This window comes from Vibrio sp. 1159 (assembly GCF_033340395.1).
GTDB lineage: Bacteria > Pseudomonadota > Gammaproteobacteria > Enterobacterales > Vibrionaceae > Vibrio > Vibrio alginolyticus.
The window spans coordinates 1-57,671 of record NZ_JAWOWL010000017.1 but is presented as its reverse complement, the minus strand read 5'-3'; the positions used below and the strand labels follow the sequence as shown (position 1 = coordinate 57,671).

Sequence of the window (57,671 nt, the reverse complement as noted above, 5' to 3'; positions counted from 1 at the left end):
AAATGCTGCGCCGTGCACCATAGCAATGGTTGGTTTGCTAAAGGTATCCAGTTTATGCAGGAGCATCGCCAATTGCTGTGCGTCTTGCAGGTTTTCACTCTCGGTTTTGGTGGCCATTGACTGCATCCAGCCAAGGTCTGCACCCGCAGAAAAGTGTTTCCCTTGTGCCGTTAATACTAACGCGCGTAGAGAGTCGTCTCGCTCAAGTTGTTCCAAGGTTTCGATAAGTGAAGCAATTAATTCATCATTAAACGCGTTGTGTTTTTCTGGTCGATTCAGGCTCAACCAGGCAACGCCATTGCTGTCTTTTTCAAGCAGTAGTCCGGTCATGTGACTTCCTTTGTCTGACATTTCAGTCTGTATTTCAATGCTCGCTAACCATTACTTGTTAAACATCGGTATTCGCGAGGAGTTAAGGTTTGCCTTGCATCCGACTACATACGGAAGATGCCAAATTTACTGTCTGGTATGGGCGCATTAAGCGCAGCAGACAGAGCAATGCCGACAACATCACGGGTTTTCGCAGGGTCAATAATGCCGTCGTCCCACAGGCGTGCACTGGCGTAGTATGCATGGCTTTGAGTCTGATATTGCTCCGCAATTGGACGTTTGAACGCTTCTTCTTCCTCTACGCTCCAGCTTTCACCTTTGCGAGTTTTGATATCGCGGGTCACTTGCGCCATCACGCCAGCCGCTTGCTCTCCACCCATGACGGAGATGCGCGCGTTTGGCCACATCCACATCATGGTTGGATCATAAGCGCGGCCACACATGCCGTAGTTCCCTGCGCCATACGATCCACCAATAACCACGGTAAACTTCGGCACGTCTGCACACGCAACAGCAGTTACCATTTTCGCACCATGTTTGGCGATGCCTTCGGCTTCGTACTTCTGACCGACCATAAAGCCCGTGATGTTCTGCAAGAAGAGCAGAGGAATTTTGCGTTGTGCGCACAGCTCAATAAAATGCGCGCCTTTTTGTGCTGATTCCGAAAATAGAATGCCGTTGTTAGCGACAATGCCAATCGGCATACCGTGAATATGGGCAAAGCCACAGACCAAGGTTTCGCCGAACAAGGCTTTAAATTCATCGAACTGGGAATCATCAACAATTCGGGCAATGACCTCTTTAACATCAAACGGCTTTTTGAGATCGGTTCCGACGATGCCGTACAGCTCTTGGGCAGGAAAACGCGGCTCCAGTGGCGTTTTTTGCTTGAGTTGGACGGGTTTCAAGTGGTTAATTTGAGAAACGGCTTGTCTTGCCAACTCTAACGCGTGGTGATCACTTTCTGCGTAATAGTCCGCCACACCAGAGGTGCGACAATGAACGTCTGCGCCACCAAGATCTTCCGCGCTGACTTCTTCACCTGTCGCTGCTTTTACAAGAGGTGGACCTGCCAAGAAAATCGTGCCTTGTTCTTTGACTATGATGGAAACATCACACATCGCAGGAACATAAGCGCCGCCAGCGGTACATAGCCCCATGACCACAGCGATTTGCGGGATACCCTTGGCTGACATTCGGGCTTGGTTATAGAAAATACGACCGAAGTGGTCTTTGTCTGGGAAGACCTCATCTTGGCGGGGTAGGTTAGCGCCGCCAGAATCGACTAAGTAAACACACGGCAGTTGGCATTTTTCTGCAATTTCTTGTGCTCTTAAGTGCTTTTTCACGGTGAGTGGGTAGTAACTGCCGCCTTTTACCGTCACGTCGTTCGCGACGATCATGCACTCAGTGCCGTCAATTACACCCACACCGGCAACCACTCCAGCACATGGAACGTAATCTGGATACACATCCCAACCCGCGAACTGGCCAATTTCTAAGAAGGATGAACCGGGATCGAGGAGGGCAAGAATGCGCTCACGTACCGGAAGTTTGCCTTTCTTCTGCTGATGCTCACGTGCTTTCTCGCCGCCACCATCTTCGATTTGCGCAGTCACGGTATAGAGTTGATCCACGAGCGACGCCATAGAGCGGTAGTTTTCCTGATACTGCTCTGAATGGGTATTAATATTGGTCGTCAAACAAGCCATAAATAGCCGATCTCCATTCGGTAGACGGGTGACACCACCCGCCTTTATCTATGTTGAATAAGATTTAGGTTGAATAAGGAATTTATTTAGATTCAGAACGCATAGGTATGTTGATTAGGCGCTTTCGTTAAACAATTCGCGACCAATAAGCATGCGGCGAATTTCTGAAGTGCCCGCACCGATTTCATACAGCTTGGCATCTCGCAACAAACGGCCCGTATCAAACTCGTTGATGTAGCCGTTACCGCCAAGTAGTTGAATCGCATCCAGTGCCATCTTGGTTGCCAGCTCTGCGCTGTAGAGGATCGCGCCAGCAGAATCTTTACGTGTGGTTTCACCGCGATCACAAGCGGCAGCGACGGCGTAAACATACGCTTTAGCGGCATTCATTTGTGTGTACATATCGGCGATTTTTGCTTGAACTAGCTGGAATTCACCGATGGATTTACCGAACTGTTTACGGTCGTGAATGTAAGGCACAACGATATTCATACACGCCTGCATGATGCCAAGTGGGCCGCCTGCAAGCACCACACGTTCGTAGTCGAGGCCGCTCATCAATACTTTCACGCCTTGGTTTTCTTCGCCGAGAATATTCTCCGCAGGGACTTCGCAGTTTTGGAAGACCAGCTCACACGTATTCGAGCCGCGCATGCCCAACTTGTCGAGTTTTTGTGCTTGAGTAAATCCAGGGAATCCGCGTTCCACAATAAACGCCGTGATGCCTTTGGAGTGCTGGCTTGGGTCTGTTTTTGCGTAGACAACATAGGTGTGTGCATCAGGGCCGTTGGTGATCCACATTTTGTTGCCATTTAATAGGAAAATATCGCCTTTACGTTCGGCTTTAAGCTGCATAGAGACCACATCAGAGCCGGCGCCGGGTTCACTCATAGCAAGGGCGCCGATATGTTCACCGGAGATGAGCTTAGGTAGGTATTTCTCTTTTTGCGCTTGTGTACCGTTACGGTGGATTTGGTTGACGCAAAGGTTGGAGTGAGCGCCGTAACTTAACGCAACCGAAGCGGATGCTCGGCTGATTTCTTCCATAGCGATAACGTGGGCGAGATAGCCCATGCCTGCACCACCAAACTCTTCGCTGGTGGTCACACCTAAAAGACCCATGTCACCTAATTTGGACCAAAGATGGTTTGGAAAGTCGTTAGTTTGGTCGATAGATTGCGCTAGCGGCGCAATTTCTCTTGCAGCAAAACTATTGATTTGCTCGCGAAGCAAATCGGTATTTTCGTCATAAACAAAGTTCAGGGAAGAGTAGGTAGATTTCATTGCGTGTCCTTGCCTTTACGTCACCTACATCCCAGAGTTGAGGTGTTAGGTGACTTTTTCGCCTTTCATGGATCTCAGTGTGTTTTGGCATCGCAACTGCGCAGCATTTAACTCCATCATTACCGCTTGAATGTCGTTTGCTTGCTGTTGCAATGCTGCCTTCTTCTCTTCGATCAACCGAATCATATAGTTCAACTGCTCAGTACTTTGATCGGTATCGTAGAGTTCAAATAACTCTTTGATATCTGCAAGAGAAAAGCCCAATCGCTTACCTCGCAAAATCAGTTTTAGTCGAATTCGATCACGACCATTGTAGATTCGAGTGTTGCCTTTACGTTCTGGAGTTAGGAGACCTAAATCTTCGTAGAAGCGAATGCTTCGAGTAGTAATGTCGAACTCTTTCGCGAGCTCGCTGATCTTAAATGTGTTCATTCCTTAACCTTACGACTTTCGTATAACATTTACATGAATATACAATTCGTTAACGTTAAAGTAAACAAACAACATCCACTCTTGAGCCTTGATATCACTCGCATTTACTCGAAATCAAAGAATCACTCGAACAAACAATAACCTCAAACTTGACGTTAACGTAAATGTTAGTATAGTTATGACGTAAACGTCAACAAAAGGTTAATGGAATGAAAAATGAAACATGGATTGTTGCCGCTAAGCGAACGCCTATCGGCTCTTTTCAAGGTGCATTAGCTTCAACAGATGTCACGGAACTCGGTGCGAAAGCCATTCAAGGGGCGCTAGCCGAAAGCCAACTCGATGTGCACAAAATAGACGAAGTGTTGATGGGGTGCGTTTTACCCGCTGGTGTGGGGCAAGCGCCTGCAAGACAAGCAAGCCTTAAAGCTGAAATGCCACAATCGATTGGTTGTACGACACTGAACAAAGTTTGTGGATCGGGTATGAAAACCGTGATGCTGGCATATGACCTTATTCAATCTGGTAATGCGCATGCTGTCATCGCTGGTGGCATGGAAAACATGTCGTCTTCTCCTTATCTATTAAAGAAAGCGCGTGATGGTTTCCGTTTAGGTCACGAGCAAGTGCTTGATCACATGTTTTATGACGGTTTGCAGGATGCCTACCAAGGCGAGCTGATGGGTGTCTTTGCAGAACAGACGGCGCAAAAGTATCAGTTCAGCCGTGAAAGTATGGATGCCTGGGCGCAGCAGTCGGTGACTCGTGCGCAGCAAGCAATCGAACAAGGTTTGTTCAAAGAAGAGATCGTGCCCGTTAACGTAAAAAGTCGACGCGGCGAAACCTTGGTTGTAGATGATGAGCAACCGAGCAAACTCGACGTCACTAAAATTCCTACCTTACGCCCTGCGTTTGCCAAAGATGGCGGGGTAACCGCAGCAAACTCTAGTTCCATTTCGGATGGTGCGTCGGCAATGATCTTAGTCGATAGTGAGTTTGGTCGTCAGGAAAACCTTCAGCCTCTAGCCAAAATTGTCGCGTACAGCACGCATGCAAGACAGCCTGATGAGTTCACCATCGCACCAGTCTTCGCGATTGAATCGCTGCTGGAAAAAACGGGCTGGGACAAATCAGACGTGGACCTTTGGGAAATCAATGAAGCTTTTGCTGTCGTGACTCAATACGCGGTGAAAGCTCTCGAACTGGACGAGAGCAAAGTGAACCCTCGCGGAGGGGCTTGTGCGCTGGGGCATCCAATAGGCGCAAGTGGCAATCGAATCCTTGTCACTTTGATTCATGCGCTAAAACAAACTGGTGGTAAGCGTGGCGTTGCATCGCTTTGTATTGGCGGCGGCGAAGCTACCGCTATCGCGATTGAAATCTGCTAAATCACTCTCAACAAAGTTTCACTTACATAACAGTAGTCAGTAACAAGCTGAAAAATACAAGGGTGTCATCATGACAGAACAAGTAAAGCAGTATATCGGTGGTGAATTTGCCATCTCCGATTCAAAACAATGGCTAGATGTAACCAACCCGGCAACCAACGAAGTGATTGCACAAGTACCTTGTGCCACGGAATCGGAAATGAATGCGGCGATTGCCAGCGCAACAGAAACGTTCAAACGCTGGAAAGAAGTTGCAGCGCCGGAGCGTGCTAGATTGATGTTGCGCTACCAACATCTGTTAAAAGAGCAACACGATGAGTTGGCGATACTGCTTTCAAGTGAGACAGGCAAAACCCTCGCGGATGCAAAGGGTGACATTTGGCGCGGAATTGAAGTGGTAGAGCAAGCTGCAAACATTTGTAGCTCAATGATGGGCGAAACGGTTGAGAACGTCGCGACCAATATTGATGGTTACTCTTACATTCAACCGCTCGGCGTTTGTGCTGGCATTACACCGTTTAACTTCCCTGCGATGATCCCATTGTGGATGTTCCCGATGGCGATCGCTTGTGGCAACACCTTTGTTTTGAAGCCGTCAGAGCAAGTGCCACTAACGGCAATGAAACTGGCGGAGCTGTTTGAACAAGCTGGCGCACCAAAAGGCGTATTGCAAGTTGTTCACGGGACCAAAGAGCAAGTCGACCGCATTCTGACTGATCCAGTTGTTCGTGCGATCTCTTTTGTTGGCTCTGTGCCCGTTGGTGAGTACATCTACAAAACAGGTACAGACAACCTGAAACGCGTGCAGTCATTTGCAGGTGCTAAGAACCACATGGTCATCATGCCGGATGCAAACAAACAGCAAGTCATCAATAACCTAGTTGGCGCGTCAGTTGGTGCTGCAGGCCAACGCTGTATGGCTATTTCGGTTGCCGTATTTGTCGGCGAAACCAAAGAATGGATTCCAGAGCTTAAAGAGGCGTTAGCTCAGGTTCAGCCTGGCGCGTGGGATGATGAAACCGCTGGTTATGGTCCGCTGATTAGCCCTCAAGCGAAGCAGCGAGTGGTGAATCTGATTAATGAAGGCAAAGCGTCAGGCGCGAATTGTGTTCTGGACGGGACAGACTGCCAAGTGCCTGGCTTTCCGAACGGTAACTGGGTGGGGCCAACACTGTTTACCAACGTGACCACAGACATGTCGATTTATCAGGAAGAAATTTTCGGGCCTGTGCTGTTAACTATGGAAGTGGATGACCTAGATGAAGCGATTGAACTGATCAATGCAAACCGCTTTGGTAATGGTACGTCTATTTTTACGGCGAACGGCGCTGCCGCGAGAAAGTATCAACACAATATCGAAGTAGGTAACGTAGGCATCAACGTGCCGATTCCGGTGCCATTGCCATTTTTCTCATTTACTGGGTGGAAAGGCAGCTTCTACGGCGACCTGCATGCTTACGGTAAACAAGCGGTTCGCTTCTACACCGAGACGAAAACTGTCACCGCGCGTTGGTTTGAAGATGACATTCCAAGCGGTCCAAACATGACTATTCAACTTAGCTAATTACTGGATTAGCGACACCTCTAGCCAAGCCCTTCATCCTTTTAGAGGGCTTGGCTCGGATACAAATGCAACGAATTAGACCTTAGGACTTCAAGATGGATTTTGAATTAAACGAAGATCAACTCGCGTTTGCCGAAGTAGCAAAGCAGTTTGCAGACCAAATGTTAGCGCCGCACGCGGCCGAGTGGGATGAAAACCATCACTTCCCTAAAGATGTACTGCGTCAGGCGGGTGAGCTGGGCTTTTTGAGTATCTACACGCCACCAGAGCACGGTGGCTTGGGGTTATCTCGTTTGGATGCGGCGATCATTTTCGAGCAGTTGGCTATGGGTTGTACCGCGACTACTGCGTTTATGACCATTCACAACATGGCGACGTGGATGATCACCAGCTTTGCCAAAGCCGAAGTGGCGCAGCAATTTAGCGCGGATCTAATTTCGGGTGAAAAGCTCGCTTCCTACTGTTTAACCGAACCTAATGCCGGCTCTGACGCCGCTTCTCTAACGACTAGCGCAGTGCGTGATGGCGATGAGTTTGTTCTCAATGGCGCAAAAGTGTTTATCTCGGGTGCCGGTGATACAGATGTATTAGTCGTGATGGCGCGTTCCTGTGGTGAAGGAGCGAGTGGCGTTTCTGCATTCGTTGTTCCTGCTGATTGCGAAGGCATTAGCTACGGTAAAAAAGAAGCCAAAATGGGTTGGAACTGCCAGCCAACTCGCATGATTACCTTCGAAAATGTCCGCATTCCGGCTGACTATCTGTTGGGTGAAGAGGGAGAAGGCTTTAAGTTCGCCATGCTTGGTCTGGATGGCGGTCGAATCAATATCGCCACGTGTTCCGTCGGTACTGCGCAACAAGCACTGAACGAAGCCAAGCAATACATGAACGAACGCAAACAGTTCGGCCGTTCACTGGCGCAATTTCAAGCGTTGCAGTTCAAGCTTGCTGATATGGCGACTGAGCTGGTCGCTGCGCGTCAAATGGTGCGACTCGCTGCCGCTAAACTCGATGCCCAGCACGCAGAAAAAAGTGCGTACTGTGCCATGGCAAAACGCTTTGCTACTGATGTGGGCTTTAAAGTCTGCGATCAGGCGCTGCAAATTCACGGTGGTTATGGCTACATCAAAGAATATCCAGTCGAGCGCTATTTCCGAGACGTTCGTGTTCACCAAATTCTTGAAGGTACCAACGAAATCATGCGTCTGATCGTCGCAAGACGATTACTAACGGAAGGCGTTGAGCTGCTTTAGTCAGCGAGACACAGCCTTACCTAAAGAAATTAAAAAGGACTGAAAGATTATGACGGCACAAATGAAATTAGAGCGCGAAGCGCATATTGCCAAGCTCACGATTAGTAATCCGCCAGCGAACACTTGGACGCTTGAGTCTTTGAATCAGCTAAAAGAGTTGGCGATTGAACTTAGCAATGATCGCTCTATTTATGCGTTGGTTTTAACAGGCGAAGGCGAGAAGTTCTTTTCTGCTGGAGCAGATCTTAATAACTTTGCATCGGGTGATAAATCACAAGCAGCAGACATGGCGTTCGCATTTGGTGAAGCGTTTGAAGCGCTGTCTGCATTCGATGGGGTTTCTATCGCAGCGATTAATGGCTATGCGATGGGCGGCGGTCTGGAAGTGGCGATGGCGTGTGACATTCGTATCGCAGAAGAACAAGTACAAATGGCACTTCCTGAAGCATCGGTAGGTTTGTTGCCGTGTGCGGGTGGGACGCAAAACCTGACCGCGTTGGTAGGTGAAGGTTGGGCGAAGCGTATGATCCTGTGTGGCGAGCGTGTGACGGCCGAGCGAGCGGAAAAAATTGGGTTAGTCGAAGAGGTGGTGGCGAAAGGTCAAGCACTCGAAGCGGCTATGGAGCTAGCACAGCGTGTTGCAGGTCAATCACCGAAATCTGTGTCTGCGTGCAAAACGCTCATTCAAGGTCGACGCAGCCAAACTCATGCAGCTGGATTGGTTTTGGAGCGTGAACTGTTTTTACAGCTGTTCAATACACAAGATCAGACTGAGGGTGTGAATGCGTTTTTGCAAAAGCGCAAGCCACAATGGACAAACAGCTAGCGGAGGCCAAATGACAGGTACAGTAAATGTTTCAAAGCTTAAGTGCGCTGATGGCTCTGTTATTGGTGTGCTAGAGCTTGATAACCCAGCAGCTCTCAACGCGTTGAGTTACGTGATGATTGAGAAGTTGTACAAACAGCTTAATGAATGGCAAACGGACGACAGCGTCATCGCGGTATTCTTGCATGCTCAAGGTGAAAAAGCGTTTTGTGCTGGTGGTGATATTCAAGCGATCTACCGTGCACTTGAAAACAAAGAGCAAGACTTTGATTCTGCGTTTTCAGCGATGGAAACCTTCTTTGACCTCGAATATCGCTGTGACCATCTTATTCATACTTATCCAAAACCGATCATCGCGTGGGGACATGGTTATTTGATGGGCGGGGGAGTTGGCCTGTTTATGGGTGCCAGCCATCGCGTAGCAGAAACCACCACACGCTTTGCAATGCCAGAGATTAAAATTGGCCTTTACCCAGATGTAGGCGCGACGTACTTCCTGAACCAGTTGCCAAAACATTTGGCACTGTTCTTAAGTTTGACGGCTTGTCAAATTAACGCAACAGATATGAAAGCGTTGGGGTTAAGCCAATGGATTGCACAGCCAGAAAACAAGCAAGTGCTGCTGGATCTGCTTGCATCGGTAAGTTGGAAAGGTGAAGCGAGCATCAACGAAAAAATCGCCACTACGCTGCGTTCGGTACACGTGGACGAGCCAACCGAAGGGATGTTGATGCCCTATGCGGAATTGATTGAGCAGTTATGTTCGGGTGACTTAGCGTCAATTGTTGATGCAATCAGCCGTGCTAACGTTGATAACAAGTGGTTCGTCAATGCGCAGAAGTCACTGAACTATGGCAGTCCGTTGTCGCTCAGTATCACTTATCAGCAGTTAACGCAGTATCAAAACCTCTCTTTGAAAGCGTGTTTTGATATGGAATTTAACCTAACACTACGTTGTGGCTTAGAAGGTGATTTTAGAGAAGGGGTTCGTGCGCTGATTATTGATAAAACCAATCAACCGACTTGGCAACATCGCACGGTTTCTGACGTAACGCCACAAGTTTTGGAGCGCTTCTTCTCGCCAATTGACTCAGCAGAATACCCACTGACCGCATCGTCGGTAGCTATAGCGGCACTTTAGTACAAGGAAGAAATACGATATGGACAAAATTGCATTTATTGGCCTTGGTAACATGGGTGCGCCTATGGCTAAGAATCTACTTAAAGCGGGCTTGAACGTCGAAGTATTTGATTTGAACCCAAACGCAGTTGAGGAGTTGACCGCATTGGGCGCTTCAAGTGCCGATTCCGTTCAGCAGGCAGTACAAGGTGTTGATGTGGTTGTCACTATGCTGCCAGCGAGCCAACACGTTCAAAGCGTTTATCTTGGTCAAGATGGCATATTAGATAGCGTCGAATCAGGCACCTTGCTGATTGATTCATCCACCATCGATCCTGCGACTGCTCGTTTGGTTGGCGAAAAAGCATCGCAACTTGGTATAAGTTTTGTTGATGCACCAGTATCTGGTGGCGTTGCGGGCGCAGCAGCAGGTACGTTAACTTTCATTGTTGGCGGCTCGCAAGAGAACTTTGTTCAAGCCAAAGCGGTGCTTAGCCACATGGGTAAAAACATCTTCCATGCGGGCGATGTTGGAGCTGGTCAGGTCGCGAAGATCTGCAATAACATGATGTTGGGCATTTTGATGAGCGGCACCTGTGAAGCACTAAATTTAGGGATGGAAAACGGACTCGATCCCAAAGTGCTTTCCGACATCATGTTGCAAAGTTCAGGGCGTAACTGGGCGCTAGAGCTTTATAACCCTTGTCCAGGTGTGATGGAAAATACGCCTGCAAGCAATGGTTATCAAGGCGGCTTTATGAGCCAGTTAATGGCTAAAGATCTGGGTCTTGCGATGGAAGCGGCGGTTGCCAGTCAAACATCAACGCCAATGGGCAGCTTGGCTCGTAATCTGTTTAATTTTCACAACGGTCAGGGCAACGGGCAAAAAGATTTTTCAAGCTTGTTTGAGTTCTACCAAAAGCAAAATCAGGCCTAAGGAGCGCTTATGGAGTTAGCAAATAAGGTCATTGCGATCACGGGGGCAGGGCAGGGGCTGGGTAAACAAATGGCACTGTCACTGGCGGAAAATGGCGTTCATCTTGCGCTTATCGACCTCAATTCAGAGCAACTGGCTGAAACGAAAGCGGAATGTGAATCTCTCGGCGTTACCGCTCGTTTTTATGTGACAAACGTGACTGACGAACAGCAGGTGTGCACTGCTTTTGAGCAAATTGAGGCAGATTTCAAGCAGCTCAATGGCGTTATCAATAACGCAGGTATTATGCGTGATGGTATGTTCATTAAAGTCAAAGATGGTCAGGTTAACACGATGTCGCTGGAACAATTTCAGTCTGTTCTAGATGTGAATGTAACAGGCACTTTCCTGTGTGGCCGTGAAGCGAGCAAGGTAATGCTGAACACCGATAGCAAAGGGGTTCTGATCAACATATCCAGCGTTGCGCGTGCCGGGAATATTGGTCAAACCAACTATTCAGCATCTAAAGCGGCGGTAGCCACCATGGCAACGGTGTGGGCGAAAGAGTTAGGGCGTTTCGGAATTCGCTCAGTGGCGATTGCTCCGGGTGTCATCAAAACTGCCATGACAGACCAAATAAAACCTGAAGCGATGGAACGTTTAATCGGAATGATTCCGGTTGGACGTTTAGGTTTGGCGGATGAAATTTCATCGACCATAAAATACGTGTTAACCAACGAATTCGTGACCGGACGAGTGTTTGAAGTCGATGGCGGAATGCGAATGTAACCCCCTCTGCAACATAAAAAAAGGGGAGCGAGTTTGATTGTCCGCTTCCTTCCACTTTCTTCTTTCTTTTATTGCTTCTATCTGAAAAATGTATTGGATGCATGGTCGACTGCTATCTCATCGAACGGTATAAAAATTGATTCTATTTCTTATGTGAATGGTTAGTTCTATATTGCTTGTCATGTAAATGTATCAACTCACAACTAAGACGATCTTTTGTCTCACTAACGAGATCGTTATTCTTGGTGTGTAAAAAACACTCTCATTGGTTGTATTGTGACCGAAAACTATTTCGGCATCTAAAGATGGTGATTTATTATTCAGCGCAAAATACATGGGAATATGAGGCTGACTGAATAACCTTCAGTTGTCTTAATAATAAATAATCAGAATTCTCAATTACACTGAAGTAACTACCCATTAGGGAAGAGCAATAATGTCACTATTTCATTCGCTTAGGACGATGCCGCTATTATTGGGGTGTCTGTGTTTTTCTGTTCAGGCCTCCACAGAAAAGGTGGAACAGGAAGGTAAGTTTTTACAGTCGTTAGAAGGCATCGAAAATCAAATTTACGCATTACCTCAGAGTTCTTTAGCTTTGATTGAAGCGTTAGAAGAAGAGTCTTTACTACAAAACCAACCAACAGCGCTGTTGGTGCGTTACTGGCTTGCCAAGGCCACGGTTTTAGAGCTGCTAGGGCGCGTAGAAGAGAGTCAGAGTGTCGTTCAAAAAGGATTGGAGCTTGTGCGTCCACAGAGCCATGAGTATCTCCTGTTTAAGTTGATTCAGATGCGAACTATGGTTGGAAAGAGCGATATCGATACCGCGCTTTCTGCGTTGGATAGCTTGTTGGAAACATCGCGTGAGAATGGTGATAAGCAACTTGAATCAGAAATCCTGTTGCTAAAAGGACGCTATTACGATGAGCAAGGTGAGTTTAAAAAATCCTATGCTGCACTTATGTCGTCCATGGATGCGGCTGAATCTTCAGGTGTTCACGGGCTGGTCGAACGTGCAGCACTAGAGCTAGGTGACGTACTTGTCAAAATTCAGGGTTACGACCGATCTGAGGCGCTTTTGGAACAAGCATATCGCTATTTTAGGGATAGGCGTATGTCGTTCAATGAGTTGTTGAGCGTTTTGACGATAGCGAAACTTCATAAAGCACAGTTCCAATACGAAGAGGCGATAGCGTCATATCAGCGAGCGTTAAAGCTGGCTCAAATTATCGGTGATGGACGCTTTAGATTTCGAGTTAACCTTGAACTTGCAGCTTTATATCGCGAGACGAAACAAGAAAAGAAGATGGTTAACCACTTGAAGCTGGCGGAGAATTTACAGTACAGAGAAACGTCTAGCGCGTATTTGGCAACATTTAAGTTGTTACAAGCCGAATATATGTTAGAGCAGCAGCAATTTGAAATACTTTTAGCGATGATCGCGCCAATGCTGCCGGAGATTATAGAGAGTCGATACGTCAAGCAACAGCAAATGGAGCTACTAAAAGTCGCCGCTATGGCCTATGCGGGAAGCAATGACTTTAAACTAGCATTCGAAACTTACGGTAACTATCACGATAAATTTATCCAATTTAGCAATCAAAGAGAAGTTGAAAATCTTGAGCGCCAGCAGACGTTATTTGAGTTGGAACGACTTGAATATGAGAACGAAGATCTCAACTGGAACAATGTTTTGCAGCGTATGGAGCTAGAAAATAACCGTCGTACTTTTTACTTATTGGGTGAAGCGCTACTTGCGCTCATCGGTGTTCTATTTTTGATGGCGGTAGTATTTCTCGTCGTCAATCGCTCGCGTTTGAGAATGCGTCGCCTCGCAAAGACAGACACATTGACAGGGTTGTTCAATCGCCGTTTTTTAGAGGACTGGTTCACTAAGCCAGTAGAAGTGAGGCGTGAGCGAAAAGAGAAACCGGTACCTCAATCTAAGCAAGAAAAGATACAACACTTTGTTTTTGAGCAAGTCGAGCAAGTTAAGTACGGTTATCTAGCTTTAAATAAATGGGTAGATAGCAAACTCGATAAACAGAAAATGGTGCCAAATAAACCACAATCGGGGCCAGTAACTTTAGCGTTAATCGATGTGGATTATTTCAAGCAGGTAAATGATACCTATGGGCATGTGTTTGGAGATACCGTACTAACGGGCGTTGCCAAAGTGTTGGAGGAAACTGTACGTGAAAACGACATTGTTGCTCGCTTTGGTGGTGAAGAGTTTGTTGTTGTTATGCCCAATACAGACCATAAAAACGCCCTTATTACTGCAGAACGTTTACGTAGCGCTTTATCCCTACATGGCTTTGTTACGGAACAGAAAGAAGAAGTGAGAGTGACCTGTAGTTTTGGAGTCGTTACCACTGAAGATAATGAGATGAGTTTTAAATCACTTTGCGATCAGGCCGATAAATTGCTTTATCAAGCGAAAGCGAACGGACGCAACTGCGTGAAAGGTCGCTCGCTAGCGTAACAGAAATCAAAAGTTCAGGCTCATCGCACGATGAATCTGAACTTATCCCTCCCATTTACTTTGATAGCCAAGTGACTTTGAGATCCTTGCTTCGAATATAAAACGCTGAATCTAACATCTTAAAGTCACTTGGCGATATTACTTAAAAATGGCTTAAGGATATCGAATCGCATATTCATGGCGTTCAATATAACCTCTCTTTTTGCCTCCTTCACCTTCAAAGTGCGAATGCCACTTGTGTCTACAAAACTATAACAAACTAGTGTGTCTATTCTTTGTACAAACAAACCATGTACAGGTGAAATGATTAGTGGTCGATATAAATTTTTTGTGGCACAGATTTTTGTTGTTCAAAAATCAACTCGTTCATCATCGTTTTAAAAATGGATCTACATTTAAGTGTTTGATTTTACTTGCTTTATTTGTTTGTTCTTAAACTTAAATCTAGTTATCCCGACAAGTTCTTACCGAGCAATTTTTCGTACACCCTCAACTTTTCATCCTTTTTTACTAACATTTTTCTTTAAAAATAATTTGAGTTCGAATTAATTTTCAGGCATTTTATATTTAACTAACCGTTCAATTAAAAATAACAGGGACGCAAAATGCCAAAGGTGGGGATGCCTGAAATCAGAAAACCGCAGCTTGTGAAAGCGACAATGTCAGTGATTGATAGAGTCGGTTTACACGCGGCGAGTATTTCGTTAATCAGCAAAGAAGCCGGTGTATCAACGGGGATTATCAACCACTATTTCGGTGGTAAGCACGGATTGCTGGAGGAAACGATGCGCGAAATCTTGCGTCAGCTTTCGTCCACTATCACACAGAAGTTACGTGAGCTGCCAAGTGATGCTCATCACCAAAGAATTAACGCCATCATTGATGGTAATTTTGTCGGCTATCAGGCAGAAAACCAAGTTGCCAAGACTTGGCTGGCGTTTTGGTCGTACTCAATGCATGACGAGCAGCTCAAGCGTTTGCAGCGTGTCAACGAACGACGTCTATTGTCCCACCTGAGAAAAGAACTCAAAGCATTATTAAATGCAGAGCAGGCTGAATTGGTTGCTCATGGTATTGCATCACTTATTGATGGAATTTGGCTGCGCGGAACGCTCAACCCGCAAGGCATTGATGCAGAAAGAGCGAGAATCATCATCAACGATTATCTCGAAAAACAACTTACGTTTTATTCTGAAAAAATCTAAAAGTTACAGGTCTTCAAAATGGAAATGAAAGCACACTATATCAATGGTGCGATGTACGACGGGTGTTCAGATGAACACTTCACCACTTACAATCCGGCGAATGGTGAGCCATTGGCCAACATTAAACAAGCGAACCAAGACGATCTTCAAGCAGCGATTGAATCGGCAAAGAAAGGTTTTGCTGCATGGTCGGCGATGACTGCGATTGAGCGCAGCCGTATTTTACACAAAGCCGTTGCCATTTTACGTGAGCGTAATGACGAGCTGGCTGCATTGGAAGTGGCAGATACTGGTAAGCCCATTCAAGAAGCTATCGCGGTTGATGTCACAACAGGTGCCGATGTTCTTGAGTACTACGCTGGCCTTGCTCCAAGTCTACAAGGTGAACAGCAGCCACTCAGCGACGATCAGTTTTTCTATACACGTCGTGAGCCATTGGGCATTTGCGCGGGTATTGGCGCTTGGAATTATCCAATTCAAATTGCGATGTGGAAATCGGCGCCAGCACTGGCTGCGGGCAACGCAATGATCTTCAAGCCATCAGAAGAAACACCATTAACGGCGCTTAAGCTCGCCGAAATTTATTCAGAAGCGGGCATGCCAGATGGCGTATTTAATGTCGTGCAAGGGGATTACCGAGTAGGACAGATGCTAACGGCGCATCCTGATATCGCAAAAGTGTCATTCACGGGTGAGTCAGGCACCGGTAAAGTCGTCATGAGTGACAGCGCTAAGACACTAAAACAAGTAACGATGGAGCTTGGTGGTAAGTCTCCACTGATTATTTTTGATGATGCGAAGTTAAACGATGCCGTTTCTGCGGCCATGGTGGCGAACTTCTACACCCAAGGTGAGGTTTGTACGCACGGTACACGTGTATTTGTCCATGAAGGTATTTATGACGACTTTATCGCACAGCTTAAAGCCCGAACCGAGCTGTTAGTCGTCGGCGATCCGCTTGATGAGAACACGCAAATTGGCGCGCTAATCTCTAAAGATCATGAATCGAAAGTTCTAGGAGCGATTGAAGCCGCGAAAGCGAGTGGCGCGACGTTACTGACTGGCGGCTACAAAGTAACAGACAATGGCCTAGCCAATGGTAACTTTGTTGCTCCAACCGTATTTGTCGATTGCGATGATGACATGAGCCACGTTCAACAAGAAATCTTTGGCCCGGTAATGTCAGTTCTGAAATTCCGCGATGAGTCGGAAGTGATTGCGCGTGCAAATGGCACCGATTATGGCTTAGCGGCAGGTGTATTTACTCAAAACCTATCTCGTGCGCACCGTGTGATCCATCAAATTCAAGCGGGTATTTGTTGGGTGAACACATGGGGTGACTCACCTGCGGAAATGCCAGTTGGCGGCTACAAGCAATCAGGTGTTGGCCGTGAAAACGGAGTCGAAACCCTTAAACATTACACACAAACGAAGAGTGTTCTGGTTCAGCTAAGCGACTTCGAAAGCCCTTACAAATGATACTACTCATAGTAGATAACTGACCACTTTAGCTTGTTAAAATGCTCGATAACTACGTTGTCAATTTTGATTGTAGGTTAACTACTTATCAAAATTTCCGCCTTGTTCTCAAGCATTTTTCCTACGCTAATTTCGTTCACTTATCTACGGTGATTCGTATTAACTCCTAGGAGAATAAAAATGCAACAACACTACGATTACATCATCGTCGGTGCGGGTTCGGCCGGCTGTGTGTTAGCGGATCGCTTAAGTGAAAGTGGTCAAAATTCGGTCCTATTACTCGAAGCGGGTGGGTCGGATAAAAGTATTTTTATCCAAATGCCAACAGCGCTTTCTTACCCGATGAACACTGAAAAATACGCGTGGCAGTTTGAGACGGTTGAAGAGCAAGGGTTGGATGGTCGCCAACTTCATTGTCCTCGCGGAAAAGTTCTGGGCGGTAGCTCATCTATCAACGGCATGGTTTACGTTCGCGGACACGCTTGTGACTTTGACCAGTGGGAAGAGGAAGGCGCGAAAGGCTGGAATTATCAGTCGTGTTTGCCTTATTTCCGTAAAGCAGAGTCTTGGATTGGTGGTGCTGATGAATATCGGGGCGATCACGGTCCAGTCGGCACATGTAACGGCAACGATATGAAGCTCAATCCACTGTACCAAGCTTTTATTGATGCAGGCAAAGAAGCGGGCTACCCAGAAACAAAAGATTACAACGGTTATCAGCAAGAGGGCTTTGGCCCAATGCATATGACCGTCGACAAAGGCGTACGCGCTTCGACCTCTAATGCATACTTAAGCCGCGCTAAAAAACGCAAAAACTTCACCCTAATGAAGAGGGTGACGGTTCATCGAGTTTTATTAGAAGAAACTGGTGCAGAAGGCAAGAAAGCGGTAGGCGTTGAGTTTGAAAAGTCAGGTTCAATTCAGCAATGTTTTGCGAATAATGAAGTGATTTCGAGTGCGGGTTCGGTTGGCTCCGTTCAGCTGTTGCAGCTTTCAGGCATTGGCCCTAAGGCAGTATTAGAAAAAGCGGGCATTGAGGTGAAACACTCGTTGGAGGGAGTAGGTAAAAACCTGCAAGATCACTTAGAAGTGTACTTCCAATATCACTGTAAACAACCTATCACGCTCAACAGCAAATTAGGTTTGGTGAGCAAGGGCTTGATTGGCACTGAGTGGATATTAACTCGCAAAGGCCTTGGTGCTACTAACCACTTTGAATCGTGTGCGTTTATCCGCTCTCGTGAAGGACTAAAGTGGCCAAATATTCAGTATCACTTCTTGCCAGCGGCAATGCGCTATGACGGGCAAGCTGCTTTTGATGGTCATGGTTTCCAAGTGCACGTTGGACCTAACAAGCCAGAAAGTCGCGGGTCGGTCGAGGTTGTCTCTGCGAATCCGAATGATAAGCCGAAGATTGAGTTTAACTACATTTCCACTGAACAAGATAAGCAGGATTGGCGTGATTGTATTCGCCTTACTCGCGAGATCCTCAATCAGCCAGCCATGGATGAGTTTCGTGGGGACGAGATCCAACCCGGTCTGAGCATCACGACGGATGAACAGATTGATGAATGGGTGAAGCAAAACGTCGAGAGTGCTTACCATCCATCTTGTACCTGCAAAATGGGCGCAGATAATGACCCATTAGCCGTCTTAAATGAGCGATGCCAAGTACGCGGTATTCAAGGCTTGCGTGTGGTGGACTCTTCTATTTTCCCAACCATTCCGAACGGTAATTTAAATGCGCCAACGATTATGGTGGCAGAACGCGCCGCGGATATGATTTTGGATAACGCCCTAGAAACGTCGAACAACGTACCAGTTTGGATTGCACCGGACTGGCAAGAGATGCAACGAATGCATCCGCCAAAAAGAGATCTCGATTCGATCTCATAAAATGAAAAAGTCAGTAATCATTACAAGGAATTCAACATGTCTAAGATGACAAAAATCTTCTCAACAATTGCACTAAGTACTTTAGCAACAGGCGCTTACGCCAACCAATGTGAAACGGTTCGTTTCGCAGATGTAGGTTGGACTGACATCACAGCGACCACTGCCGTTACATCAGAGTTACTTAAAGGGTTGGGGTACAAAACGAAGACCGATCTTCTGTCTGTGCCTGTAACTTACTCCTCTATGGCTAATGGCGATATCGACATTTTCCTAGGTAACTGGATGCCAACGATGGAAGGTGATATCGCGAAATACCGTGATGCAGGTACTGTTGAAACCGTACGCGCGAACCTCGTTGGCGCAAAGTACACGCTAGCGGTTCCAAAATACGTTTATGACGCTGGCGTAACCAACTTCGCTGACCTAGTAAAACATGCCGACAAATTTAAAGACCGCATTTACGGCATTGAACCAGGAAACGATGGCAACCGCTTAATTCAGTCAATGATTGATAGTAACGCATTCGGCCTAAAAGATTTCAGCCTAGTTGAGTCCAGTGAAGCTGGCATGGTGTCTCAAGTATCACGTGCCGCACGCCGCAATCAATGGATTGTGTACCTAGGTTGGGCGCCGCACCCAATGAATAGTAACGTTGAAATGGAATATCTAGCGGGTGGCGATGACTTCTTCGGTCCTAACTACGGCGGCGCGAACGTCTACACAAACGTACGTAAAAATTACCTCGCTGAGTGTCCAAATGTAGGTCAGCTAGTGAAAAATCTAGAGTTTAACCTAGAAATGGAAAATGAACTGATGGAAGCGATTCTTAACCAGAAACAGAAGCCATCAAAAGCAGCGCAAGCATGGTTGAATGCAAACCAAGAGCAAATTGAAGCGTGGCTAGAGGGCGTGAAAACGGTAGATGGCCAAGATGCGCTAACAGCTATTACAAACTACTTAAAAACAAACGCTTAATAAGCAGTATTTGAGCTCGTTTTTTTAAAAGAAAGTGGGCAGAGTTTTGCCCGCTTCATTAACACAAAGGTTTTATTTTGAATTTTATTACGGACAACAAACTACCGTTGGGCCAATGGATGGAAACTGGCGTCGATTGGTTAACCATCAATGCATCGGGTTTTTTCGATGCAATCTCTATTACACTTGAAACGATCATTCTTTTCGTGGTGGACATTTTTAAATGGATGCCACCTGCAGCGCCAATCATTATGACGGCGGCAATTGCTTGGTTCTTACATCGCAGCATTCCTCTTGTCGTATTTATCGTGTTGGCCTTACTCGCAATTCTCAACCTTGGTTACTGGCAAGAAATGCTGGAAACCTTTGTCCTTGTGTTTGCAGCGACAACGATTTCCGTATTAATTGGCGTGCCGTTGGGCATTATGGCGGCGCACCGTCCTTGGTTATACACCTTGTTGCGGCCAATACTCGATTTGATGCAGACCGTACCGACATTCGTTTACCTAATTCCAACCTTGGTTCTGTTTGGCTTAGGTATTGTCCCTGGTCTAATCTCGACCATCATTTTCGCTATCGCTGCGCCAATTCGATTGACGTACCTCGGCATTATTAAAGTGCCGGAGGAGCTACTTGAAGCGGGTAAAGCATTTGGTGCCAGCCGAATGAAGCTACTGTTTAAGGTGGAGTTACCTGCGGCATTGCCAAGTATTATGGCTGGCGTTACGCAATGTATTATGTTGTCTTTGTCTATGGTTGTCATTGCGGCGCTTGTTGGTGCTGATGGGCTTGGTAAGCCAGTCGTACGTGCACTGAATACGGTAAACATTTCACAAGGTTTTGAAGCGGGTTTAGCGATTGTACTCGTTGCCATCATTCTTGATCGCTTGTGTAAAGCACCAAACCAGAAGGAGGCATAATCATGGACGCTATTACTATTAAAAATCTTGATGTCGTTTTTGGTCAGCAACAAGCACAGGCGCTAGCACTACTAGATCAAGGGAAGTCTCGACAAGAAATCATTGATGAAACTGGCCAAGTGGTTGGGGTTGATAATGTTTCGCTGAACGTGAAACAGGGTGAGATCTGTGTCTTGATGGGGCTTTCGGGCTCGGGTAAATCAAGTTTGCTGCGAACGGTTAACGGATTGAACGATATTTCTCGTGGCTCTCTGAAAATCAAAGATGGCGACGATATGGTTGAGCTCTCTAACTGTGACGAACAGAAGCTGCGCCACCTTCGTACGCACCGCGTGTCCATGGTGTTTCAGAAGTTTGCATTGATGCCATGGTTAACGGTGTTAGACAATGTAGCGTTTGGTCTAGAGATGCAAGGCATTGGTAAAGCTGAGCGCCGTAAAAAAGCGCGTGAACAGCTCGAAATGGTCGGTTTGTCTGAGTGGGAAACGAAATTCCCGCACGAGCTCTCTGGTGGTATGCAGCAGCGTGTTGGCCTAGCGCGAGCGTTCGCGATGGACACAGATATCTTGTTAATGGATGAGCCGTTTTCAGCGCTTGACCCATTGATTCGCGCTCAGCTTCAAGATGAACTGATTCTGCTGCAAGAAAAGCTAAACAAAACCATTCTTTTTGTGAGTCACGACTTAGATGAAGCACTTAAAATCGGTAACAACATCGCCATTATGGAATCAGGAAAGCTGATTCAACATGGCAAGCCAGAACAGATCATTCTTGCTCCAGAAAACGATTATGTGGCGGACTTTGTTGCTCACACTAATCCATTAAATGTGCTGAAGGGACGTTCCTTAATGCGTGACGATTTGGTTCGCGAAGATACGCGTGTTCTGATTTGCCCTGATAAAAATATTTGGGTGATACAAGAGAGCAAGGGGTTAAGTTTAGCGGATAAAGATAAATCGTTGATTCAATGGAAGAGCGACTCTTCGAACCTTGACGAAGTTAATGAAAACTCTCTGGTTCAGGTTAGCCCAGAAATCAGTATGCGAGAAGCGATTGAACTTAAACAGCGTAGCAATCAGCCTCTGCTTATGGTTGAAGATAATAAGCTGGTTGGTGTGTTAAGCGACAATGAGCTTTACGATGCATTGCTTGGTAATTTTAAGTCAGAGCAAGTTGCGTAAAGTTGACGCAGAACCAAGTAAAAAGAGCCGCACATTAGTGCGGCTCTTTTTAGTTTAAACAATGAGTTAAGTCGCTAAGCTAAGACAATGGTCGACTATAGAGTCGTAATTACCTCATCCATTGCAAGGCGTGCTTTTGGAAGACCATGATTGTAATCTTCCCCATCTTTATGGTAGCCAATCGCCAGCGCAACTTCACAAATATGGCCCTCGAGATCTTCTTTAAACTCTTCTCCAATCAGAGCCGGATCGACACCTTCCATCGGTGTTGAATCAATGCCTAGTCGTGCCAATGTGTGTAGTAGGTTGCCTAGTGCCAAATAGACTTGTGCTTTTGTCCAGTTTCCGTTGAAGCCATTTTCGTCCGTATTTGCATCGGCAAAAGCGTAAGCACCCATAAAGTTGTTGTACATCTCCGCTGGCAAGTGGCCAGATGTTACTTCTGCATCCACACGTTTCGCAAATTTCTCTTTAGTAAATTTAGGATCGTAAGCAAACAGAATCGTATGTGATGCGGCTTTCGCGTGTGGTTGGTTAAACTGGTGCATATTTGCAAACGTATTGTGGAAACGTTGCTTCGCTTCATCACTTTCAATAACGATGAATTTCCATGGTTGTGAGTTGATAGAAGACGCCGACAAACGCAGTGCTGCTTTGATTATCGCCATGTCTTCTTGAGAAACGCGCTTGGTTTCATCATATTTTTTTGCAGTGTAACGGTTATTTAGATCGGTAATGATTTGATGGGACACGTTTATATCCTCTTTATGTGATGACAGATGAGGATGCACTAGCATCGACAACCATGCGTACCTCGAATATGGGTTCATGATAATGGATATTTTTTCATTGATAAGAGGGTGTTTATTTAAATCACTTTTTACTTTTTGTTGAAAATCGATGTGAGTTGATCGATTTGAAACTTAAAAGTCCTTATTTGGAAGCTTTTATTTGATATTAAATTAAACTCATATTGAGGAGTAGGGGAAAGCAACATGAACGTGATTGAAGTTTTTAATGATAGCTATGAACGTTGTACTTCAGATCAGGAGTTTTTCGACTTGTTCTACAAAAATTTATGGTCGAAAAGTGCCAACTTTAGACAGAAGTTTGACGGTATAGACATGCACCAACAAGTGAGAATGCTTAGAGGGTCTATCGTGTTTTTTATGATGGCAGATACCTCGACCGAAGCGCACAAAATGGTGGAAAAGTATGGGAAAAAGCATGCAAGTGCCGAAATTGGTATAGAGCCGCAGGATTTTGATGTTTGGCTTGAGAGTTTGTTAGAAACGGTTCGACAGTGTGATTCTGGGTACGATGCCGATGTTGAAACCGCTTGGCGAACATGCTTTAAAACGGGCTTAGAAGTAATGAAACAAGAATGTGATAAAGAAGATGGGCACATCCTTAAAGCGAGTACCAAATAAGGAAGTAACGTGAGCGGTCGTTACTTCCTAGGGGCAAAATCTTACTTATCTTGTGTTTCTTTATTCTTTTTCACCGCTTCGGCGATATCACTGACAGCTTCGACAAGATTGATCGGCATTGGAAAAATAATAGTGGATGTTTTGTCTGTAGTGATTTCAGTGAGTGTCTGCATGTAACGTAATTGCAGTGCATTCGGTGCTTCGTTGAGCATTTGCGCTGCTTCTTTTAATTTATTTGAAGCCTCTAACTCACCAGTAGCGTGAATGATCTTCGCCCTACGGTTACGTTCTGCTTCTGCCTGACGGGCTAGGGCTCTGACCATGCTGTCATTTAAATCAACATGTTTGACTTCAACCGTAGCAATCTTGATTCCCCAGTCATCAGTCTGTTGATCAAGAATGGATTGTAAATCCTTATTGAGGCGTTCTCGCTCTGATAGCAATTCATCGAGTTCATGCTGACCCAATACCGAGCGCAGCGTGGTTTGTGCTAACTGGCTGGTGGCATCGTTGTAGCTTTCAATATTGTTAATCGCCATTTGAGGATCGACTACGCGAAAATAAACGACCGCGTTGACGCGCACAGAAACGTTATCTTTTGTAATTAAATCTTGTGTCGGCACATCCAAAACGACAGTACGTAAATCAACCCTCACCATTTGCTGAATAAATGGGATAAGGATGATCAAACCAGGTCCTTTGACTTCTTGAAATCGACCAAGAAAGAACACAACCCCACGTTCGTATTCTCTCAAAACCTTGAACATTTGGGTCGCTAGTGCGAACAGCAGCACCACGATCACCGCAACGGTATAGAGCATCATAAAGCGCCTCCTATTTATTTTGGCGGTCATCAGGCATCACAGTTAAGGTCAGCCCTTTAACATTAACAATGGTGACGTGATCACCTTGTTTGAATTGTTGATGGTCTTTGGCTTTAGCTCGCCATAACGCACCGTTGAGTTGAACGCGTCCTTCGCCATCGATAAAGTCATCGCTTACCACGGCGACCTTCCCAGGGTATGTCTCTAAACCCGTCGTTACACGCCGGCGACGAATTTTGAGCAGCAGGCCGACGGTCAGCACGATTAGAGCCACGGAAAATATGGCAATACCAAAAATCAAAGGAAGGGCGATCTGGAATCCTGGTAACTCACTGTCCATGAGAAATATCGAACCGAGTACAAAGGCGACAACGCCGCCTAAGCCCAAAATACCAAAGCTCGGGCTGAATGCTTCCGCTATCATTAGTGCAATACCGAGTAACAGCAGACCAAGACCTGCGTAGTTGACGGGCATCATTTGTAGTGCGTACATGGCCAGAAGCAGACAAATCCCACCTAGCACACCGGGTAAGCCAATTCCTGGGTTGTAAAATTCAAGAAGTAAACCGTAGATGCCGATGAGCATTAGAATGTAGGCAACGTTTGGATTGGTGATAACGGCTAGCATTTCTGCTCGCCAATCGGGTGTTCTTTCAATCCATACGGGATTTTCCAGTGACAATGTCACATCACGATTGTTAACTTTAACAGTTTGTCCATTAATGGCTTTGACTAAATCCTCTGGTGAGTTGGCTATATAATCAATAACGTTTAATTCCAATGCCTCTGTGGCGTCCAAACTCGCTGCTTCGCTCACTGCTTTCTCTGCCCACTCTGCATTTCGGCCATGAAGCTTTGCTAAGCCTTTAATATAGGCTCTAGCATCATTAATCACCTTTTTCTCCATTGCGGTTTTCGCGGGAACTTTCTCTGAGCTTTCGTTGGTTCCTTCTGGCGTTTCTTCCGCGTTTTGATCTTTGCCATCATCCGATGAAGGGGGCTGAGGGGCACCACCTAACGCGACGGGCGTTGCCGCGCCAAGGTTGGTGGCTTCAGCCATTGCGGCAACGTGGCTGGCGAGTAAAATGTATGTCCCTGCGCTAGCCGCTCTAGATCCTGACGGGCCAACCCAAGTCGCAATTGGAGTGGAGGAGGTGGTAATCGCGTGAATAATATCTCTCATTGCACTGTCTAAGCCGCCTGGTGTGTCCATCTCTAAGATCACTAAACTGACACCGTTTAGTTGAGCTTCTTCTATTTCACGAGATAAATAGTCGCTAGTAGCAGGCCCTATAGCGCCTTTGACAGGAACAATCCAAACGGTATTCGCCAGTGCTTGACTGGCCATCAAGAGTAAAGGTAAGAACCATATCCATAGTCGTTTCATGCAGTCCTCCTTGTGTGGTCACAGGGACTTTTTGAAATCCTAATTCAAGTATATCCAAATAACTTAGAGATGCTTGAGTATAGGTTCTAATGAATAAGTTGCCGAGGCTAATTAGGAGACTACTTTTTTATATATAAACGCTGTGTGAGATAGTAAACTAAAGCAAATTATTGGTAATTGTGATGTTTATGTTTATTGTTCAGCGTTTGATTAAGTTGGCCGTTATCTGTGCCGTATTCTTTACTATTTTCGATCTGATCTCGTATGGAGAGGTGACTTGGTTTCAACGGTTTTTGGCTTTTCTACACTAAACTCAGATTTCAATACGTTAGCTACTCATAAGGCGATCGATTTCTTCCTATTCGCCTTATTACTCCCTCTTCAACCAAAGCCTTAAACAAAGCAATACTTAACTCGTTTTTTCAACTTCCTGTCGGTGGAAAAAACGCCAAAATGCAACTAAATTCATATCAATGACAAGTTTAAGGTATGTAGTTGATGAGGCAATTCAGCGCAATCGCACTAGCTGTTGTAACACTCATTTTGAGCCAAACAACAACCGCAAGAAACGCGAAGATGTTAGGTGATATCTCCTTAGTTCAGCCCATACAGGGTGATCCTAATGTGGATATTAAGCTAGCGAGAATTGGCTGGCATCTCTTCCGCGATCCTCAATTATCGTCAAATGGTAATGTCAGCTGCGCGACATGCCATAATCTGCAAACCAATGGCGCTGAAAATACACCAGTCTCTACGGGGGTGAAAGGTGATGGAATTAGAAATTCTATAACAGTGTTTAATGCAGCGTTAAATTATCGTTTTTTATGGGATGGTACGGAAAACACCTTGATGGCTCAGATTGATGGTCCAATCCATAATCCAATGGAAATGGACTCAAACTGGCAAACAATAGAGCAATATGTAAAAGAGAGTGAACATTATCAAGCTCTATTTAATCGTGACGGTGAATTGCCGATTAACGTTCATAATATCAAGTCCGCTATTGTGGAGTTTGTTGAAGGGCTGCAGACGCCTGGCGCACCATTCGATGCTTACTTATTGGGTTACACGCATGTACTGAGTGAACAGCAAATCAGAGGTTGGAAAACATTTCAGACTTCAGGTTGTGTGCAGTGTCATCAGGGCAAAAATATCGGCGGAGCGATGATCCAAAGGTTCGCCTATTTCAAGGATAAGCCAGTAGTAGAGGACTCGGGCAGGCAGCTCGTTACGATAGAGGATGAAGAGCGATTCTATTTTAGAGTAGCCAGTTTACGCAATGTCGCGCTAACGAGTCCTTATTTTCATAATGGGCAAGTCGATAAGTTATCCGACGCGATACAAATCATGGCTAAAACCCAGCTCGGTATAACGATGAACGATGAGAATGTCGCGGACATTGAAGCATTCTTGCAGTCGTTGACAGCACCTAGACCCATAATTTTAGAGGTGTTGGAAAATGAATAAATTCAAACTGATCAACTTTTGCTTTTTTATTGGGATACTGACGTGCTGCACACTGGCGTATATGTCGTATATGAACTCAAAAAACGCTCAAGAATTTCATGCAGAGCTAATGAACATCGGACATGAGTTGATTGAAGAGCGTGATGTTATCGTGAACCGATATGCCGTTGAAGATAGAAAAAACTATGAGTTAACAACATCTTTAGTAGAGATAGAAATCGCAGCACAGGCACTGTTGGAATCATCAAAGGAATCAGTTTGGTTTCCCGTGACACCCAATCGTATAAAAGTTAGGGATACGCTTGAACAGTTTAAGGAGCGAGTGCTTCAAACAACGTTGAAGCTTGATATGTTAATTGGTGTTCAGGTAGAAAATCGGTATGCATTACTCATGTTGTTCAATTTATATCAGCAAGATGTTTCTATCGAGAGCGGTCAATCATTGGGTGGCAGTCGTTATTTTGAATTTCTCAACCAGTTGCTTCTAACACAAACGGAAGTTGAGAGTGAAAAGGAAGCGAACTTCCTTAAGCGGCTTCAAACGAGTGATAAAAGAATTGAATTGCTGACGAATGAACTGCTTGATCACACTTATATTGAGTTTGTCGAAAGCTCAGAGCATCGGTTACTCAATATTGCTCAAAGTGAGGCGCGTTTTACGTGGTTGTTTGTATTTATTGCGGTGATGTTTCTAGTTAGCGCGTTTGTTTATCAGTCACATCACCGAATGCATAACTTAAAACAGTTGAATCTTGAAATTGAAGAGGCGAGAAACAAAGCCGAGCGAGCGGCAAAAGCGAAATCAAATTTTCTCGCTGCAATGAGTCACGAACTAAGGACGCCGATGAATGGTGTACTAGGGCTTTCTCAAATGATTGCAGAAGAGACCAAAGAGCCGACGACGAAAGAGCACATTAGGGTTATTCTTGATTCTGGCCAGCATCTGATGACTATCCTCAACGATATTTTGGATTTTTCTAAAGTTGAAGAAAACAAACTGGAATTTGAGCAAGCTAAGTTTAAGCTCGATCAAGTGCTTTCTCCGGTGTGTAGCGCAATAAAACCACTTGTTGATGAAAAAAATATCGAGCTAATCTTGGAAAACGAGGTTTCTGAATATACTGAATTTACTGGGGATTGTGCGCGTTTACGACAGATCTTATTTAATCTCGCCGGTAACGCGGTGAAGTTTACCAATGAAGGGCATGTGCTGGTTAGAACCGAGTTAGATGAATCGAATCAGTTGTTGGTCATGCGCGTGAGCGACACTGGTATTGGTATTGCGCCAGACAAGCACGAGCATATTTTTAACTCGTTTGAGCAAGCAGACTCATCAACGACTCGAAGGTTCGGCGGAACAGGGCTTGGGTTAGCCATCGTCAAAAAACTAACCGATTTGATGGGTGGCCATATTACTCTGAAGAGTATAGAAGGCGTTGGAAGTCAATTTATCGTTGAGTTGCCGATTCCTTGGGTAGAATCTGCTCCGAAAAAGCAGCAAGAAGCACCGAAACCTCGCGCAAAATCACACCATTTAAAGATACTACTTGCTGATGATAACCGTGTGAATGCCATTGTGGCAAAAGGGTTTTGCGAAAAGCTTGGGCATGAAGTGGAAGTTGCAGAAAATGGATTAATCGCGGTTAAAAAGGCGAAAGAGAACGAGTACGACCTGATCTTGATGGACAACCATATGCCCGAGATGAATGGCGTTGAGGCGACACGCGTTATCCGACAAGAGTTAGGTATCAAGACATTACTCTTTGCGTACACAGCAGACGTATTTCGTGAAGCTCACGATAGCTTTATTGAAGCAGGAGCAGACCATGTGCTTACGAAACCGCTACAGCATGAGAGCTTTTCAGACGCTCTCAAACAGTTTGCCGCCAGACTCGAACCGAAACAGAATCCGCCACTAACGAGTGACAGCAATGTGCTTCAATTGCAACGTAAGCCAATCGAGAACTTAAGGTTAACAGAGGAAGAACTCTCCCGTTCAGGCATGTTTACTTCTTTACGAGATGAGCCAGAAGCGCTCGACGAGTTGCTAAAAAGCATTATTGTCGATTTTGAGACTTCTGTTGATGAACTTATTGAATACTTTATGGCTGAAGACTTTGCTTCATTAGAGCTGACGTTGCACAAAACGAAAGGGATGGCACTGAACCTAAGTTTACCTATTTTGGCGAGCCAAACGGAGGCCCTGGAAACTCAACTTAAAGCCAACCAAAGTCCCGAGATTGAGCAGTTGCAGATGCTGATCAATCGGTTACAGGTCAACATCCATCAGTCTCATAGACTTTTGGATGATATCCAGAAGAACAATGCCGATCCTCAACAGATTTTATAGTCCCTGTGAGTGCGATGCTTTCCTTAACTCATTTTGTTGTGGTTTACTGTGGCAAGGACGGATAGTGTTGATTCGTCGTCGGAAAATCAGGGAGTTAGAATGAGTAAGCATTCCGCTTTAATCAAATGGCATCGTAAAGCTGGCGAAGAGTTTAGTGATAATAAGTATAGTCGGGCACACATTTGGCAATTTGATGGAGGGTTGCAAGTCCCAGCATCTCCATCTCCCCACGTAGTACCATTACCACTATCCGTAGAAGAAAACGTTGATCCAGAAGAAGCGTTTGTCGCGGCACTTTCTAGTTGTCATATGCTCGTTTTCCTGTCTATTGCAGCAAAGCGACGTTATGTTGTGGACAGTTACTTCGATGAAGCGGTAGGGGAGCTTGAAAAAGGCGAAAACGGAAAAGAGTGGGTATCAAAGGTAACGTTAAACCCTAAGATAACATTTTCAGGTGAAAAACAACCGACACCATCTCAATTAGAAAAACTGCATCACATGGCCCATGAGAATTGCTTTATCGCCAACTCCGTTAAAACAGAAGTGACAACGCTTATTGCGAATTAAGTGGAGCTCTTTATCAAAAAGCGCGGCCTATTGCGGAGTTATATTAAGCCAGCAGTCATCCTGCTGGCTCGTTCATCTAGACGACACCTTGCTCAATCATTGCATCAGCGACTTTTCTAAAGCCTGCAATGTTGGCGCCTAAAACTAAATTTCCAGGTTGGCCAAACTCTTTACTGGTTTCGTTTGCATTGATGAAAATATTTTTCATGATGGTTTGCAACTGACTATCCACTTGTTCAAACGTCCAGTTTTGCATGCTGGCGTTTTGCGCCATTTCAAGTTGACTGGTTGCAACGCCGCCTGCATTGGCTGCTTTTGCAGGCCCATAAGCTATGTCCGAGTCCACGATAATATTGGCAGCATCACGGGTGGTTGGCATGTTCGCCCCTTCACTAATCAAAATACATCCGTTTTCGATAAGAGCCAGTGCGTCGTCTGACGTTAATTCATTTTGAGTCGCACAAGGGAAGGCAGCATCAGCCTGATATCGCCAAACAGCATGTCCTTCATTAGGATAGTCGCCCTCTGGTGTGTATTCTGCTTCAGGGTAAGTTTCTAAATATTCTTCTAAGCTTGCTCTTTTCACTTCTTTCAGTTGTTTTAGGAGCTTAAGATCAATACCGTGCTCATGATAGATCGTACCTCGAGAGTCGCTGCATGTAACTGGCGTTGCTCCCATATGGTACAGTTTTTCAATGGCGTAGATAGCCACGTTGCCAGCACCAGAAACGAGACAAGTTTTCCCTTTCAATGAATCGTTGCGGTCGTTGAGCATGCACTCTGCAAAATAGACGGCGCCATATCCTGTCGCTTCTTTTCTGGCGAGTGAGCCACCCCAAAGCAGACTCTTGCCTGTAAGCACACCTTCGTAGCGGCCCGTCAATCGTTTGTATTGACCAAACATATAGCCAATTTCGCGCGCCCCGACACCGATATCGCCTGCGGGCACATCGGTGGTAGGACCGATGTGACGGTACAACTCGTTCATAAATGATTGGCAAAATCGCATGATCTCGCCGTCGGATTTTCCTTTAGGATCGAAGTTTGAACCGCCTTTGCCGCCACCGATAGGAAGGCCAGTCAGTGCGTTTTTAAAAATTTGCTCAAAGCCGAGAAATTTTATGATGCTCGCATTGACTGAGTGATGGAATCTCAATCCTCCTTTGTACGGCCCCAAAGCAGAGTTGAATTCAACTCGATAACCTTTGTTTACTTGTACATTTCCAGCATCATCAACCCAAGGAACTCGAAACATGATTTGACGTTCTGGCTCGACGATCCTCTGGATAATCGCTTGTTCCTTATATTTATTATTGCCTTCTATTACCGGCGCGAGAGAAGTTAATACTTCTTCTACCGCTTGGTAAAATTCTTTTTGCGCAGGGCTACTGTGTTGCAACGCAACAATAGTATCATGTATGTATGACATAGATTTCTTCCTTGATGTGAATAAGCAATCAGTTTATATGAATGTATTTCCATTAAATAGTGATTTTGACCAAGATTCAATGGTTGTAGTGGTCTTTCCTGCGGATGAGAATGTGCAGCTTCTAACCCAGGCTGTGTTGGTTGAGATAGGTAGGGCTAGCTAAGTAAGCGGGTGGTTGAGTGATCAGTTTCACATATAACAAGCAGAAATCACTTTAGTCGATGTTGTTGTGCAGTTACGCAAATTGTTTATGTTAACGTCATGTTAAAGTTTGTGTGTGATAACTTGTGAAAAGACAACTATATGGATGAGCTTAAGGTTCTGAACTCGTTTATTCAGCAGAATGGCCTACCAGCGTTTGGCCACCTTGATGGAATTCCAACATCGTTACAGCTAGATAAATTTACCTACCTCGATGAGATGGATAAGCCGGTGTCTAAGTGGCGCCGTTACCGCGATTATAAGCAGTTTCAGTTCGTCAATTTGGTCACACCTAATTACGTCATTGGAGTAGCGATTGCTGATATACGGTATTTAGCATCCGGCTTTTGCTACCTGTTTGATATTAAAAAGAATAAGTTGATTGAGCAACAATGGTTGAAACCTTTTAATATAGGTTATCAAACTCAGCCTTCCAGTTGGTGCAGTCTTGCCCATCTTGCTAACAAAAGAGTTCAGTTTTCTATTAAGGATGGTATTTGGCACGTCCACTTTGTGACAGAGTCAGTCAATGCGGATCTCTATTTACGTCCAGAAAATATGAGTTTGCCATTAATGTTGTGTACGCCAACAGGTTATGCGGGTTGGACATATACTCAGAAGCACAATGCGTTAGCAGTAGACGGTAACTTGTTCATATTAGGAAAAGAGCAAGATCTTTCAGAGGTGGCTGCTGGTTACGATTTTTCCGCTGGGTACATGCGGCGAGAAACAAGTTGGCGCTGGGCGAGTATCAATTGCTTTGAGGATGACAGGCGTCTGGGGTTGAACTTGGCAGCTGGCGTTAATGAAACTGGCTATTGCGAAAATGTATTGTGGATTAATGGTCAGCGTCACTTTTTGCAACCTGTGCAGTTTCAGTTTTCACGAAGTGATGAAGGGCAAAAGTGGCATATTACGTCTGAAGATAAACGAGTTAACTTACAGTTCACGCCTTTGAATCGACGCTCAGAGAAGAAAAATTTTTGGCTTCTCAAAAGTAACTTTCGTCAGTACATCGGTTATTTCTCTGGCTATATTATCGATGGAAATGGCATCAAACATCAGTTAGAAGAAGTTATGGGTCTTACTGAAGATCACTATGCAAAATGGTAGAAACACAATGGATTGGACGCAGTTGATGGACCGCCCAGAATTACTTCTGATGATTCTGGCCCCAGTTTTCTTTTTCTGCATGCTTGCCGAATATTGGTTCGGACAAAGAAGGGGACGCTTGCCTGAAAGCGCGACGTATTACTTCCCTGAAGTAGCGTGTAATTTTGTTCTTGCGGGCTTACACCAAGCGACAGACATACTCACGGGTTTACTGATTGCTCAGTTGTATTTGTGGTGGTTTGATTGGCGTTTGTTTGATATCGAAATGAGCGTCTCAGCTTTTCTTTTACTTGTTGTCCTGCAAGATTTTTTCTATTACTGGTTTCATCGGGCTAGCCATCGTATTCGTTGGATGTGGGCCGCGCACGTTGTTCATCACAGTTCGGAAAGAATGAACTTCAGTACCGCATTTCGTCAAAGTTTAATGTATCCGCTAGCGGGGATGTGGATTTTTTGGTTGCCCTTGGTGATTATTGGTTTTGAGCCAAAATGGGTTGTCTTCGTTGTGTTGTTTAATCTGGGCTTACAGTTTTTTGTTCACACCCAATCAATTCGTTCGCTCGGGCCACTAGAGTGGGTATTTAACACGCCGTCTCATCATCGCGTTCATCATGGTGTGAACCGTCAGTACATCGACAAAAATTATGCGGGTGTATTAATTATTTGGGATCGAATGTTCGGAACGTTTGAACCAGAGGTGGAAACGGTTCGGTATGGGGTTTCTAAACCTGTAAACAGCTTTAATCCCATCCGCGTGACGTTTGCAGAATGGAAAGACATGTTTTATGACGTAACTCGACCAAACTTATCATGGAAACAACGCTGCCGCCGTTTGTTCGCTCCGCCATCGGATTTTTATGAGTAAATTGGATAAAGAGATTGGAGCGGGCAGCGGGAATCGAACCCGCATCATCAGCTTGGAAGGCTGAGGTAATAGCCATTATACGATGCCCGCGCATCGATAGGACTCAGTTAATATGCCACACTGCACGAAAAAGAAAAGTCTTTTCTCATCAAATGTTTGTCAGTTGCCTAAAAAAGTAGCGGACTGATGTTAAAGTGTTCATTGTCTCTGGTTTTTTGTGGCACTCGCGATTCTGCTACTAAGCCTAGGGGCTTCCAATTAGGTCGTAAACACCGAATTCTTAGGTGTTTAGATGTTGATGATATTCAAGATTTTCTGTGTAAAGGTTAATCTCGTTTATTGAACAGTCACGTTTCATGGTCAAGACTAGATATTGAAATGATTACTTTTTACTGTTGATGCGTATGTATAACACAGGGTAATTCTGCTGAAACAGTCAGCTTAACCAAAGGAGATTTAACATGATGAGAGGTTTGATATTAGGGCTGGTGGTGATGCTGGTATCTGCTTGTACTACCGTTACAACCGATGTAGATAAACAAGCCGACTTTTCAGCTTACAGAACGTTTGACTTCGGTGCTCAGGCGGAAGCTCCTACCAGTATTGATGGTCGACGTATTGAGCAAGGGCTTGCTGAACAGCTTGAGGGTAAGGGTTTAATTAAGGTAAATAGTGGCGGTGACCTTTACGTACATCATGATATCGTAGAAGAATCCGAGCTTGTTTCTTCAGGATCGTCGGTGAGCTTTGGCTATGGCTGGAATAGCTTTGGTGTGATCACTTCAAGCCCAGAAAGATATAAAGAGCGTAAGTATGGGAAGTTGGTGGTTGAACTGGTTGATGCAAAGGCTAATCAAGTCGTTTGGAAAGGCGTTTCAAGTCGTAAACTGTCTGAGTCAATGAGCTCTGAGAAAAGAGAATCTCTCATCCAAGAAGAAATCGCGAAGATGTTTGAAAGCTACCCTTACGGTGAAAAATAATTAGTATTCTTAACGATTAAGAATACTAATTGCCAATAGCTACGCACAGGGTTAAAAGAACTTATTATTTTGGTTTTGGTTACCTTTGTGCGTACGACTCTGATTGCTTTACTCGGACTACTTTTCTGCTTGCTGGCTCCGAGCATGAGCCTGGCGCACTCACACCCAAATTTTCTTTCCTTTCATAACCAGCATATCGCTGTTGACGCTAAGTCGAAGCACTTTTCAGAACATCCTATCTCTCCAATACAACAAGACTATCCGAGTTTAAACAGCCGGAATGTAGTGAGGGTTAGCCATGCTAAGGAAATGAGCTCGAACGACGATGTAGAACCCGAATGGTTTGAAATGCTTGATGTAGCATGGTGGGCGCATCGTTCGGCAATTTACTCGATGAAGTGGCTAAAACGCATCGGCAATGAGGCTTTAGATTGTTGTATTGAATGTATTTTTACTCACTCTAAATACAGAATCGGCGTGAGAAAAGAATCGAATTTCATATACCGCTTTATACATGCTCGCTAACACATTCCATGTTTTTGCAACTTTTGGTTAATTATGCTTAGGAGCGGTTTATGTTTGATTCGATCATTCAGGTCTTGAGTGCTTTTTGGCATCAAGATTTCACGGCGTTAATGGCGCCAGGCAGTGCAGGTTTGGTTTATTTTGTTGTTGCTGTGATTATCTTTTTGGAAAGTGGTTTTATTCCTGCTGCACCTTTCCCATGCGACAGTGTCGTCGTACTATCCGGTACGCTGGCGGCGGTTAGCGTCCTTGACCCAATTATGATCATGTTGGTGATAGCTGTTAGTGCGGGGTTGGGAAGTTGGGCGGCTTATTTACAAGGCAAGTGGCTAAATCGCTTACCTAAGGTCCAAGGCTGGGTGAGTGCGGTTCCTCAAAAGCGTTTGGAACAAGTCGACGTATTACTCAGTAAACATGGATTGGTTGCGCTTTTGTGCGCGCGGTTTATTCCGGTTGTTCGTTCCCTATTGCCATTAATGATGGGGTTGCGAGTGAAACGTATTAGTAAATTCCATTACTTTGCGTGGCTGAGTGCGATTTTATGGACGCTGATATTATGCGGTTTTGGTTCATTACTTCCTTTGCTACCGGAAAATATGAGCAAAGCAATCACAATGCTATTAATGGCGGCACCAATAATTACTCTTGTGATTGGAGTGCTTAGTTTCTTGTTTGTTAAAGCACGTCGAGCGTTCTGTAAACCCAAGGATGTGTCTGAGTTTTCTCAGTAAGTTTACTTGATTTGCACTTTTAAGCTTGTATGCAGATTAGACATCTAATCGACAGGTTTTTATCAGTAAAAAGAAAGGCGCATACATTGCGCCTTTCTTTTTGAGTGTCGTTAGGGTTTCGAATTTAATAGCCAATGCTATATAAGTATTCGCCAACTTCTTTGCACTGAGACTTGTAGATGTTCTCTACTTCAGACTCATTCTTATCTGCTGCTTTAAATTCAAGTTCGGCAGACGATAGCTGGTCAAAGCTGTAGTCTCTCTCAGACATTAAGTAGTGTCTGAACATCGCTCTGTGTTCCGGAACTGCAATACGTGCGTTAGAAACGTTGGCACACTCTAACAGAGTGTCGTTACTCATTTCTTCTGGCTTAGTTTCTGTGTTTGCTAAGGTTGAGCCCGCTGCAAATAGTAATGCTAGTGCGATGGTTGTAGCGATTCTTGTCATTATATGGACCTCAAATTGGTTCTAGTAACAATGAGCATATTGGCTCTTATCGTTACATTTTCGTGTTCTCTGTATGTCATAAAAAGTTAAACAACAGAGAAGGCGTTGCGACCATGAGTAAAGACGTACATTAAGTTCGCTTCCTTTCTTCCTGAGAGGCGATAAAGAGAGCGTTGACTCATGAGTCCGCCATAACTGTCTAGAGGTAAGCGAGATGCTTGTTTTGCCAACTCCAGTAGTGGTGGAGAAGAGAAAGCAATAAGTAAAAAATAATCAGGAGTAAAATCTGATGATAAAACGCCATCAGTAGCTGATGTTCGGCGACAGGAGACAAGCCCGAACAACTCGCGCTTTATATGTAGGTAGTAACTTTCTGAACCCCAAGAGCTCAGAGAAGCTGAGGCATGAAAATCAGTGTGTGCTAGCTCAAAATCGTCTTGTTGAGAGAGTTTAAGTAGGCGCTCGGAAGTGTAATGTTTGGTGTGGTGCCACTCATGCGCATATGAAGCTGTGATGAGCCCTGAGAGCAGGGAAAAAGAAAGCATCAATAATATACGGTGTAGATAACGCAAGAAGTAACCCTAAACATATAAAGCCACAGTTACCCACCATGATTAAGGAATCTTAGTGGAACTATGATAACGATGAAAGCCAGTGTCTGATCAACTCAGCGTATACTAACGAGATGGAAGGGGGATGAACAGAGTTTTCTGATCGCACTTAGGTATATCAGCGAATAACACAATAGTTTTCGCTTTCGAGTAAGCGAAAATGGAAAGAGAGTCGTTGCACAAGGACGATTAAGCTAACAGGATTATTACTGGGGAAGAAATAGAATCTTCTTTTTTCTTCCCCATATGTATCGCATCGGTATTACGCGCTTGCGTAAATAACGCTGCCGCCTTTTATAGTGTCAATGATCTCGCGAGACAACTTCTCTGGCAAAGCAGGGCAACCCCAACTGCGTCCGAGGTATCCATTCTTCTTGATGAAGGAAGGGTTTGCGTAATCGGCACCGTGCACGACAATGTAACGCTCGCGAGCTTTGTCGTTTAATCCAGAGCTTAGCCCATCTAATCGAAGTGAATAGCCATTTGAGCCGTAGTAAGTGGTATCAGTCAAAAAAGTGCCCAATGATGTTTTTCGCGAGTTTACGACATTTGAAAACTGTGTCGCTGTTTTCTTTCCGCTGTTCACGCCGTGAGAAACATACGTATTGTAGATTAGCTTCTTTTTATCTAAATCAACCACATAAAAACGCTTTTCAGTTGATGGTTTACTATAGTCGATGATCGTTAGTACCGACTTCTTTCTATCGGGTGTCTTCTGATAAGCGATGTAAGCGTCACTGAACAACTTAAAGTCTACTATGCCATCTAGCTTGGCTTGTTTAAACACATGTTCAACTTGCTTTGGTCGTAAATGATCCCTGGGTTCGTTATCTGATTGTTTTGCAAAAGCAAAAGGTGAGACAGACAACAGCGCGCATGTAAATAATAAAATTAACTTTTTCATCTTGGCTAAATAAAACTCTATGGTGTTACAAATTTACCGATTGCTTCATGCATTCGTTAAAACAACATGCACATCAATATAATTCTATTCCCAATGTTTCTTATTGCACGCTTAGGTGCTTGATATTGGGTTGACGATAAGTTTTCGAGTTAAAAACTAACTAATTGAAACTTATAAAAAATATGAAGTTTAACGATGATTTCTATAAACTTCGGCGTAAATAATATCTGATATATGTAATTAATAAAACTGTGTTTAAGGATATTTGTGAAGTTGCTAATTTATAAAAACGGCGTTTTATTTTTCGTACTTTAGAAACTCTTTTTATTTCAATGTGTTTTCTTTTTCTACGCTTTATCCAATACCTCAAAAGTTTGTGATTTAACTCGTAACAAATCGTAACGCCGAATCGTTATGTGTATAAGTGCATTTATAATGTATGAATAAACAACAGGGTGGTAAGAAAAGGCAGTAAAACAGCAGTGAATCGGTTGTTTTTAATTCACGATTGACAAAGCTAAGTCTAAGTCGTTCAAAAATTGAACTTGTGAATGTGTCGTTTAAGTGAGAGTGATGAGCTCGACAAAAGTGAAGTGACGCGTGCTATTGTTTATTCTCTAATTTATTCGATTACATAAGGAAGGGTACATAGTAAAAATTGAAAAAATAATTCTATCGTGTGGATTAAAGTATATAAATAATAAAACTTCGAAATTAAAAGATAAGAGCGCCAGATATTAATTCATTAAATTTTTGAACATGAAAGTAAACTCTATCTATTATGTTTGGTTTGGTTTGGTTTGGTTTGGTTTGGTTTGGTTTGGGTTGATTTGGTGTGAAAGCGCTCGTCTCATTAAGAAAAACGCTCAAAATTATTTAAGGACGGTTATGACAGCATTTAATAAAGTGTTTATTGTCACTCCCAATGTTAATGATTTTGCAATGTTGCAAGAGTCGCCATTGGAAATGTCTCTTCAAGTAACGGCAAGCAAACCTATCCAACTCTATGGAGAGTCTGTTAAAGCCAGTTGGAAAAGTATTGATATTGAATGGTTAGACGTTATGGGTGAAAAGCCATTGCCCAGGCCTGATATTGCAGCATGGGGATCTTTTACTCTTGCTGTATCCGCTTCTATTGCGGATAAGCTCGATGTGTTGAGCGAGAATGTCGAATTTTTACCATTAAATCTACAAGGAAAGCCTTGGCGAGCATTAAACATTGTCACTCAAATTGATGCCATTGATACCTCTGCTACCGAGTATAATCTTCGTCATGGTAAGCTAAGTCGTGCTAGACCGTTTAAGAAACTCGTTTTGAATAGAGAAGCCGTTAATGAATCTGACTTGTTCAGAGTAAAAGGTGCTGGGCTCAGAACGTTTTGCACGGACAAAAAAGGTGGCTTGTACGATAGCGTCAAAGCGCTGAATTTGACCGGTTTGGATTTCAAGGAAGTGCTGGTTTAAAAACGAATAAATAGTGATTTACTCAACTAAAGTCATAGAGATAGGTATGGGGGAACAAAAGCTGAGCATCTATCAATGAAGCTCATATACAGCCGCCACAGTTGTGACTGCTGTACGTCTCCCCTTAACTTATGTTCTTGAAACCCTAATTGAGCTGACCATGGACGCATCAAATCGACTGTCGTCATTTGCCGATTGCCACCACAAGCTCAATTGTTCTTTAGTCATTGGTTTACCAAATAAATAGCCTTGCATATAGTCGCAGCGGTATGCCGATAGCCATTCATGCATCATATTGTGTTCAATACCTTCTGCTGTAACCGTTTTATTTTGGGCATGGCATAGCTCAATAATAGGTTTGATCACATGGCCGTTGTTGGTGTTCATCAATGTAACGAGGAACTCTCGATCAAATTTGATTTTTTGAACCGGATACTGAACGAGCTGAGTTAACGATGTGTAACCAGAACCAAAGTCATCAATTGCAAGACGGTAGCCACGTTTTGATAGCTCATCAAGTAGAGCCGTGCCTTGTTGTTCTGCGGCAAAGGTTTCGGTTATTTCTATCTCAATACATTCTGGTTTAACACTGTGCAGTGTCGCTTGTTCATGGATGTAGTTTGCCATTTCTATCGAGTTTAGCTCTGCTGATGAAAGATTGACCGAAAGAACAATATCCTTACCGAAAATATTCCTTAATTGATGGTATTCCGCCGTTGCATTGGCGAAAACCCAGCGGTCAATTTTATCAAATAATCCGGCTTGCTCTGCAATTGGAATAAACTCCTTTGGGGGGATAGGGCCGATACCTTCGGCTTCCCAGCGCAACAAGACTTCTAACCCCTCAATTTCGTTGCTTCGATTGTTCATATAGGTTTGAAAAACAAGGTGGAATTCTTCCTCTACATTGCTTTTTCGGAGCGCACGTTCAAGCTGACTTCGTCTTTGAGACTCAATATTGAGAGCGGCTGAATAATAGGCGTATTGATTTTTCCCTGCCCGTTTTGCTTGATACATAGCCGCATCGGCACTGGAGAGTAACTTCGCGATGTCAGTACCGTCTTGAGGATATTGTGCAATACCTACGCTTGCCGTAACGGGAAATGAATTACTCCAAGATGAACTGAGATTACTAATCGGTTTTAGTAACTCTGATGCAAGCAAATCAGGCAAGCGTTTTACCTCTTGATTTGAGCTCAGCAAAATTGCAAATTCGTCACCAGACAACCTGGCGGCAAAGCAGGGGCTGTTGTAATCGTGCGAGAACTTTTGACAAGCATTCTTGATGTGTGATGAGAACACTTTTAATAAGTTATCTCCCAATTCATGCCCGTATTTATCATTCACGTATTTAAAGTTATCAAGATCGACGTAAACAACCCACAGAAACTGCGAAGGGGAGATAAGTTCACGAGTGGCAAGCTCATGAAAACGATGGCGATTGGCGAGTTGCGTCAGGTGATCCGTTTCAGCTAGGCGTTTTGTCTTTTTATAGATGACATTAAGTTCCTCATACATATCAAAAAAGCGTGCAGAGAGGCGCCCTATTTCATCGTTTGTTTCTAGCTTTTCAATATTGTCACGTTGATTAGATTCAAGTTCGTTCAGCTGCTTATCAAGTCGAGAGACAGGGCGCAACACATAGCGGTACAACACCAAAATGATTAATGTGATAGTGAAAAACGCCGCTACGCCAAAGGAGAAAGCAAGTTCTAGCCACACTTTATCGACTTTATTCCACATTAAATATTCGGCAGGAGAAAGCACGGCATAAAAGTGCGGCAGCAGCTCAATGGTTTGAGCGAGAGGAATATCAAGATAAATGGGTTTGTCGGCGAAAGTAATCACGCTGTGCGTGTCAAACTCGATTTCATGCTTAATCTCGTTAAAGGCTTCAAGTGATACGGAAACTACCACAAAAAACACATTTTTTGAGTCAAAGCTCAAAGGGTGAGTCCCCGTTCTTTTGTCGACGACCTCATATTGAAGAAGAATGCTTTGTCCACTGGAGTTATAAATAAAGCCAGTGTGACTGAAAGCCTCTCTCTCATTGAAACTTCGTGATATGTACTCTAACACCTTTGGGTCGACCACGCCCGATGATTCGTAATATTTGTTTTCTGTGTAGTAGAGAAGGTTTTGTTTTCCGTCGAGGATCGCCATGCTCGCATCGCCTTTGTAACCATGGCTCAATACTTCAGCGGTCTCGTCTAATCGGTTAAACAAGACTCGTTCACGATAGGGGTTGTTATGATTTACCAAATAGTCTTGTAATACATCACTTTTACTGAGCGTATAGGCATAGCTATTAAGAAAAATATTCGCTTGTCGAAACTGCCCGGCGAGCTTTTCCATCTGCAACTGAATATAGCTGTCTTCCCGCTTGATGAGCGTCACTTTTTGAATGCTATAAATAATATAGCTAGATACTAACGCGCTTAATAAGATCACTGGCGCGACAAGCAAAATGACTCTATTGCTTAACTTCATTATGGTTCTTAGTTTCCGTTTGTGTCCCTACAAACGTCGCGTACCAGGTAAGGTACTGAACGGATGATGTGTTTTGGCAAATTGTAACCAGATTGTAAGGTGAGCGTTCTCCAAAATCAGGCAGCTATCTAAGAATTGTGATGACGTGAAAGGTTTCGAGCTTATTAACTAGAGGTTTTCTCAGTAGTTGGACGTCTCTTTTCCTCCCTCCCTGTATAAAACCTAACTGTAATGACAGGGAAATACTGTCATCGAAACGTTTCGATGATAAAGTGTGACTCAAGTGCACTTTTCCTATTCAATGACAATTGAATTACAGATCATTCTCACACCTTATCGATCTCACACTGGTCAAATTGCGATGACGAATTATTATTTCATCGAAACGTTTCGATGAGTTTTCTGTTAATAACAAAACACTTTAAAACAGGCGCTCATGGTTGTATGAACGTGTAACCGAAAGGTCGATGAGATGAAAAAAAGTACCCTAATTAACTCAGATATTTCTTATTTGGTGGCGACGCTAGGCCACACCGACGAGATCACGATATGTGATGCTGGTCTACCAATCCCAGAGCATGTTCAGCGAATCGATTTGGCGCTAACGCATGGGGTACCAAGTTTTCTTGATACTGTTCGCGTAATTCTATCTGAGTCCCAAATCGAAGGGGTCATCATTGCGGAAGAGTTCTCTGATGCAAGCCCAGTTTTGCATGAAGCGTTGCTCAACGAACTGAGCAAAGAGAGTGAAGAAACGGGCAAATCTATTGAGGTGAGCTACGTGTCACATGAAGCGTTTAAAGCACGCACGGCCCAAAGTCGCGCTATCGTAAGAACGGGCGAATGCTCGCCATATGCGAACGTTATTTTCCAAGCGGGCGTGGTTTTTTAAGCCAGAGATATTGAGGACAGATTATGACTCAAGCCATTCTACAACTAAGCGAAATTGAGAAGGCGTTTCCGGGCGTAAAAGCACTCGACAAAGCAAGCCTGAATGTTTATCCAGGCCGTGTGATGGCGCTGATGGGTGAAAATGGAGCAGGCAAGTCAACGTTAATGAAGGTGTTGACAGGCATTTACCAAATGGATGCGGGGAGCATTCAATATCAAGGTCAGCCGGCGGCCTTTAAAGGTCCACGCGATTCACAGGAAGCTGGTATTAGCATTATTCACCAAGAGCTGAACCTGATTCCTGAACTGACGATTGCCGAAAATATTTACTTGGGACGAGAGTTCACTGGCTCCTTAGGGCGTATCCAGTGGGGCAAAATGTATGACGAGGCTGACAAGCTTTTAAAACGTCTGAATGTAAAGCATTCATCAAAAACATTGCTTGGCGATTTAAGCCTTGGTGAACAACAAATGGTGGAAATTGCAAAGGCACTTTCGTTTGAGTCGAAAGTCATCATTATGGATGAGCCAACGGACGCATTGACCGATACCGAAACGGAATCACTGTTTAAAGTGATTAATGAGCTCCGCGAGCAAGGATGCGGCATCGTATACATTTCGCATCGTCTTAAAGAAATCTTTGAAATCTGTGATGATATTACAGTGCTTCGTGATGGTAAGTTTATCGGTGAGTGCAAGGTGTCCGACACTGATGAAGATGGCCTAATTGAAATGATGGTTGGCCGAAAATTAGAAGAGCAATATCCACGTATTGATGTCCAACATGGCGAAACTTGTCTTGAAGTCATTGGTTTGACTGGGTCTGGCGTTCAGGATGTGAGCTTTACTCTCAAGCGTGGTGAGATTCTTGGAATTTCTGGCTTGATGGGCGCAGGCCGCACTGAACTCATGAAAGTCATTTACGGCGCATTACCTAGTGAGCATGGTGTTATCAATCTTGATAACAAAACTATTAACCCGGTTAGCCCGCAAGATGGCTTGGCAAATGGTATCGCTTACATCTCTGAAGATCGCAAAGGCGATGGTTTGGTTTTAGGTCTTTCAGTTAAGGATAACATGTCACTTTGTTCGCTAAACCAGCTGACCAAAGGCTTCCAGATTCAACACAGCGACGAAGTGATTGCAGTGGAAGATTTTATTAAGTTATTCAACATTAAAACCCCAACGCGAGATCAAATCATCGGCAACTTATCTGGTGGTAACCAGCAAAAAGTTGCGATAGCGAAAGGGTTAATGACGAAACCTAAAGTTCTGATTCTGGATGAGCCGACACGTGGTGTTGATGTCGGAGCAAAAAAAGAGATTTATCAGCTCATCAACAAGTTTAAGGCCGAAGGCATGAGCATCATCTTGGTTTCTTCCGAGATGCCTGAAGTGCTCGGCATGAGCGACCGTATTTTAGTGATGCATGAAGGTCGTATCACTGGCGAATTTGATGCGAAAGACGCCGATCAAGAAAAATTACTCGCCTGTGCCGTAGGCAAAGAGATCAATGAGGAAGCAGCATGAGTACGAATACCATGAGCAAACCAACCGAAACTGGCAACAAGAAGTTGTTCACAAAAGAGTGGCTGATTGAGCAAAAATCACTGATAGCTTTGATCTTTCTGATCGTTGTTGTGTCATTTTTGAACCCGAACTTTTTTACGGTCGACAACATTCTCAACATTCTTCGTCAAACCTCCGTGAATGCCATTATCGCAGTGGGTATGACATTAGTTATTTTAACAGCAGGCATAGACTTAAGTGTTGGTTCGGTATTGGCATTGTGTGGTGCCTTTGCGGCAAGCATGATTGCGCTTGAGGTTCCGGTGCTGGTGGCGGTTCCAACTGCTTTAGTCGCAGGTGCAGCGTTAGGTGCGATCAGCGGTATCATTATTGCGAAGGGTAAGGTGCAGGCATTTATCGCTACGCTGGTTACCATGACGTTACTACGCGGTGTGACCATGGTGTACACCGAAGGTCGTCCAATCTCGACAGGCTTTACTGACACCGCGGATGCGTTCGCATGGTTTGGTACTGGCTACGCGCTAGGCATTCCGGTTCCTGTTTGGTTAATGGTGGTTGTGTTTGCAGCGGCTTGGTATTTACTTAACCACACGCGCTTTGGTCGCTATGTTTACGCACTAGGCGGCAATGAGTCTGCGACTCGCCTATCAGGTATCAATGTAGACCGAGTGAAGATTGGTGTCTACGCCATCTGCGGTATGTTAGCAGCGCTTGCAGGCATTATTGTAACGTCTCGTCTTTCTTCGGCGCAGCCAACAGCGGGTATGGGCTACGAGCTAGACGCTATCGCAGCGGTTGTTCTTGGCGGTACCAGCTTGATGGGCGGTAAAGGTCGTATCATGGGTACCTTGATTGGTGCGCTGATCATCGGTTTCTTGAACAATGCACTTAACCTACTTGATGTTTCTTCCTACTACCAAATGATTGCAAAAGCAGTGGTTATCTTGCTGGCGGTATTGGTAGACAACAAAAACAAGTAATTCATAACAATCTGTATATAAAACAGTGAATACAAACCGAGTCAGGGGACGTGTACTGGCTCACCCTACACAAAGGACTAGAACGATGAAAAAACTTGCAACTCTTATCTCTGCTGCACTTCTTTCTTCAACCGTATCGGTAGCGGCGCAAGCTCAAGATACCATGGCGATTGTGGTTTCGACGCTAAACAACCCGTTCTTCGTAACGATGAAAGACGGTGCGGAAGCAAAAGCGAAAGAATTGGGGTACGACTTAATTGTACTGGACTCGCAAAATGACCCGAGTAAAGAACTGTCGAACATCGAGGATTTAAGTATTCGCGGCGTAAAAGCAATTCTTATCAACCCAACGGATTCTGATGCAGTGTCTAATGCAATTCGTATTGCGAACCGTTCTAAGATCCCTGTGTTGACATTAGACCGTGGTGCAAGCCGTGGTGAAGTCGTGAGTCACATCGCGTCGGATAACGTAATTGGTGGTGAAATGGCAGGCCACTACATCATGGAAAAAGTCGGCGAAAAAGCAAAAGTCATTCAACTTGAAGGTATTGCGGGCACATCGGCAGCGCGTGAGCGCGGTGAAGGCTTTATGAATGCCGTGAAGGGCAGCGATATGGATCTTCTTGCTAGCCAACCAGCTGACTTTGACCGCACAAAAGGTCTAAACGTAATGGAAAACCTGCTAGCGGCTAACCCGGATGTACAAGCGGTATTTGCACAGAATGATGAAATGGCGCTAGGTGCACTTCGCGCAGTTCAAGCTTCTGGTAAAGATGTCGTTATCGTTGGTTTTGATGGTACGGAAGACGGCATTGCAGCAGTTAACCGTGGCAAACTAGCGGCAACTATTGCTCAGCAACCAGACCTTATCGGTGCTTTAGGTGTTGAAACGGCTGACAAAGTTGTGAAAGGTGAAGAAGTAGAAGAGTACATCCCAGTGCCACTAAAAGTAGTCACTAAGTAAGTTTTAAGTTCAATAAATCATCCTAATTTTTGCTCTCTCCTCCGTTTATATCTGTCGTTTAGGAGGTGAGGGCAAGCTTACCCAAAATACTGCAAAGTGTGGGTATAGATGCCTTTGGCTTTTTATCGAGATTCCTTCGTCAGGAAGAGAAGTTAAAGTCATCTAATGTATTTTCCTAAACAGTTTTTTAAAAGGGTTCATTCAGAACCGAGGATAACCGTATGAATAAGTTAGTGGTGTTAGGTAGTGTAAACGCTGACCATGTTCTTCAAGTGCCTTCTTTCCCTCGCCCAGGCGAGACGCTGCATGGTCGCAACTATCAAGTTATCCCAGGTGGCAAAGGTGCCAACCAAGCCGTCGCGGCGGCGCGATTAAATGCAGACATAGGTTTTATCTCTTGTGTGGGCGACGACTCATTCGGCATTAACATTCGCGAAAACTTCAAAATGGACGGCATCGATATCACTGGTGTGAAGATGCAGCCAAATTGCCCGACAGGTATCGCGATGATTCAAGTGTCGGACAGTGGTGAGAACAGCATTTGCATTTCAGCTGAAGCAAACGCTAAACTGACAGCAGAAGCGATTGAGCCAGATTTAGAGCGTATTCGCCAAGCAGATTACTTGCTAATGCAATTGGAAACGCCGATGTGCGGCATTGAGAAAGCCGCGCGAATCGCGAAAGATGCCAAAACCAATGTCATTCTGAACCCAGCGCCAGCTCGCGAACTGTCAGATGAATTACTGTCTTGCATTGACGTGATTACACCAAATGAAACGGAAGCTGAAGTTCTGACAGGTATTACTGTAACAGACAACGAAAGCGCGCAAGAAGCGGCGAATGTGCTACATGGTAAAGGTATAGAAATTGTCATGATCACACTCGGTGCAAAAGGCGTTTGGCTAAGCCAAAACGGTCGAGGCGAAATCATCTCGGGTTTCCGCGTTGAAGCGACGGATACTACCGCTGCGGGCGATACATTTAATGGGGCATTCGTCACTGGTCTCCTAGAAGGTTTACCTTTAGAATCAGCGATTAAGTTTGCACATGCGGCGGCTGCAATTTCTGTGACCCGCTTTGGCGCGCAAACGTCGATTCCAACCCGCGAAGAGGTGGACGCGTTTCTCGCTGAACAATAAGGCGCACAACGCCTCATTAAAATAGGAGTAGTAACATGGCGACGATGAAAGACATCGCAAAACTGGCAGGGGTTTCCACTTCAACAGTGAGCCATGTTATTAACAAGACGCGTTTTGTGAGCGAAGAGATCTCTGAACGCGTTAACAATGCCGCAAAAGAGCTTAACTACTACGCGCCCTCTGCGTTGGCGCGTAGCCTCAAAGTCAATCGTACCAAAACCATTGGTATGCTCGTGACAACCTCAACCAACCCATTCTTTGGCGAAGTCGTAAAAGGCGTCGAACGCAGCTGCTACCAAAAAGGCTACAGCCTCATTTTATGTAACACCGAGGGTGATAACGAACGTATGCGTCAATCCATTAATACGCTATTGCAAAAGCGTGTCGATGGTTTGATCTTGATGTGCTCGTCGCTAGAAGGAGAGCGTATCGATGTATTTGAGCGTTACCCAGATATCCCAGTTGTGGTAATGGACTGGGGGCCGATGCTATTTACAAGCGATAAAATCCAAGACAACTCACTTCGTGGCGGTTACTTAGCGGCGAAATACTTAATTGATTGCGGCCATACCGAAATTGGGTGCATCACAGGCCCTTTGATTAAACACCAAGCGCAAATGCGATACGAAGGTTATAAGCGAGCAATGAACGAAGCTGGCTTGGAATTTAATGCCAATTGGATCATTGAGTCTGACTTCGAATGTGAGGGTGGGTATCAAGCATTCAAAAAAATGGCTCAGCGTGGCGCATTACCTAGCTCGATTTTCGTCTCTAACGATATGATGGCGATGGGGGTGATTAACGCCGCAAATGAGCTCGATATTAAAGTGCCGGACGACCTGTCCATTATTGGTTACGATGACATCCATATCGCGAAATTTATGTCGCCATCGCTAACTACCATTCATCAGCCTAAGTACCGTTTGGGGCAGGCTGCCGTTGAGACTCTTGTCCGAATACTGGACGACAAATCTAACGACGCTCAAGTCGTTCAACTGGAACCAACATTGGTTGTACGCAACAGTGTGACGAATTTCTCTTAATTAAAAACAAACGCATGGTTAACAAATTTAGTGCATATAATTTATAAAAAAATGGGCTAAAAAATAAATAAGCATGCAAAACAGATGTTCGAATTTATTAACTCAACATTTGAAAAGTGTGATTTTTTGCGAGTAACTCGAAAGATTTCGTGTCGATAGTGCGTAAAAAGCTTATTATTAATAAAGCCTATAATTAGATTTATAAATTATTGAGATGAATGGAAAATCTTTATGTTAGTTAAGAGATATGCACAGTATTCAGTAAAGAGGCCGTGGTTTCACCGTTTCAATATTTCACTAGTATTAACGGTGTTTGTCGTGAGTGTTTATGAACTACTTGCGAATGAAGAGTATGTATACTTGGCTGGCGTGGTGTTTACATTTGCTTCGACTTTACTGTTCGCGTCAGCATCGACGTTCAAAAAGCGCTACCTAGGACACGAGTCCTAGTTCATTTGGAATGAATAATTGAGATAAATAGGTACTTTCAAGTAAGTAATGAATCTGAATTATGATCGAGTGCATCAAGAGGAGGACAAATGTCCTCATTTTTGTTGGGGATCACGCTCTAATATAAGCGTATTCCAAACAAAATAATAAAGGACATGTTATGGACCTCTTTGCCTTACTCGATATTAATAATACTCTCGTTAACATTCCGATCGGCGACGGCTACGCAATGAGTTGGATCGAAGCTTTCGGTACCGTTTTTGGACTGCTTTGCATTTGGTTTGCCAGCCAAGAAAAAACCATCAACTACTTATTCGGTTTGCTGAATGTCACGCTTTTTGCCGTTATCTTTTTTCAAATTCAGTTATACGGATTATTGCTTCTTCAATTGTTTTTCTTCTGTGCGAACATTTACGGCTGGTATGCGTGGACCCGTCCAAACGCACAAGGTGAAACGCTGGAAGTTCGCTGGTTAAATAAACAGAAACTTATTACTACTGCCTCTATTAGCGTTGCATGTATCGCATTATTAACGATCTATATCGACCCATTTTTCTTTGCGCTAGCAAACATTGCTGTTGATAGCTTGAATCTCTTTGGTGCTGGCTTGGCTGAACCGGTGCTTGAACCTGACGCGTTCCCGTTCTGGGATGCAACCATGACAGTACTTTCTGTTGTTGCACAAATTCTGATGACACGTAAATACGTCGAAAACTGGATTCTATGGGTTGTGATTAACATTATCAGTGTGGGTATCTACGCGACGCAAGGTGTTTACGCAATGTCTGTTCAGTACGCGATTCTTATGTTCATCGCTGCCAATGGCACGCGTGAGTGGGCTCGTAGCGCTAAGCGCAATGGCGATAAAACCTTAGCGCACGCTGCTGCGTAAGGAACGAAAAATGGCCAAACAACCTCATATCGGAGTGGATGAAACACAAATCGCTCCCCTCGTTATTGTATGCGGCGAGCCAGATCGAGCGAATCGTATCGCGGCATTATTTGATGATGCAGAAATGGTGTCGGAAAACCGCGAGTATCGTGTGTTTACCGGCAACTACAAAGGCAAGCCTGTTTCAGTGTGTAGTACAGGTATAGGTGCGCCATCGATGATCATCGCAGTGGAAGAGCTAAAACAGTGCGGTGTGACTCATGTGGTACGCGTTGGATCGGCGGGGGCAATGCAATCAGGCATTCACCTTGGCGAGTTGATCATTGCCGAAGGCGCGGTAAGAGATGAGGGCGGCTCTAAAGCGTATGTCGATTCGTCTTATCCAGCCTACGCAAGCTTTTCACTGTTAAAGGAAGTTGAGCGTTACTTGTCGATGCAAAAAGTGCATTATCATTTTGGTGTGGTGCGTTCTCACGACAGTTTCTATACCGATGACGAGGATGCAATATGCCAACATTGGAACAAGAAAGGCATCTTAGGTGCCGATATGGAAACCTCTGCGCTGTTTACGGTCGGTCGACTACGAGGCCTTCATGTGGCTTCGATATTAAACAACGTGGTGCTGTATCAACAAGATGTGAAAGAAGGGGTTGGTCAGTACGTTGATGAGGCCAAAGTAATGATGCAAGGTGAGAAGAGTGCCGCGATTACGGCATTAGAAGCCTTGGTTGCTCAGCGTTAGCCAGTCTCTATCTCAGTAAGTCACATAAACAGAATAGATGTAAAGCGACAGGTCACTGTCGCTTTTTTATTTGGAGTTACGGGGTACAATCCACCTTAAATAGTTGTCCGTAACTTTTTCTGAGAGAGCAGAAAATGAAAATCAGCCCTTATCCGACTGGTCGCTTCAAAACATACCTTGAAGAAAAGAGTGCCACCTTTCGCGATTTGATTTATCAATGCCAAATAAATTCGCGTTACTTTGATGCTGGGGAAGCAATTCTCCGCCAAGGTGAGCAACTTCAGTACTTGTATGTTGTGCCAGTAGGTCGAGTCTCGATGAACATATTGGCCGCAAATGGACGACGTTTTCAATTAGGGGAAGCTAACTGCGACTATCATATTTATGGTGAAATGGAGTTCTTCACTCAGACCCCTTGTCAATGGAATGTGATAGCAGATGAACATATGCAGGTTGATGTTATCTGTATCCAAAAACTAACCGAAGCTCTGCAAAATCATCCTGAAATGATGGTGTTCTTCGCTTCAGCATTGGCTGAGGATTATCAAGACTCCATGGATATCTACACTAATCGTTTGTTGCATCCCATTACTTACAACATTGCCTATGATCTTCTCGTCCGTAATCAGACGGATAAGCTCCTTGGTGGCTTTGATAAAGTGAACCAAGAGGCTGAGCGGTTTGGCACCTCAGGCCGAGTCTATCGACGTGCAGTTAAGGACTTGATTGAAAAGGGATTGATTACCAAAACAGACAACGGTTTGGAGATTATTGATGAGCTGGCACTCAAAGCGTTTATTGAAGCGCATGAATGATACGCCCAGGTATTGAAACTAATGGGTTTTATAAGTCTTTGATATATCTAAGTCTTGAGTAAACGTAACTAATGTAAAGTACCTTAAATTTTGTTGAATGCATTAAAGAGTAGCGTTATATTGCGAACGCGTATGATAATAGATCTCATTAAGGCTTAACAAAATGAAAAAATTCGTTGGTGCGGCTATGCTGTCGTTATTTACTGTTTCTCCTTCTTTCGCTGCTAAAGTTGTGATTGACCACTACATGGGTCAAACAGAGCTAGAACAATCCCCAGAGCGTGTGGTTGTGATTGGCTTTGGCCCGCTAGATGCGCTGGACAACTTTGGTATCGATCCTGTTGCAGTATCTAACTCTTCTAATCTTCCTAGTTACCTTTCAAAATACAGCAAAGATAACTACACCTCTGCGGGTAGTTTGTTTGAACCTGATTTTGAAACCATCTACATGCAAAAACCGGATTTGATTTTGGTTGGTCCGCGGGCGTCTGCGAAATATGAAGAGCTGAGTGAAATTGCCCCTACAGTTGTTTTTGCGGCGAAAGAGAACCAAGGCTATTGGGAAGGCACGCAAGCGCAATGGCGCAATATTGGTAAGATCTTCAATATCGAAGAAAAAGTAGAGCAGAAAATTGAAGCGCTAGATGCTCAATTCAAAGCAATCCGTGACTACAACCAATCGAACAAAAATGATGCATTAACGATTTTAAGCATGGGTGACAATATCAGCGCGTTTGGTGCCCAGTCGCGATTTGGTGTCATTTATAACGACTTTGGCTTCTTGGAAACGGTTGAGCACGTGAAAACGGGCACTCACGGAGATGTCATTTCTTATGAGTTTATTCGTGAAGCTAACCCGAAAAATATTCTCGTGGTTGACCGAAATTCTCTGACAGGTACGCCGGATAACGATATTCGTAAATCTATGGATAACGACTTAGTCAAAGCGACTGCGGCATATAAAAATCATAAAATCACTTATTTAGATGTGGACGCGTGGTACTTGTCGATGTCTGGTGTGACAGCAACAGAAAAAATGGTCAGTGAGATAAAGCAAACCGTTGAACTGTAATCCAAGATAGCAGAGGTTAACTTTGAAGAAGTTATTGCTAACCCTTGTGGTTTTAAGCACGGTTTCGTTATTTGTTGGGGTGGCAAACATGACACCCCAACAACTCTTTTCAGGTGATGAGAAAGCATTAGAACTTTTCTTTACCAGCCGTATACCACGTTTATTTGCCATATTGCTTGCTGGTGCTGGCTTGAGTATTGCGGGTCTTGTCATGCAGCAAATCAGCCAGAACCGATTTGCGGCACCTTCTACAACTGGTACGATCGAATGTGCCATGCTGGGCTACGTACTGAGCGTGGTTTTCTTTGGTAATGATAATCACCTTTGGCTCGTGTTCGGCATCTCGGTATTTGGGACGCTGGCGTTTGTTTTCTTTATTCAGCGCATTCAATTTAAGAGCGTGGTTTTTGTGCCACTTGTCGGGATTATTTTCGGCAATGTCATCCAATCCATGACTACGTTTATCGCTTACAAATATGATGCACTTCAAAGTCTGAATGCTTGGACAGTCGCAAACTTCGCCAACATCTTGCGTGGTGATTTTGAACTGCTGTACATCGCGGTACCAATGGTTATCCTCAGCTATCTTTTTGCCGCAAGGATCTCTGCCGTAGGTATCGGAAAAGATTTCGCGATTAACTTGGGTTTGAATTATCAGCAGGTTGTGACGATTGGCGTGCTATTGGTGTCCATCATGTCAGCAAGTGTCGTGATGATTGTTGGCCAGTTGCCATTCTTAGGGCTGATTGTACCGAATCTCGTGAGTCACTTTTATGGCGATAACCTCAAAAAGAACATTCCGCTTACGGCCATGTATGGGGCCATTTTAGTGTTGTGTTGCGATTTGGTGAGTCGTTTAATTATTTTCCCTCATGAAATGCCAATCTCTATCGTGATTAGCATATTGGGTGGCGTGGTATTCATCGCAATGTTGTTGCGAGGTAAGCAACATGCGTGATTCAACGAAAATCCTGCTGCTAGGTGGCATTGCGATTCTTTTCGCGTGTCTGTTTATTGGTATTGGGCTAACGGCTGACAACTACCAATATTTTTTGTCTCGTAGAGTTCCTAAAGTATTGGCGATAGTGCTAGCGGGTGTGGCCATTGCTCAGTCTTCACTTGTATTTCAAACCATTACGCACAACCGAATTTTAACGCCAAGTATCATGGGTTTTGATGCGCTGTATGTGTTAACCCAAATTTTGATCGTGTTGATTTTTGGTGGGTTGAGTACCTTAGTTCTTAACTTGTACGTAAATTTCGCGATTGCAGTAATTGTAATGGTGTCGTTTTCGCTACTGCTGTTTGGGTTTTACTTTTCAAAAGGCAGCAAGAACTTGATTACGTTGCTATTGGTCGGCTTGATCTTTGGTCAGCTATTTTCCAATGCGGCGTCATTCTTTTCTTTGCTGATGGACCCAAACACATATGCAATTGTTCAGTCGAAACTGTACGCCAGTTTCAATAATGTCAAAGTGAACTTGGTTTACTTTAGTGCTCCGGCTTTGATGTTTGCATGTTGGTTGTTGTTTAGGATGCATCGCACTTTAGATGTGTTTTGGCTCGACCAAGACAATGCGAAAAGCTTGGGTGTTGATGTACCTAAAGTGACGAGAAATGTGTTTATTATCTCGGCGGTTTTGATTGCTATTTCTACGGCTTTGGTAGGGCCAATCATGTTCTTTGGTTTACTAGTGACCAACTTAAGCCGAGAAATGTTCCGAAGTTACCAACATAAAACGCTATTGGTCGGATGTTCGTTTCTATCCATAAGTTCACTACTTGCTGGGCAATGGATAATCGAAAACGTGTTCAGTTTTGAGACGACGTTGAGTGTCGTAATTAACTTTATCGGCGGTGCGTATTTCTTATACCTGCTGCTGAAAAACAAAGTTGTATAAATATGATAGTAATAGATAAATTAACGAAGGCTTTCGGTTCAAACAAAGTCGTAGACGAGGCCAATACTCAGTTTGAAAAGGGCAAGGTAACATCGATTATCGGTCCAAATGGCGCGGGAAAGAGCACGCTGTTATCTATGGCCTCGCGCTTAACGGAGCGAGATGGCGGTAGTGTTATCATTGATTGCAAGGAAATCGCGGAATGGGACACAAAAGAGCTAGCGAAAAAACTGGCAGTACTTCGCCAAGCTAACTCGATTACAATGCGGTTTACCGTAAAAGAGTTAGTCTCTTTTGGTCGTTTCCCATACTCTAAAGGAAATCTGACTAAAGAAGATCATGAGGTCATAGAACAAGCGATCGACTACTTAGATTTGCAAGATATTCAAGACAAATACTTGGATGAATTAAGTGGTGGTCAGCGACAGCTTGCATTTATTGCTATGGTGATTGCACAAGATACAGATTATGTCTTTCTTGATGAACCTCTTAATAACTTAGATATCAAACACTCTCTTCAGATCATGAAAGTTGTGCAGCAGTTAGCCCATGACATGAATAAAGCCATGGTGGTCGTGATTCATGATATTAATTTCGCGGCGTGTTACTCAGATGTCATATTGGCGCTTAAGAAAGGTAAAGTTGTGGCGAGTGGTGCGGTTGAAGATGTTATTCAAGCGTCTACGCTAGAGGACATCTATGAAACGCCATTTAACATCATAGAGTTAAACGGTAAGCGCATGTGTACTTATCATTAAGCGAGCTAGTTCGTTTTTAACGAGATCAATAGATAGGCGGGCTTACTTGGTGAGCTCGTCTATGATTGGGCATCGGCTCTCTGCATCTCCAGGACAAGAAGAAACCCAACCTTCAAGTTGCGTTTTGATCTCCATGAGGTGTGCAATTTTTTCTTCAACCTCTCTCAGTTTGTCCATGGTTCTTGCTTTTACTTCGCTACTTTTGCGATTGGGGTTATGAGCAAGTTGTACGAACTCTTTGCATTCTTGCAACGAAAAGCCTGCGCTTTTTGCGCGTGATACCAAGTTAAGCTCTTGAATATGATTATCTGAATATTCGCGATAGCCAGAGTCGCTACGCGCTGGTGGAGATATGATCCCTTTGTCTTCATATAATCGAATCGACTTAGATGAAAGCCCAGTGAGCTTCGCGACGGCACCAATATTCATGTTTAACCTCCATAACGTTTAAGGCGAGTATATACCGATGTTGTGGATAAGACACTCCTAAATAACAGTCAGTTACCTAGAGTCCCCTTACTCTTTAATCACTTCATGTGGTGGCACACCAAATGCCTTTTTAAAGGCATAAGTGAAGTTAGAAGGGTGGTGGTATCCGGCTTCATAGGCGGCTTCTGTTATCGTCACTAGGCCACGTTCCAAATGTTGCCTAGCAATCTCAAGACGTCGAAAACGAATGTAGCCGTTTATGGTCATATTAAGTGATTGTTTAAATCGACGCTGCAGGTTTGAAACACTCATTGAGAATTGGCTCGCCAACTTTTCCAAGCGTAGTTCTTGATCAAGGTGAGTTTCAATATAGCTGACAATATCCTCAATTCGACCATCAATGTGTCGTTCAATATTGCTGTTTTTAGCACTGAAATTCTTAGGAATTTGCTTGGTGGCTTGATGTAATATTTGATAGATCAAGCTTTCGACCTCTAGCTTTTCTTGGAACTCTTGCGGTGTTTCTCTATTTGTTAACGTTTCGGCCAGCTCGCATAGCGTCTGGTTAGGCTCCAACTGTTGAAACGCCTGATGAGAGTTAAAAAAGGCTCGATGACTACAATTTTGCTCAAGGCGGGCCTCTAGCCATTGGGGCTTAACCAATATGTTGATCTTATTAATGAGGTTATCTTTGAGCAGTGAACGACGAAAATTTGCAGGTTTGAGTAAGTTCACCACTACACCCTTAGGGCCGTCGCTCGCGTCTAAATCAAATTGCAAATCGTCGTAGCCAAACGAGAGTCTACCTTCTAAAAGAATAGTGACCAGCAGTGAGGCGTGTGCAGTAGAAACAATATTCGAATCAATAAGTTCTAGACAACGCCCGCCATGAACAAAAATTTGATCATTGTACTGATATGATAGGAACTTACCTTCGGCCAGTTGAGTTTGACAAGGTTGGCCTTGCGTGACAATCCATTGTTTCTCTGTCGCCTCTAGTCTTTGGGTTAAAGCTATCTTGGCAATTTTAGTTCGTTTTGTTGTGACTTCCTGCATTTGACACTTCCTCATAACACTTGTGCGATTTCGCATAACCGAATCGCCTTTGTATTTATAAAACTCATGCTTATTATACCTGAGAATTATTATCATTAATATTTAGGAGTTAAGTTATGGAAAGCCCTGCTTGTTCACCTATCAAGCTTTCAAGCCTTTGCCTTGCAGTGGGAATGGCGCTATCAACCCCTGTTTTAGCTCAAGATACTGAGTCACATTTTGAAGAGGTCGTTGTATGGGGAACGAAAGTTTCCAGCAACACTGAGTCGATGTTTGCGGACGACATGTCACTGAAGCAAGCGGATCATATGTCTGATTTACTGCGCGATATTCCCGGTGTGGATGTTGGTGGCACACACTCTGTGAATCAACGTATTACGATTCGTGGTTTGAGCGAAACCGATTTGGACATTCGTCTTGACGGTGCTTCTCAGCATGCGAGCATGTTCCATCATATTGGTAACTTGACGTTGAACCCTGACATTCTCAAATCTGCGGACATTCAGGTAGGTAATAACTCTGTGACTCAAAACGGGTTAGGCGGTTCGGTCTACTTTGAAACGAAAGACGCTCGTGACTTACTTCGTTACGATGAAAAGTTTGGTGCGCGTGTTTATGGCGGCTATGCATCCAACGACAACCAACAAGGTTCGTTGACACTGTACGGACTTTTGTCCGAAAACATTGATGCGATGGTCTATGGCCATTACGTTACGCGTGATGATTTTGAAGATGGTGATGGCAATAAAACCTATGGTGCTGCAGGTGATGTTTACAACATTCTGGCTAAGCTGGGGTATGAACTAAATGACATCCATCGTTTTGAGCTCTCTTATGACATGTACCGAGACAGTGGAGATTACAGTCCGCGTCCTGATATGTCGGGTAGTGCAAATAATAGCCTGTCGAGCAAGTTACTTATCCCTACGGATTATGACCGCGATACCGTTACCTTGAGTTACGAGTTGCGAGGCGAACAACACCAAGGAAACGTCACTCTTTATAATACCGAGACAGAAATTAAACGTGACGAAACGGTGATGGCCCCTCGTTGGCCCTCGAACCGTTTATCAAAGAACACCGCCAAAAACCAAAACTTTGGTTTGAATGGCAAATTCCAGTCAGATGTTATGTTAGGTGAGTTTGATAATCGAGTCACTTATGGCTTCGACTACATGGATAAAACGTCTTCGAGTTACTACGGTAGTCGTAAGTTTATGGACGAATCGGCGATTTCAACCGCACTGTTTGTAGAAGATCAGTTCTTCTTCTCTGATGCCTTCTTTATTACTGCAGGTATGCGCTTTGATGATTACAAACGCAAAGCTGAGACAGGAAACAGTAATTATGATGATGTGACTTGGGCTCTAGCAGCAGAATGGGCGGTGACGCAAGATTGGACGTTGTTTGCGAGTGCACGCTCTCTATTTAAAGGTCCAGAGCTAATGGAAACCTTTATTGCTTACCAAGA

The 57,671-nt window shown here is 44.3% G+C and carries 53 protein-coding genes and 1 tRNA gene (1 of these 54 running past the window's edge); 39 read left to right on the top strand and 15 right to left on the bottom strand.

The window, feature by feature from the left end; genetic code table 11:
* The 4 genes from R7127_RS14575 to R7127_RS14560 form a co-directional block, all read right to left on the bottom strand.
* Positions 1-330, bottom strand: the beginning of a protein-coding gene (locus tag R7127_RS14575; RefSeq protein ID WP_054702315.1) for an enoyl-CoA hydratase-related protein. Its footprint begins 453 nt before the window's first position; only the first 330 of its 783 coding nucleotides appear in the window; it begins with the start codon at positions 328-330; the stop codon falls past the left edge of the window.
* A gap of 104 nt (positions 331-434) precedes the next feature.
* Positions 435-2,042: a carboxyl transferase domain-containing protein gene (locus R7127_RS14570; protein WP_172563752.1), complete on the bottom strand. Its 1,608-nt coding sequence runs from the start codon at positions 2,040-2,042 to the stop codon at positions 435-437.
* 114 nt (positions 2,043-2,156) lie between these two features.
* Entirely contained in the window at positions 2,157-3,326 is a 1,170-nt protein-coding gene (locus R7127_RS14565) for an isovaleryl-CoA dehydrogenase (protein ID WP_318141986.1), read from the bottom strand.
* A gap of 45 nt (positions 3,327-3,371) precedes the next feature.
* Complete coding sequence (locus R7127_RS14560) at positions 3,372-3,758, bottom strand: MerR family transcriptional regulator (protein WP_005373242.1); 387 nt, start codon at positions 3,756-3,758, stop codon at positions 3,372-3,374.
* A gap of 209 nt (positions 3,759-3,967) precedes the next feature.
* Here R7127_RS14560 and R7127_RS14555 point away from each other — a divergent pair, with 209 nt between their 5' ends.
* From R7127_RS14555 to choV, 14 genes are all read left to right on the top strand, one after another.
* The gene (locus R7127_RS14555; protein ID WP_046264876.1) at positions 3,968-5,146 is read left to right on the top strand and encodes a thiolase family protein; all 1,179 of its coding nucleotides are present in this window, start codon (positions 3,968-3,970) and stop codon (positions 5,144-5,146) included.
* A 70-nt stretch (positions 5,147-5,216) separates the two neighbouring features.
* Positions 5,217-6,710 (top strand): CoA-acylating methylmalonate-semialdehyde dehydrogenase, encoded by a 1,494-nt coding sequence (locus R7127_RS14550; RefSeq protein ID WP_053304725.1) that lies wholly within the window; start codon positions 5,217-5,219, stop codon positions 6,708-6,710.
* A 95-nt stretch (positions 6,711-6,805) separates the two neighbouring features.
* Positions 6,806-7,960, top strand: a complete 1,155-nt coding sequence (locus R7127_RS14545; RefSeq protein WP_205391206.1) for an acyl-CoA dehydrogenase family protein — start codon at positions 6,806-6,808, stop codon at positions 7,958-7,960.
* A 49-nt stretch (positions 7,961-8,009) separates the two neighbouring features.
* Positions 8,010-8,786 carry an enoyl-CoA hydratase gene (locus R7127_RS14540; RefSeq protein ID WP_213891419.1) on the top strand — a complete coding sequence of 259 codons (777 nt, stop codon included), beginning with the start codon at positions 8,010-8,012 and terminating at the stop codon, positions 8,784-8,786.
* Between the two features lie 10 nt (positions 8,787-8,796).
* Positions 8,797-9,927, top strand: coding sequence for an enoyl-CoA hydratase/isomerase family protein (locus tag R7127_RS14535; protein WP_262584325.1), 1,131 nt, complete (start codon positions 8,797-8,799; stop codon positions 9,925-9,927).
* A gap of 19 nt (positions 9,928-9,946) precedes the next feature.
* Positions 9,947-10,843: a 3-hydroxyisobutyrate dehydrogenase gene (gene mmsB, locus R7127_RS14530; RefSeq protein ID WP_033906449.1), complete on the top strand. Its 897-nt coding sequence runs from the start codon at positions 9,947-9,949 to the stop codon at positions 10,841-10,843.
* Between the two features lie 9 nt (positions 10,844-10,852).
* Positions 10,853-11,611: an SDR family oxidoreductase gene (locus R7127_RS14525; protein ID WP_033906450.1), complete on the top strand. Its 759-nt coding sequence runs from the start codon at positions 10,853-10,855 to the stop codon at positions 11,609-11,611.
* Positions 11,612-12,074: 463 nt separating this feature from the next.
* Positions 12,075-14,096: a tetratricopeptide repeat-containing diguanylate cyclase gene (locus R7127_RS14520; RefSeq protein ID WP_047101359.1), complete on the top strand. Its 2,022-nt coding sequence runs from the start codon at positions 12,075-12,077 to the stop codon at positions 14,094-14,096.
* A gap of 605 nt (positions 14,097-14,701) precedes the next feature.
* Complete coding sequence (gene betI, locus R7127_RS14515; protein ID WP_017820329.1) at positions 14,702-15,301, top strand: transcriptional regulator BetI; 600 nt, start codon at positions 14,702-14,704, stop codon at positions 15,299-15,301.
* An 18-nt stretch (positions 15,302-15,319) separates the two neighbouring features.
* Complete coding sequence (betB, locus tag R7127_RS14510; protein WP_025767886.1) at positions 15,320-16,780, top strand: betaine-aldehyde dehydrogenase; 1,461 nt, start codon at positions 15,320-15,322, stop codon at positions 16,778-16,780.
* A 180-nt stretch (positions 16,781-16,960) separates the two neighbouring features.
* The gene (gene betA, locus R7127_RS14505) at positions 16,961-18,676 is read left to right on the top strand and encodes a choline dehydrogenase (protein ID WP_138940144.1); all 1,716 of its coding nucleotides are present in this window, start codon (positions 16,961-16,963) and stop codon (positions 18,674-18,676) included.
* Between the two features lie 36 nt (positions 18,677-18,712).
* Entirely contained in the window at positions 18,713-19,651 is a 939-nt protein-coding gene (locus R7127_RS14500) for a choline ABC transporter substrate-binding protein (RefSeq protein ID WP_005382646.1), read from the top strand.
* 77 nt (positions 19,652-19,728) lie between these two features.
* Positions 19,729-20,571 carry a choline ABC transporter permease subunit gene (gene choW, locus R7127_RS14495; protein WP_005392552.1) on the top strand — a complete coding sequence of 281 codons (843 nt, stop codon included), beginning with the start codon at positions 19,729-19,731 and terminating at the stop codon, positions 20,569-20,571.
* 2 nt (positions 20,572-20,573) lie between these two features.
* Positions 20,574-21,752, top strand: coding sequence for a choline ABC transporter ATP-binding protein (choV, locus tag R7127_RS14490; RefSeq protein WP_033906454.1), 1,179 nt, complete (start codon positions 20,574-20,576; stop codon positions 21,750-21,752).
* A 95-nt stretch (positions 21,753-21,847) separates the two neighbouring features.
* Here choV and R7127_RS14485 read toward each other — a convergent pair whose 3' ends face one another.
* Positions 21,848-22,504, bottom strand: coding sequence for an NAD(P)H-dependent oxidoreductase (locus tag R7127_RS14485; protein ID WP_318141987.1), 657 nt, complete (start codon positions 22,502-22,504; stop codon positions 21,848-21,850).
* Positions 22,505-22,747: 243 nt separating this feature from the next.
* Here R7127_RS14485 and R7127_RS14480 point away from each other — a divergent pair, with 243 nt between their 5' ends.
* Entirely contained in the window at positions 22,748-23,182 is a 435-nt protein-coding gene (locus R7127_RS14480) for a globin (protein WP_031780773.1), read from the top strand.
* A 41-nt stretch (positions 23,183-23,223) separates the two neighbouring features.
* Here the strand turns inward: R7127_RS14480 and R7127_RS14475 are convergent, their stop codons facing one another.
* Positions 23,224-24,006, bottom strand: a complete 783-nt coding sequence (locus R7127_RS14475; protein WP_005382637.1) for a slipin family protein — start codon at positions 24,004-24,006, stop codon at positions 23,224-23,226.
* Positions 24,007-24,016: 10 nt separating this feature from the next.
* Positions 24,017-25,393, bottom strand: coding sequence for an NfeD family protein (locus tag R7127_RS14470; RefSeq protein ID WP_033906456.1), 1,377 nt, complete (start codon positions 25,391-25,393; stop codon positions 24,017-24,019).
* Between the two features lie 498 nt (positions 25,394-25,891).
* Between R7127_RS14470 and R7127_RS14465 the strand changes: the two genes are divergently transcribed.
* From R7127_RS14465 to R7127_RS14455, 3 genes are all read left to right on the top strand, one after another.
* Complete coding sequence (locus R7127_RS14465) at positions 25,892-26,860, top strand: cytochrome-c peroxidase (RefSeq protein ID WP_017820324.1); 969 nt, start codon at positions 25,892-25,894, stop codon at positions 26,858-26,860.
* Complete coding sequence (locus R7127_RS14460) at positions 26,853-29,210, top strand: ATP-binding protein (protein ID WP_033906457.1); 2,358 nt, start codon at positions 26,853-26,855, stop codon at positions 29,208-29,210. The genes R7127_RS14465 and R7127_RS14460 overlap by 8 nt, the downstream gene beginning before the upstream one ends.
* 99 nt (positions 29,211-29,309) lie before the next feature.
* Positions 29,310-29,777 carry an OsmC family protein gene (locus tag R7127_RS14455; protein ID WP_017820322.1) on the top strand — a complete coding sequence of 156 codons (468 nt, stop codon included), beginning with the start codon at positions 29,310-29,312 and terminating at the stop codon, positions 29,775-29,777.
* A 76-nt stretch (positions 29,778-29,853) separates the two neighbouring features.
* Here R7127_RS14455 and gdhA read toward each other — a convergent pair whose 3' ends face one another.
* Positions 29,854-31,206, bottom strand: coding sequence for an NADP-specific glutamate dehydrogenase (gdhA, locus tag R7127_RS14450; RefSeq protein ID WP_005373174.1), 1,353 nt, complete (start codon positions 31,204-31,206; stop codon positions 29,854-29,856).
* A 303-nt stretch (positions 31,207-31,509) separates the two neighbouring features.
* Here gdhA and R7127_RS14445 point away from each other — a divergent pair, with 303 nt between their 5' ends.
* On the top strand, positions 31,510-32,520 hold the full coding sequence (locus tag R7127_RS14445; RefSeq protein ID WP_033906458.1) for a DUF2804 domain-containing protein: 1,011 nt from the start codon (positions 31,510-31,512) through the stop codon (positions 32,518-32,520).
* 7 nt (positions 32,521-32,527) lie between these two features.
* A complete protein-coding gene (locus R7127_RS14440; RefSeq protein WP_005373167.1) occupies positions 32,528-33,385 on the top strand; it encodes a sterol desaturase family protein in 858 nt (285 codons plus the stop codon).
* A gap of 15 nt (positions 33,386-33,400) precedes the next feature.
* Here the strand turns inward: R7127_RS14440 and R7127_RS14435 are convergent.
* A tRNA-Gly gene (locus R7127_RS14435) sits at positions 33,401-33,475 on the bottom strand.
* Between the two features lie 371 nt (positions 33,476-33,846).
* On the opposite strand from R7127_RS14435, the gene R7127_RS14430 reads away from it, so the two are divergent.
* The 3 genes from R7127_RS14430 (at position 33,847) to R7127_RS14420 (ending at position 35,621) form a co-directional block, all read left to right on the top strand.
* Positions 33,847-34,365 (top strand): DUF4136 domain-containing protein, encoded by a 519-nt coding sequence (locus R7127_RS14430; protein WP_005382627.1) that lies wholly within the window; start codon positions 33,847-33,849, stop codon positions 34,363-34,365.
* Positions 34,366-34,452: 87 nt separating this feature from the next.
* The gene (locus R7127_RS14425) at positions 34,453-34,890 is read left to right on the top strand and encodes a hypothetical protein (RefSeq protein WP_230238006.1); all 438 of its coding nucleotides are present in this window, start codon (positions 34,453-34,455) and stop codon (positions 34,888-34,890) included.
* A gap of 50 nt (positions 34,891-34,940) precedes the next feature.
* Positions 34,941-35,621 (top strand): DedA family protein, encoded by a 681-nt coding sequence (locus tag R7127_RS14420; protein ID WP_033906460.1) that lies wholly within the window; start codon positions 34,941-34,943, stop codon positions 35,619-35,621.
* A 124-nt stretch (positions 35,622-35,745) separates the two neighbouring features.
* Here the strand turns inward: R7127_RS14420 and R7127_RS14415 are convergent, their stop codons facing one another.
* The 3 genes from R7127_RS14415 to R7127_RS14405 all read right to left on the bottom strand — a co-directional run bounded on the left by R7127_RS14415 (position 35,746) and on the right by R7127_RS14405 (position 37,584).
* Positions 35,746-36,069: a hypothetical protein gene (locus R7127_RS14415; RefSeq protein ID WP_005373158.1), complete on the bottom strand. Its 324-nt coding sequence runs from the start codon at positions 36,067-36,069 to the stop codon at positions 35,746-35,748.
* Between the two features lie 86 nt (positions 36,070-36,155).
* The gene (locus R7127_RS14410) at positions 36,156-36,614 is read right to left on the bottom strand and encodes a hypothetical protein (RefSeq protein ID WP_033906462.1); all 459 of its coding nucleotides are present in this window, start codon (positions 36,612-36,614) and stop codon (positions 36,156-36,158) included.
* Positions 36,615-36,942: 328 nt separating this feature from the next.
* Positions 36,943-37,584, bottom strand: coding sequence for a murein L,D-transpeptidase catalytic domain family protein (locus tag R7127_RS14405; RefSeq protein ID WP_005373154.1), 642 nt, complete (start codon positions 37,582-37,584; stop codon positions 36,943-36,945).
* 888 nt (positions 37,585-38,472) lie between these two features.
* Between R7127_RS14405 and R7127_RS14400 the strand changes: the two genes are divergently transcribed.
* Positions 38,473-39,048, top strand: coding sequence for an imm11 family protein (locus R7127_RS14400; protein WP_017635389.1), 576 nt, complete (start codon positions 38,473-38,475; stop codon positions 39,046-39,048).
* 129 nt (positions 39,049-39,177) lie between these two features.
* On the opposite strand, the gene R7127_RS14395 is transcribed toward R7127_RS14400, so the two are convergent.
* Positions 39,178-41,538: an EAL domain-containing protein gene (locus tag R7127_RS14395; RefSeq protein WP_318141988.1), complete on the bottom strand. Its 2,361-nt coding sequence runs from the start codon at positions 41,536-41,538 to the stop codon at positions 39,178-39,180.
* 472 nt (positions 41,539-42,010) lie between these two features.
* Between R7127_RS14395 and rbsD the strand changes: the two genes are divergently transcribed.
* The 14 genes from rbsD (at position 42,011) to vctC (ending at position 54,715) form a co-directional block, all read left to right on the top strand.
* A complete protein-coding gene (gene rbsD, locus R7127_RS14390) occupies positions 42,011-42,430 on the top strand; it encodes a D-ribose pyranase (protein WP_005382620.1) in 420 nt (139 codons plus the stop codon).
* 23 nt (positions 42,431-42,453) lie between these two features.
* A complete protein-coding gene (gene rbsA / locus R7127_RS14385; protein ID WP_206971439.1) occupies positions 42,454-43,959 on the top strand; it encodes a ribose ABC transporter ATP-binding protein RbsA in 1,506 nt (501 codons plus the stop codon).
* Complete coding sequence (gene rbsC / locus R7127_RS14380) at positions 43,956-44,939, top strand: ribose ABC transporter permease (protein ID WP_005382618.1); 984 nt, start codon at positions 43,956-43,958, stop codon at positions 44,937-44,939. The genes rbsA and rbsC overlap by 4 nt, the downstream gene beginning before the upstream one ends.
* Positions 44,940-45,024: 85 nt before the next feature.
* Positions 45,025-45,903 carry a ribose ABC transporter substrate-binding protein RbsB gene (gene rbsB / locus R7127_RS14375; protein WP_172563761.1) on the top strand — a complete coding sequence of 293 codons (879 nt, stop codon included), beginning with the start codon at positions 45,025-45,027 and terminating at the stop codon, positions 45,901-45,903.
* 221 nt (positions 45,904-46,124) lie between these two features.
* Positions 46,125-47,042: a ribokinase gene (rbsK, locus tag R7127_RS14370; RefSeq protein ID WP_172563762.1), complete on the top strand. Its 918-nt coding sequence runs from the start codon at positions 46,125-46,127 to the stop codon at positions 47,040-47,042.
* A 35-nt stretch (positions 47,043-47,077) separates the two neighbouring features.
* Positions 47,078-48,085 (top strand): substrate-binding domain-containing protein, encoded by a 1,008-nt coding sequence (locus tag R7127_RS14365; protein WP_172563763.1) that lies wholly within the window; start codon positions 47,078-47,080, stop codon positions 48,083-48,085.
* Between the two features lie 231 nt (positions 48,086-48,316).
* A complete protein-coding gene (locus tag R7127_RS14360; RefSeq protein ID WP_005499106.1) occupies positions 48,317-48,535 on the top strand; it encodes a hypothetical protein in 219 nt (72 codons plus the stop codon).
* A gap of 160 nt (positions 48,536-48,695) precedes the next feature.
* Positions 48,696-49,427, top strand: a complete 732-nt coding sequence (pnuC, locus tag R7127_RS14355) for a nicotinamide riboside transporter PnuC (RefSeq protein WP_025767870.1) — start codon at positions 48,696-48,698, stop codon at positions 49,425-49,427.
* A 10-nt stretch (positions 49,428-49,437) separates the two neighbouring features.
* A complete protein-coding gene (locus tag R7127_RS14350) occupies positions 49,438-50,169 on the top strand; it encodes a nucleoside phosphorylase (protein ID WP_017635382.1) in 732 nt (243 codons plus the stop codon).
* Positions 50,170-50,303: 134 nt separating this feature from the next.
* On the top strand, positions 50,304-50,984 hold the full coding sequence (locus tag R7127_RS14345; RefSeq protein WP_042522565.1) for a Crp/Fnr family transcriptional regulator: 681 nt from the start codon (positions 50,304-50,306) through the stop codon (positions 50,982-50,984).
* A gap of 163 nt (positions 50,985-51,147) precedes the next feature.
* The gene (locus R7127_RS14340; protein ID WP_005376635.1) at positions 51,148-52,056 is read left to right on the top strand and encodes a siderophore ABC transporter substrate-binding protein; all 909 of its coding nucleotides are present in this window, start codon (positions 51,148-51,150) and stop codon (positions 52,054-52,056) included.
* A gap of 22 nt (positions 52,057-52,078) precedes the next feature.
* Positions 52,079-53,014: an iron chelate uptake ABC transporter permease subunit VctD gene (vctD, locus tag R7127_RS14335; protein WP_017820306.1), complete on the top strand. Its 936-nt coding sequence runs from the start codon at positions 52,079-52,081 to the stop codon at positions 53,012-53,014.
* Positions 53,007-53,957 (top strand): iron chelate uptake ABC transporter permease subunit VctG, encoded by a 951-nt coding sequence (gene vctG, locus R7127_RS14330; RefSeq protein ID WP_005376631.1) that lies wholly within the window; start codon positions 53,007-53,009, stop codon positions 53,955-53,957. Before vctD ends, vctG begins: the two co-directional genes overlap by 8 nt.
* Positions 53,958-53,959: 2 nt before the next feature.
* Positions 53,960-54,715, top strand: a complete 756-nt coding sequence (vctC, locus tag R7127_RS14325) for an iron chelate ABC transporter ATP-binding protein VctC (protein WP_025767868.1) — start codon at positions 53,960-53,962, stop codon at positions 54,713-54,715.
* 42 nt (positions 54,716-54,757) lie between these two features.
* On the opposite strand, the gene cueR is transcribed toward vctC, so the two are convergent.
* The gene (gene cueR, locus R7127_RS14320; RefSeq protein WP_005376627.1) at positions 54,758-55,144 is read right to left on the bottom strand and encodes a Cu(I)-responsive transcriptional regulator; all 387 of its coding nucleotides are present in this window, start codon (positions 55,142-55,144) and stop codon (positions 54,758-54,760) included.
* 87 nt (positions 55,145-55,231) lie between these two features.
* The gene (locus R7127_RS14315) at positions 55,232-56,200 is read right to left on the bottom strand and encodes a helix-turn-helix domain-containing protein (RefSeq protein ID WP_025767867.1); all 969 of its coding nucleotides are present in this window, start codon (positions 56,198-56,200) and stop codon (positions 55,232-55,234) included.
* Between the two features lie 116 nt (positions 56,201-56,316).
* Between R7127_RS14315 and R7127_RS14310 the strand changes: the two genes are divergently transcribed.
* On the top strand, positions 56,317-57,671 hold a 1,355-nt coding region (locus tag R7127_RS14310; RefSeq protein WP_318148456.1), incomplete at its 3' end, for a TonB-dependent receptor plug domain-containing protein.

What these genes read in the sequence shown, in the direction of transcription:
- R7127_RS14570 (WP_172563752.1), bottom strand. Translation starts at nt 2,042, where the DNA reads ATGGCTTGTTTGACGACCAATATTAATACCCATTCAGAGCAGTATCAG.
- R7127_RS14565 (WP_318141986.1), bottom strand. Translation starts at nt 3,326, where the DNA reads ATGAAATCTACCTACTCTTCCCTGAACTTTGTTTATGACGAAAATACC.
- R7127_RS14560 (WP_005373242.1), bottom strand. Translation starts at nt 3,758, where the DNA reads ATGAACACATTTAAGATCAGCGAGCTCGCGAAAGAGTTCGACATTACT.
- R7127_RS14555 (WP_046264876.1), top strand. Translation starts at nt 3,968, where the DNA reads ATGAAAAATGAAACATGGATTGTTGCCGCTAAGCGAACGCCTATCGGC.
- R7127_RS14550 (WP_053304725.1), top strand. Translation starts at nt 5,217, where the DNA reads ATGACAGAACAAGTAAAGCAGTATATCGGTGGTGAATTTGCCATCTCC.
- R7127_RS14545 (WP_205391206.1), top strand. Translation starts at nt 6,806, where the DNA reads ATGGATTTTGAATTAAACGAAGATCAACTCGCGTTTGCCGAAGTAGCA.
- R7127_RS14540 (WP_213891419.1), top strand. Translation starts at nt 8,010, where the DNA reads ATGACGGCACAAATGAAATTAGAGCGCGAAGCGCATATTGCCAAGCTC.
- R7127_RS14535 (WP_262584325.1), top strand. Translation starts at nt 8,797, where the DNA reads ATGACAGGTACAGTAAATGTTTCAAAGCTTAAGTGCGCTGATGGCTCT.
- mmsB (WP_033906449.1), top strand. Translation starts at nt 9,947, where the DNA reads ATGGACAAAATTGCATTTATTGGCCTTGGTAACATGGGTGCGCCTATG.
- R7127_RS14525 (WP_033906450.1), top strand. Translation starts at nt 10,853, where the DNA reads ATGGAGTTAGCAAATAAGGTCATTGCGATCACGGGGGCAGGGCAGGGG.
- R7127_RS14520 (WP_047101359.1), top strand. Translation starts at nt 12,075, where the DNA reads ATGCCGCTATTATTGGGGTGTCTGTGTTTTTCTGTTCAGGCCTCCACA.
- betI (WP_017820329.1), top strand. Translation starts at nt 14,702, where the DNA reads ATGCCAAAGGTGGGGATGCCTGAAATCAGAAAACCGCAGCTTGTGAAA.
- betB (WP_025767886.1), top strand. Translation starts at nt 15,320, where the DNA reads ATGGAAATGAAAGCACACTATATCAATGGTGCGATGTACGACGGGTGT.
- betA (WP_138940144.1), top strand. Translation starts at nt 16,961, where the DNA reads ATGCAACAACACTACGATTACATCATCGTCGGTGCGGGTTCGGCCGGC.
- R7127_RS14500 (WP_005382646.1), top strand. Translation starts at nt 18,713, where the DNA reads ATGTCTAAGATGACAAAAATCTTCTCAACAATTGCACTAAGTACTTTA.
- choV (WP_033906454.1), top strand. Translation starts at nt 20,574, where the DNA reads ATGGACGCTATTACTATTAAAAATCTTGATGTCGTTTTTGGTCAGCAA.
- R7127_RS14480 (WP_031780773.1), top strand. Translation starts at nt 22,748, where the DNA reads ATGAACGTGATTGAAGTTTTTAATGATAGCTATGAACGTTGTACTTCA.
- R7127_RS14475 (WP_005382637.1), bottom strand. Translation starts at nt 24,006, where the DNA reads ATGATGCTCTATACCGTTGCGGTGATCGTGGTGCTGCTGTTCGCACTA.
- R7127_RS14470 (WP_033906456.1), bottom strand. Translation starts at nt 25,393, where the DNA reads ATGAAACGACTATGGATATGGTTCTTACCTTTACTCTTGATGGCCAGT.
- R7127_RS14465 (WP_017820324.1), top strand. Translation starts at nt 25,892, where the DNA reads ATGAGGCAATTCAGCGCAATCGCACTAGCTGTTGTAACACTCATTTTG.
- R7127_RS14460 (WP_033906457.1), top strand. Translation starts at nt 26,853, where the DNA reads ATGAATAAATTCAAACTGATCAACTTTTGCTTTTTTATTGGGATACTG.
- R7127_RS14455 (WP_017820322.1), top strand. Translation starts at nt 29,310, where the DNA reads ATGAGTAAGCATTCCGCTTTAATCAAATGGCATCGTAAAGCTGGCGAA.
- gdhA (WP_005373174.1), bottom strand. Translation starts at nt 31,206, where the DNA reads ATGTCATACATACATGATACTATTGTTGCGTTGCAACACAGTAGCCCT.
- R7127_RS14445 (WP_033906458.1), top strand. Translation starts at nt 31,510, where the DNA reads ATGGATGAGCTTAAGGTTCTGAACTCGTTTATTCAGCAGAATGGCCTA.
- R7127_RS14440 (WP_005373167.1), top strand. Translation starts at nt 32,528, where the DNA reads ATGGATTGGACGCAGTTGATGGACCGCCCAGAATTACTTCTGATGATT.
- R7127_RS14430 (WP_005382627.1), top strand. Translation starts at nt 33,847, where the DNA reads ATGATGAGAGGTTTGATATTAGGGCTGGTGGTGATGCTGGTATCTGCT.
- R7127_RS14420 (WP_033906460.1), top strand. Translation starts at nt 34,941, where the DNA reads ATGTTTGATTCGATCATTCAGGTCTTGAGTGCTTTTTGGCATCAAGAT.
- R7127_RS14415 (WP_005373158.1), bottom strand. Translation starts at nt 36,069, where the DNA reads ATGACAAGAATCGCTACAACCATCGCACTAGCATTACTATTTGCAGCG.
- R7127_RS14410 (WP_033906462.1), bottom strand. Translation starts at nt 36,614, where the DNA reads ATGCTTTCTTTTTCCCTGCTCTCAGGGCTCATCACAGCTTCATATGCG.
- R7127_RS14405 (WP_005373154.1), bottom strand. Translation starts at nt 37,584, where the DNA reads ATGAAAAAGTTAATTTTATTATTTACATGCGCGCTGTTGTCTGTCTCA.
- R7127_RS14400 (WP_017635389.1), top strand. Translation starts at nt 38,473, where the DNA reads ATGACAGCATTTAATAAAGTGTTTATTGTCACTCCCAATGTTAATGAT.
- R7127_RS14395 (WP_318141988.1), bottom strand. Translation starts at nt 41,538, where the DNA reads ATGAAGTTAAGCAATAGAGTCATTTTGCTTGTCGCGCCAGTGATCTTA.
- rbsD (WP_005382620.1), top strand. Translation starts at nt 42,011, where the DNA reads ATGAAAAAAAGTACCCTAATTAACTCAGATATTTCTTATTTGGTGGCG.
- rbsA (WP_206971439.1), top strand. Translation starts at nt 42,454, where the DNA reads ATGACTCAAGCCATTCTACAACTAAGCGAAATTGAGAAGGCGTTTCCG.
- rbsC (WP_005382618.1), top strand. Translation starts at nt 43,956, where the DNA reads ATGAGTACGAATACCATGAGCAAACCAACCGAAACTGGCAACAAGAAG.
- rbsB (WP_172563761.1), top strand. Translation starts at nt 45,025, where the DNA reads ATGAAAAAACTTGCAACTCTTATCTCTGCTGCACTTCTTTCTTCAACC.
- rbsK (WP_172563762.1), top strand. Translation starts at nt 46,125, where the DNA reads ATGAATAAGTTAGTGGTGTTAGGTAGTGTAAACGCTGACCATGTTCTT.
- R7127_RS14365 (WP_172563763.1), top strand. Translation starts at nt 47,078, where the DNA reads ATGGCGACGATGAAAGACATCGCAAAACTGGCAGGGGTTTCCACTTCA.
- R7127_RS14360 (WP_005499106.1), top strand. Translation starts at nt 48,317, where the DNA reads ATGTTAGTTAAGAGATATGCACAGTATTCAGTAAAGAGGCCGTGGTTT.
- pnuC (WP_025767870.1), top strand. Translation starts at nt 48,696, where the DNA reads ATGGACCTCTTTGCCTTACTCGATATTAATAATACTCTCGTTAACATT.
- R7127_RS14350 (WP_017635382.1), top strand. Translation starts at nt 49,438, where the DNA reads ATGGCCAAACAACCTCATATCGGAGTGGATGAAACACAAATCGCTCCC.
- R7127_RS14345 (WP_042522565.1), top strand. Translation starts at nt 50,304, where the DNA reads ATGAAAATCAGCCCTTATCCGACTGGTCGCTTCAAAACATACCTTGAA.
- R7127_RS14340 (WP_005376635.1), top strand. Translation starts at nt 51,148, where the DNA reads ATGAAAAAATTCGTTGGTGCGGCTATGCTGTCGTTATTTACTGTTTCT.
- vctG (WP_005376631.1), top strand. Translation starts at nt 53,007, where the DNA reads ATGCGTGATTCAACGAAAATCCTGCTGCTAGGTGGCATTGCGATTCTT.
- vctC (WP_025767868.1), top strand. Translation starts at nt 53,960, where the DNA reads ATGATAGTAATAGATAAATTAACGAAGGCTTTCGGTTCAAACAAAGTC.
- cueR (WP_005376627.1), bottom strand. Translation starts at nt 55,144, where the DNA reads ATGAATATTGGTGCCGTCGCGAAGCTCACTGGGCTTTCATCTAAGTCG.
- R7127_RS14315 (WP_025767867.1), bottom strand. Translation starts at nt 56,200, where the DNA reads ATGCAGGAAGTCACAACAAAACGAACTAAAATTGCCAAGATAGCTTTA.